Below are 41535 nucleotides of genomic sequence, written 5' to 3' on the forward strand. Positions count from 1 at the left end.
TTAGAATAAATAGCAAAAATCCAATTCTTATTGATCTTTTTATAGTGAATATAGAGTACAGTTACTTGGGATTTAATATATAGGATATAATAAAATCGATATTAAATAGAAAATTAATTCGCTATTTTCCATTGTCTTAGAATAATTTTCCATATGACGTTAAAATAATATAAAAATATAATATGCTTTAAGGGGGTTAATGGAGGTATTAATTTTTATTTAAAATAATCAAGTTATTAGTGGAACGGCTGATGATTAAAATAGATAGGAGTGTTAGAGTAATGATAAAACAGGATAGGAAATAGAATGTTTTCTTAGCTAATTAAGTAAGTTGAATTAATAAACAAATATCGATATGGATACGCAATTAGAGGAACAGTTATAATAAAAATTATAGATAACATCTCATTTTAGAAAAGAGATTGATTTTTCTAAAAAAATAGAAACTGGAAAAGGATACATCAGGAGATGGCGTTATGAAACAGAAAATTAGTTCTGTTCAAAATGGATATGGATATTTTTCCGAAAATAACAAAATATTTTTGTTACCTGAATCGATAAGTTATAACTCCTTAAAATTTAGTTGGAAAAAGGCAATGAGTACAACATTGGAAAAAAGAGTTGAAAATCTGGAATCAGATGTTGCACAAATAAAAACAGATGTTGCTGTCATAAAGTCAAACTATGCAACAAAAGCGGATGTTGAGGCTGTTAGTGCATTGGTTCATAAAGAAATAGCTTCTGTACGTAATGATATGTCTTTAATGAAACAAGATATTGATTTTATGAAAAAAGATATTCTTTGTATGAAAGGAGATATTTCCTCCATGAAAGGGGATATTTCTTCCTTGAGGGAAGATATTTCATCTATACATGTAAACGTATCAGAGAAAATAATTTCTCAAACTAAGTGGATGGTTACAATCATGTTTGGCCTTTCAGGTATGATTATTGCTGCGATGAAGTTTATGCTTTAAATACTTACTAAAATAAAGATCTTACCTTTGAAACTGCTTATTCCAGTGATTTTTTATTATTGAAGGTCGTTTGGATACGGAGTGAGTATAAAACTGGAGCATAACGCAATCTGTGAAGACCTTGAGCACAATTCTGGCTCAAAATGACAAAGAAATTGATCTATTGTGATAGGTTCTTAGTAAAGTGAAGATATGACTAAGGTACACTATGTTTTCTATTTGTTTAACACAAAAATCAGATGCGAGTCGATTACCCGCAATAGAGCATTCCGCTGCAAAATTATTTAGTGCTATACCTGAATTGGCTTGGATAGCTGATGGTCATGTGCAAACGGAACAGCAGCATTTGGAGTATATCTCACAAGGTAATAGCTGGGTCGCGCTTAATGGTGGCTCTCAGCCTATTGGTTTTATTTTAGCTAAGCCGTTGGATGACGGTCTCCATATTATGGAACTCTCCGTCCATGGAGACTGGCAGAAGAAAGGTATTGGAAAGGCATTGATTGAGAAGGTGGTTCAAGTTGCGGAACAGCGTCAACTTCAAGCTGTTACATTAACTACTTTTCGTTATGTTAATTGGAATGCGCCTTTTTATCACAGATTAGGATTTAACATTTTAGATTCTCAGCAGCTTACTGAGTCATTACGTCAAATATTACAAAGTGAAATTGACTACGGATTTACTGAAGAACAACGTTGTGCAATGAAACGGTTGATCTCTACACCTGAGCATTGTGCTGGTTTTTGAGAATGGAAATATTGGTGTTTCATTAGGCACCCTGTTTTCTATGCAGGGTACCTGATATAGATGAGTAAATGCCCTTAAGATCTTTCTGTCTTAACGGATTTTCCCCGTAACAACTTTCTCACCCAAAAGCGATTGGGATGTAAAGTTGCCAATGTTTCATCATCCAGAGGTAAGGCTTCTCCAAAAATTTGACTAGCCAATAATTCAGCACTCAAAGGAGCGGAACATAAACCACGAGAACCTAACGCACCAATAACAAATAGATTAGGGTAACAAGGCGATTCTTCAATAACTTCATCAGACTGTATCTGATGAGGTAAATTTGCATATTTCTCCATGATGTCACTTAAAACAGGAACGTTTCCGACCATTGGCATATGATCCCGAATGACACACCGTATGCCTTGGCGGGATTTTCCTTCCGAGATATCAATCTCCTGTACCCAATCAACATCAGGAAAACATTTCAATAAACGATCACGGTTTTCCTGCTGTTCAATAGAAGAGTACTGTGTATCTAATTGTTGGCGTTGGTAACTGGCACCAATACAGTGATACTGATTATTGGGGTTAGCCGGAGTCATGTAACCATCGTAACACAGTACGCTTTTCAGTTGGTTGAGACTGTCTGTGGTAGGGATATGGCTCACTTGACCGCGAACAGCAGTAACTGGAAGTTTTTTCGTTTGTTCGAACTGCGGCAGACAGTGACCATTGGCAATGATAACGGCGTTATGATTTTTGTATTGTAGGCTTTCTTTATATTCAATCTGCAATTGCCAACTGTTTTCATTTTGAATGAGTTGTGTCACTTTATGATTGAAATTAACCCGCATACCACGTTGCTCAGCAAGTTTTATGACTTTCTGGGTTAATTGTGCAGGGTATAACCAGCCTCCTTGTGGATAGTGAATGCCATGATAATTAACGTCCAATCCACTGACATGACTCAATTGTTGGCGATCCATCGCCATTGCAATGGCTTCTGGCCATTTTGTTTGCAGCATTTTGTTAATTTTATTGTTGCTCTTTTCATCATAAGCTAATTGGCTGACACCACACCATTGGTGGTCAAATGGCACATTTTCAGCAATCAATTGATCATACTGACGTCGGGCAAACGTAAATGCTGATGTGAAGAAACGCTCTAGTGGATCGTCATTGCCCGTTAGTAAGGGATAAAGGGCTCCCTGCTGGTTGCCAGATGCATTCTGTGCGGGTTGTTCGTCTTGGCAATATAGTGTGACTTTCGCTCCACGGCGCAATAAAGCGAGGGCAGTTAATGCACTTGCGATACCGCCACCGATAATAGCTATATCATTGGGATGGGTAGCGGCTTGGCGAGAAAACCATGGCATGTGGGATAAAGCAAGAGAAGGATTTTCTGTTGGAGATAAAACGCCTGTCAGCATCTCTCTTTTGCGTCCAAATCCTTTAACCTTTGTGACAGTAAAACCTGCACCCTGCAATCCTCTACGAACTGTTCCGGCGGATGTAAAAGTTGCAAATGTACCTCCGGAGCGGCAAAATTTTGCCATTGCAGCGAACAACTGTTCGCTCCACATTTGTGGGTTTTTAGACGGTGCAAAACCATCTAAAAACCAGGCATCAACTTTTCCAATCAGATTCGAATTTATTTTAGGTAAAAGATCATTTACATCCCCAAACCAAAGATCCAATGTGATTGCGCCATTATCCAAAATTAATCTATGGCAGCCTGCAAGCGCTAAGGGCCATTGCTGACATAATTGATCAGAAAAAGCCTGTAGTTCAGGCCAACGTTGGTGCGCGGTTTTTAGATCTGCTGGCTTTAATGGGTATTTTTCAAAACTAATGTAATGAAGTCGTTTTAAAGAGGCTTCAGGATTTTGCTGTCTGAAAAGAGAAAATGATTGCCAAAAAGTAAGAAAATTCAATCCAGTACCAAACCCGGTTTCTGCAATGACGCAATCTGAGCGGGGATGAGTGTTAAAACGAGCAGGAAAATTATTACCTTTTAAAAATACATATAAAGTTTCTTCCAAGCCATCTTGATTTGAAAAATAAACATCATCAAACTGCTCAGAAACAGGTGTACCCTGTTCATTCCAACTTAGGGTTGCGCTGTTGATAGCACTGTTTTTCACAATAATGCCCGTATGTTGATAAGAATAATATAGGGATTTTAACGGTCTTCATTTGGTTGTACCACCCATGGGTGAGCTGCGGGGGGTTAGTCCGGATCAATTTTTCCACATATTTTAACCTGATCGGACTTGTTCGGCGTACAAGTGTACGCTAAAGTGCTGGTGAAAAAATCCCGCTGGTAAACATATTGATGAGGTAAGTAATGAAACGTGCAGTAATCACTGGTCTGGGTATTGTTTCCAGTATTGGTAATAACCAGAAAGAGGTGCTGGAATCTCTGAAAGAAGGCCGTTCCGGGATAACTTTATCAGAAAAATTTAAAGAGATAGGAATGCGCAGCCATGTTTGGGGCAATGTAAAACTGGATACAACTGGTTTGATTGACCGCAAAACTCAACGTTTTATGAGTGACGCATCTATTTATGCTTATCTGGCAATGGATGAGGCAATTAAAGATTCTGGCTTGTCCGATGAACAAGTTTCTAATCTTCGCACGGGGCTGGTTGTGGGTTCAGGAGGCGGTTCACCGTATAACCAGGTTGCTGGTTCAGATGGGATGCGTGCCCGTGGATTGCGTGGCGTTGGGCCATATATGGTTACGCGCGCAATGGCTTCCGGTGTGTCAGCTTGTTTAGCAACTCCATTTAAAATCAAAGGCGTTAACTACTCCATTAGCTCTGCCTGCTCAACTTCTGCGCATTGTATCGGTCATGCTGTTGAATTAATCCAACTTGGCAAACAAGATATTATTTTTGCTGGGGGCGGTGAAGAATTAAGCTGGGAAATGGCGTGTGAATTCGATGCGATGGGCGCGCTGTCTACCAAGTATAATGAAACACCAGAACAGGCTTCCCGTACTTATGATCAGAACCGTGATGGTTTTGTCATTGCAGGCGGTGGCGGTATTGTTGTTGTTGAAGAATTAGAGCATGCATTAGCCCGTGGCGCACATATTTACGCTGAAATTGTGGGTTATGGCGCAAACTCAGATGGTGCGGATATGGTTGCGCCTTCAGGAGAAGGTGCTGTTCGCTGTATGAAGATGGCATTGGATGGTGTTGAAGGTGAGGTGGATTACATCAATACCCATGGAACTTCGACGCCGATTGGTGACTTGAAAGAGCTAGAAGCTATCAGAGAAGTTTTTGGTGATAACACACCTGCCATTTCCGCCACTAAGGCGATGACTGGGCATTCTTTAGGCGCTGCTGGTGCTCACGAAGCGATCTACAGTTTGTTGATGCTGGAGCATGGCATTATTGCACCAAGCATCAATATTGAAGATTTAGACGAAAAAGCATTGGGCATGAATATCATCACTGAACCTACCGAACGCGAGCTAAGAACGGTAATGTCCAATAGCTTCGGGTTCGGCGGTACAAATGCATCCCTGGTGATGCGCAAGTATTCAGACTGATTTTTTAAATACTGAAAAAATTATCAGCTAAAATGAAAGCCAATCCATTAACTATGTGCATTAACTAAATGTATTAACTAAGTGTATAACTATGTGGATTGGCTATTTTAATTGTGATGCCGTGATTTTATTACGGCGTTTCTTAATGGTTCGTAAAGCAAGCGGAATAATAATCACTAATATCGCCAGAATCAGAAGAACCTGAGCGATTACGCTGCTCCACAGTATTTCAAAATTTCCATTACTGATTGATAACGCCCGGCGTAAATTTTGCTCCAGCATTTCGCCTAATACGAATCCCAAAATCAGTGGCGACATTGGGAAATTCATTTTTCGGAGAATGTAACCGAAAACACCCAGCCCAACCATCAATATAAGATCGAATGTAGTACTGTGAACAGCGTATACCCCAACAGCGGAAATAATTGCTATTGATGGAACCAGAAACCACAGCGGAATACTTAACATACGGGTAAATATTCCAATCATCGGGATATTCATAATCAGTAACAAAACGTTAGCGATCAGTAAAGCGGCAATAAGTCCCCAAACAATATCAGGTTGCTCTGTGAACATAGCTGGGCCGGGAGTGATGTTATAAAGCGTCAAAGCGCCTATCATTACTGCTGTTGTGCCTGATCCCGGCACACCGAGAGTGAGCATCGGGATGAATGAACCACATGCCGAAGCATTATTAGCGGCTTCTGGCGCTGCGACACCTCGAATATCTCCTTTGCCAAACGAATCACTGTTGCCACTAATCCGCTTTTCTGTCATGTATGTGATTGCACTGGCGATTGTTGCCCCAGCTCCGGGTAATATACCCACGAAAAAACCAATCACAGAGGAGCGTAAGGTTGGCCCTACACAAACCGCTGCTTCTTTTCTATTGAACAGTAGGCGGCCTGTTTTACTTATCACTTTTTGTCCCGCAGAAGTGCTTTCCAGCATCAACAAAATTTCACTGACTGAAAACAAACCAATAACGACAACAATAAATTGAATACCGTCAGAAAGGTGTACGCTATCAAAAGTGAAACGATAAACACCTGTATTAGAATCCACGCCAACGGTTGCCAAACCCAGGCCGATTAAGGCGGCCAATAATGATTTTATCGGGTTTTGGCTCATCATACTGCCGAGACAGGCAATGGCAAAAACCATCAGGGCAAAATACTCAGCAGGCCCGAACGCTAAAGACCATTGCGCCAGAAGAGGGGCAAACAAGATGATACCAATGATAGCTAAAAGCGAACCGCAAAATGAACTGACAGCAGAAATAGAAAGTGCAACCCCGGCTCGCCCTTGTTTTGCCATCGGATAACCATCAAGGGCTGTCATGATGGCAGCGGCATCTCCCGGTACATTTAGTAGGATTGAAGAGATACGGCCCCCGTATTCACAACCAATGTAGACAGTTGCCAATAAAATCAGGGCTGATTCAGCAGGTAATTTTAATGCAAAAGCGAGTGGTAGTAAGATAGCAACCCCATTGATGGGGCCAAGACCGGGTAGTAATCCAACAACAGTACCAATAAAACAACCAATTAATGCAATGACTAAATTCTGGGGAACTAATGCAACTTCGAATCCCTGGCTCAGATATACCCAAGTATCCATTGTTATCTCCTTAGCTGAGCCAACTGCCGACTGGCAATGTGACATCTAACAGGCGATCAAAGGCAAAAAAGAGCGAAATACCAAGAAATATGCCAGATATGATCGCTGCCGGAAGCGTAGCGTTAAATAACAGTGCCACGCTGATGGTCAATAATGTTGTTGCCAGAGGAAACCCCAGCCATTCAAACGACCATGCATAAATGACTAGCGAAGCAATCAACAAAACTAAGCGAGGTAATACTTGTATTGCCGGCCATTGTATGGGGTCAGGTTTTTTAAACAGCAACAGTAATGCACAGAATGCCATTAATGAAATGATAGCTATTGGAAATGGGCGAGGCCCCAAGGGTTCATAACTATATTCGCTATGGATCCCCCAGCCAATGACCAGCCCTATCCCACATAGCACCAGCCATATAACAGCAAAGATACGATCGCTCATGATGCTACCTCTGTTATTTTGCTAAACCAAAGGATTTAGCCATTTCGTGGTACTGAATAACCTGTTTTTTCACATAATCATCCAGTTCCTTGCCTGTCATATTCAATTCAAATAACCCGCGTAATTCGCGTTGTTTTTTGAACTCCGCAGTTTGCTGTAACGTCTTAAAGGTATCTACCCACCATTGATATTGCGCATCAGAGACTTTAGGCCCCATATAAAAACCACGAATAACTGGCCATACGATGTCATATCCCTGTTCTTTTGCCGTTGGAATATTTGCCAACTCACCATTCAGGCGTTTATCTGCATAGATAGCCAGTATGCGGATTTTATCCCCATTGAGATAAGGTAAAGTTTCACTCAGATCACCGGAAACAACTTGAATATGATTGCCTAAAAGGGCTGTGATAGGTTCGCCACCACCTTCAAATGCGACATAGCGCATTTTGCGGGGATCAATACCGACTTCTTTCGCCAATAATGCGGTTTTCATCCAGTCCTGACTACCGATAGAGGCACCTGCACCAAACACAATGCTGTCAGGCGCTTTTTTGAAAGCCTCCATCAAATCTGCCAAAGTTTTGTAAGGAGAATCCTGACGCACAGCAATCATACCGTAGTCTGTACCGACACTCGCCAGCCAGCGCACATCATTCACGTTGTAGCGACCGAATTTTCCTTGAGCAAGATTTAACAGAGAACCACCGGAAAAAGCGACGACAGTGCCGGGTTCAGCAGGTCGCTGGGCAATGATGGCATTGTAGGCAACAGCACCGACACCACCGGGCATGAATGTGACCCGCATTGGAGAGTTGATGATTTTGGTTTCCAATAATGAAACCTGAATGAGTTTGCAGGTTAAATCAAAGCCTCCACCGGGCTTGGCTGGTGCTATACATTCGGTTCTATTGGGGGCAGTAGTTGCAAAAGCACTGGTACAGAGAAGTAGACTTGCAGCAGTTAATAAGGTTTTGAATGTTTTCATTTTGATTCCTCACATAGCACCAGTAAAGGACAGGGATGACAAATTTCTGGTGCATATTTATTTATAGAAGTGAAACCTTTCAATTACCTTTCATTAACAACATAAATTGGCTGGATGTGACCTTAATCGCTTAATTTGCGTAGTGTTTCACAAGGAAATGTTAATAAACTGTTTTCAGATATATTTTTTGTTAACCCATAAACAATTGCTAAATCTTAATATTGCAATTGGGTAATATTTCAGCTTTATTCCTCTGGTTTATTTTTAACAGTGGTGTTATTCATGCGTCTCTTATTGGTTGAAGACCATCCTGACTTATCACATTGGCTACAGAAGGCACTGAACAATTCTGGGTTCGTGGTCGATCTGGCAGAAGATGGCGTTGTGGCAGATCAGCTTTTACAGACCGAAAATTATGCCTTACTGATTTTGGATGTTGCTTTGCCCAGATTAGACGGAATTTCTTTGTTATCCCGGTTGCGTAAGCGTGGTCAGAACTTACCCGTATTGCTATTGACCGCTAAAACAGATGTTACGGATCGCGTAAAAGGATTGAATTCTGGTGCTGATGATTACTTAACCAAGCCTTTTGATTTTCAGGAACTGGAAGCTCGTATTCGCGCGTTATTACGCCGTAGTACAACTATGCCACAAGAGGCTCAAAAATTTGGTTCATTGGTTTATGAAGATGAAGGTTATTTCGTATTGGATGATGTACCGTTGGCCCTGACTCCCAGGGAATTATCCGTTTTAACAACCCTGTTTCACCGTCGGGGGCGGCCTGTTTCTAAACAGCAATTGTTTGAGCAGGTATTTTCCCTATCGGACGAAGCAAATCCACAAAGCATTGAACTATATGTACACCGATTGCGGAAAAAATTACTCGATAGTGATGTAAGAATAGGAACATTACGTGGATTGGGATATCGCTTGGAACTACAGAATTCATGAAATTTATCAAAATACCCCGATCGTTATTCCACCAACTGCTGCTGTTTTTTGGCGTACCGCTGCTGTTATTGGGCTGTGCTTCTGTTTATAGCCAGTATGTCAGCGTGAAGAGTGCTGCAACGCTGGCTTATGATCGAACGTTGCTGGCATCAGCAAGAACGGTTGCTGAACGTCTGGTTGTCCGGGATAAACATTTGATTGTCGATGTCCCTTATGTTGTCTTGGATAGTTTTGAGCGCAATACAAATGATCGTCTGTATTATCAAATCATCTCCCCTGAGGGGAAAACCGTTTCAGGAGCCGATAACCTGCCTCTCATACCTCAACATGTTCAACGTTCACCATTGTACACGGCACTGGCATATTTTTATGATGCAGAATACCGGGGACAGCCTATACGCGTCGTGGCATTGTACCAACCCGTCAACGAGGGCGGCATAATGGGAATGGCGTTGATATTAGTGGCTGAAACGGTGATTTCTCGCCAATACATGACGCAGCAATTACTGTTTTCTTCGTTGGTGAGTCAGGGGACGGTTGTATTATTAACGTCGCTTCTGGCTTATATTCTGTTAAAGCAATTGCTTAAGCCGCTACGAAAGCTGTCAGGCATTATGATCAGACGCCCAGCTAATAACCTCACGCCATTACCGAATATTTTGCCGTGGTCTGAGCTTTCTCCATTGCTTCAGGCATTCAACCGATATATCGAAAGACTGAAATTAATGGTTGGACGCCAAGAACGATTCAGTGCGGATGCCTCTCATCAGCTTAGAACGCCTCTAGCTGTACTGAAAACACAGGTGGCGGTAGCTCGTAGTGATCAAAACTCAGATCAGAGGGAAACAATACTGGCAGCGATTGACAACAGTTTGGACAATATGATTTTGCTGACCGACCGCTTATTGCAACTATCACAATTGAAAGTACATGAAAAGGAAGCAATACAAAACTATCAGCCAGTTAATATCGTAGAATTGTTGCAACAAGCCTGCTTTTCCCGTTTGCAGCAAGCAGAAAGTAAATGTATTGATTTGGGTTATGAGGGGGAAGATTCCTTTTGGATCAAAGGTGAATCCGTCTTGTTAACAGAAATGTGTGCCAATTTGCTGGACAATGCCATCAAATATACTCCGCAAATGGGTGTGGTAACGGGGCGTGTGAAAATGACACCGGACAAAAAATACTGTTGTCTTGAAATTGACGATTCAGGGCCGGGTATTGCGCAAGATGATATTAATCACTCTCTCATGGCATTTAACCGTTTGGGAAACTCTGCGGGGCTGGAGGGTGCAGGGTTAGGGCTGACTATCGTCAAAGAAATCAGCCTGTATCACGGCGCTACTCTCCAGCTTTTACCCAGCGAAATGTTGGGAGGATTATTGGTCCGGGTTGTCTTCCGGCTTTCTACGAGTGAGCGGAATGCGTAATTGCTGTGCGAGTATCACGCCTCCCAACACAATACCTCCTCCAATTAGGTGATAACTGTGCATCTCTTCATGAAGAACCACGATAGCAATGAGGGCCGTAAATACGGGAGCCAGATTCATAAAAATAGAAGTCATATTTGCACCAATACGAATTACGCCCTGTATCCACATATAGGGAGCAATAATCGATGCTGGGATGCCGGCAAATAAGACAAGAGAGATATTATCGGCTGTTAACTGAACATTTTCTGCCATCATGAAGTTAGGCAGAAGTAATAAAACGCCAAACCCGATTTGTACATAGAGTGATTGCCAGTTGGGTAAGGAGATTGCCCAGCGTTTTGTTAAAACACCATATAAGGCGTAAGAAGCGGCAGCAATAAACATCATGACTTCTCCGATACCCAGCCCATGTTGTAATAGGGAGGCAGGATTTCCTTCGCTGACAAGCCACATAAGGCCGAACAAAGATAAAACTGTGCCAAGGGTGATGCCGACAGTAGGAGCAACTCGCAAGGCAAATATACTGATAATGACGGTCAATAAGGGAATCAATGAAGTAAAAATACCAATTATTGTCGCACTGACAGTATGGGCAGCATAGTATGCCAGACTTTGGTTAAGTACCATGCCCAGAGAGCCTAAAACCAATAACTTCCACCAATATTGGGCAACGAGTTTCCGTTGTTTCAGGACGGGCAATAAGACGAAAGGAGTTAAAGTCAGGAAGGCAATGAACCAGCGATAAAAAGCAATGGCAGCAGGTTCAATTACGGTGGCGGCAGCTTTACTGACCACGGCATTGATTGACCAGATCAATACAGCCACGAGGGGAAACAATAAATTCTTCATCAAGCTAAATTTTTTATGTAAGTTTATAGTCTGATTAGTTTAGCAGTGACCGATTTATTATATATATTGATAATCAGCCAACAGATGTGGCAATTAAGACAAAATACCTATACCTAATAGATTAAGCATCAATTTCAAAGATAAAAAAACCATTCCCTTAATTAGATTATGGATAAAAGGCTGGGGGAATAAATGCTCGAAAGATCAGAGGTGAACCATATGGAATTTCAGCCAATGATGCCAAATACACTTTCTTTTCGTGATGAAATGCTGAACGCTGATACTGAATGTAGATTACATACCCATCCCTTTGGGCAGTTAATCTATGTTGTTTGTGGTGTCATGGAAACTCAGGTGGGAAGGCAGCGATTCCTTGCACCACCCGAATTTTGTATTTGGATACCCCAAAATATCGCACACTCAAGTTATAACCGGAAAGCGATGCGATTTTGGATAATTGATATTTCTCCGCAATGGACAGATACCTTACCTCAACAGCCTTGCATTATCCGACTGAGCAGTATCTTTAATATCATTATGGCGGATTTTTTTGAACGGAAAATCAGACAGCCAAGAACCGAAAAAGACAGGCGTTTGGCACAAATATTGATTGATCAGTTGGAACTGTCACCAAGTCAATGCACCTATTTGCCTTCTTCAAAAGATAAATTACTCGCCCCAATATTACAGATGCTGGAGCGTAATCCGGCGGATAACACTTCTTTAGCTGAATGGGCCAAAAGGCGTTATACCTCAGAAAGAACTTTATCGCGGCGGTGTCGGCAGGAGTTGGGAATGTCATTCGGTGAATGGCGGCAGCGGTTACGTTTTCTGCACGCCATATCCTTATTGGAACAGGGTAAAAATGTCTATGAAGTCGCATTTGATGTGGGCTATAGCTCATCATCGGCTTTCATTGCCATGTTTCAGCAACTTTCTGGTACGACGCCAGAGCGTTTTAGGAAAGGCTGATTTGAAAGATGAAGGGAATATAGGTTTTATGCAGATAAAATGGCAGAATAGCAGATCCCGCCCATTTAAAGCCGTTGGATGAGAAAAGTGAAAATATTGGTTGATGAAAATATGCCTTATGCTGAACAGCTCTTTCAGCAATTGGGGGAAGTACAGGCAATTTCGGGGCGTCCAGTGCCTGAGGGAGTTTTGGAACATGCGGATGCCTTTATGGTGCGTTCTGTCACTAAAGTTAATGAATCCTTGTTGCAAGGCAGCTCAATAAAATTTGTGGGTACTGCCACTGCGGGTATGGATCATATTGATCAGCAATGGCTGGCGCAGGCAGGAATTGGTTTTTCCGCTGCTCCCGGCTGTAATGCGATTGCGGTTGTTGAGTATGTATTTTCTGCACTGATGTTATTGGCTGAACAAGATCAGTTTCAACTCAAAGATAAAACGGTTGGAATTATCGGTGTTGGTAATGTCGGCGGGCGCCTGGCTGATCGGCTGACGGCTTTGGGCGTGAAAACATTACTGTGCGATCCTCCACGCGCTGATCGGGGTGATGAAGGTGAATTTTGGCCTTTAGAAAAATTAGTGAAAGAAGCGGACATTCTGACTTTTCATACGCCCTTTAATCAATCTGGCCCATATCAAACCTATCATTTAGCAGATGAAAAATTACTTTCTGCATTACCAGCTAACCGAATTTTGATTAACGCCAGCCGAGGTGAGGTGGTTGATAATCAAGCATTACTTTCTGTGCTGCAAAGTGGAAAAAAATTACGTGTAGTGCTTGATGTTTGGGAGCCAGAGCCTAACCTTTCACTGCCTTTACTGGAATTGATTGATATTGGTACTCCCCATATTGCGGGCTATACCCTGGAGGGTAAGGCTCGGGGGACAACTCAGGTTTTTGAAGCCTATTGTGAATTTCTGGGGCAACCACGCAAAACAGAATTGTCTGAGCTGCTGCCCACTCCTGATTTCAGCCAGATCACCCTACAAGGTGAAGTGACACAAAGCATCCTGAAGCGCTTGATGCATTTAGTGTATGATGTGCGCCGTGATGATGCACCTTTACGTCAGGTTGCAGGTCAAGAAGGGGCTTTTGACCAGTTGCGCAAACATTATCCAGAACGTCGGGAATGGTCTTCCTTGACAGTGTATTGTGATTCAGAAAAAAGCGCTCGATTACTATCCCAGATTGGGTTTAACGCAAAACTGGGTTAACACAAAACTGAGTTTAACGCTCAAGTGATTTAACACAGGCAGGAACTCCTGCCTGTCAGCAAAATGAAAGAAGTGGAGAAAACCAACATGTCTGAAGGTTGGAATATTGCGCTCTTGGGTGCAACAGGCGCAGTAGGTGAGGCGATATTGGCGTTATTACAGGAACGCCAATTTCCGGTTGGTGAACTGCATCTTCTTGCCAGTGAACAAAGTGTCGGAAAGATCCAGCGTTTTAATGGCAAAAACATCACCGTTCGTGATGTGGCAGAATTTGACTGGTCACAGGTACAGCTTGCGTTTTTTGCCGCGACAATGGAAGCAACAGCGCAGCATATTGAAAAAGCAACAGAGTCTGGCTGTCTGGTGATTGACAGCAGTGGCCTGTTTGCAGCAGAGCCGGATATACCTTTGGTTGTTCCCGGCGTTAACCCACATGTATTGGCGGAGTACCGTAACCGTAACATCATCGCTGTGGCTGATAGCTCAACAAGTCAGGTTCTGACAGCCATCAAACCATTGATCGACGCGGCTGGCATTGCCCGTTTACATTTCACCAATATATTGCCGATTTCTGTGCATGGTAAAGCAGCCATTGATGAACTGGCTGGTCAGAGTGCTCGTTTATTAAATGGCATTCCACCGGATGAAGGCCGTTTCAGCAAACAATTGGCTTTTAATTTACTGCCTTTATTACCTGATGTTGAAGGTACTGTGCGTGAAGAGCGCCGTATTGTCGACCAAATTCGCAGAATATTGCAGGATGAAGGTCTGCCGGTTTCCGTAAGTTGTGTGCAGTCTTCCGTGTTCTATGGTATTGCGCAGATGGTAAATTTGGAGACATTACGTCCGGTTGGAACAGAAGAAGCGCGTGGTGAATTTGAACGTCTTGAGGAAATTCAGGTCTCAGAAGAGGGCGATTATCCGACTCAGGTGACTGATGCTTCTGGTCATGATGGTTTGAGCATAGGTTGCCTGCGCCATGACTATGGTATGCCAGAAATGCTGCAATTTTGGTCGGTTGCCGATAATATCCGTTTTGGCGGCGCATTGATGGCGGTTGAAGTTGCAGAAAAACTGATGCAGGAGCAATTTTACTGATGTCTGATACAGAGCTGGATCAGTCTGTGCCAGAAGCAAAGAGAGTGAAAATTGCACTGGGGATTGAATATGACGGCAGCCGATATTATGGTTGGCAGCGCCAGCAAGAAGTGAGAAGCGTACAGGCGTGTTTGGAAAAAGCCCTGTCGAAAGTCGCGAATGAGCCTATTTCAGTTTTTTGTGCCGGCAGAACGGATGCGGGAGTTCACGCAACCGGGCAGGTAGTGCATTTTGAAACTTCGGCGCAACGTAAAGAGGCCGCATGGACAATGGGAGTAAATACCCATTTGCCGTCGGATATTGCCGTTCGTTGGGTCAAAATGGCAGATGATGAATTTCATGCCCGTTTCAGTGCAACCGCTCGCCGTTATCGCTATGTGATTTTTAACCATCGCTATCGTCCGGCAGTATTGGCACAGGGTGTCACGCATTTTCACTATCCATTGGATGAGAAAAAAATGCATGAAGCGGCACAGAGCCTATTGGGAGAAAATGACTTTACTTCTTTCAGGGCGGTGCAGTGTCAGTCCAATTCACCGTGGCGCAATATGATGCATATTAATGTCAGCCGGTATGGACATTATATTGTTGTGGATATCAAGGCGAATGCCTTTGTTCATCACATGGTGCGCAATATCGTTGGTAGCTTACTGGAAATTGGCTGTGGCAATCAGGACATCGGCTGGATGGCTGAACTATTGGCATTGAAAGACAGAACCAAAGCGGCGGCAACGGCCAAGGCTGAAGGGCTATATTTGGTTGCTGTGGATTATCCTGAACACTTTGGTTTACCTGAACCCATGATGGGACCACTGTTTCTGGGAAATGATTTAGTTTCTGGCTAACGATTTAATCTGACATTTTCGAATAGTGACAGGGATGTTCGTGTATAACGAGGAATATTATGGAGTTTTTAACTCATTTTGTTGATTTTGCGAAATTTATTGTCGATTTTATTTTACACATTGATGCTCATTTAGCTGAATTGGTTGCCAGCTATGGGGATTGGGTGTATGGCATCTTATTCCTGATTATATTTTGCGAAACAGGGCTGGTGGTTACGCCATTTTTACCGGGAGATTCTCTGCTATTTGTTGCGGGTGCGATCTCTGCATTAGATTCGAATAATCTTAATGTACATATTATGGTGGCCTTGATGATCATGGCCGCAATTATTGGTGATGCTATAAACTATACTATTGGTCGAATTTTTGGTGAAAAATTATTTACCAATCCGAATTCAAAAATTTTCCGTCGCAGTTATTTAGATAAAACTCATGGGTTTTATGAAAAACACGGTGGAAAAGCAATAATCTTGGCTCGATTTGTGCCAATTATTAGAACGTTTGCACCGTTTGTTGCAGGAATGGGGAAAATGTCTTATCGCCATTTTGCGGCTTATAATATCATCGGTGCATTTATCTGGGTGCTATTATTCACGTATGCAGGTTATTTATTCGGCGATATGCCAATTGTACAGCAGAACCTGAAACTATTGATTGTTGCAATTATCTTTATTTCTATTCTGCCGGGCGTCATAGAAATTTGGCGTCATCGCCGCGCTGCGTCAAAAAAAGCAGCTGAGAGTAAGTAGATAACCGTTAACAGGTTTGAGCAGTTTTTTATCCACACTGCAATGGCATTGTGGTTTAATGGCACGTAAAACAAAAGCTGGCATCTACCCGATAGATCTCAGGCCACTGCTAATAAAGCTGTGGCTTGAAAGATGAAGGTATAAGCTAAATTCAGACGGAAAGGTTCATTAATGAGCTGGATTGAAAAGATTCTAAATAAAAGCAAAATAATGCAAACTCGCAAGGCAAGCATACCTGAAGGAGTTTGGACAAAATGCGATAGTTGTAGTCAGGTACTGTATCGTGCTGAATTAGAGCGTAATCTCGAAGTGTGTCCGAAATGTGACCACCATATGCGCATTTCAGCCCGCCAGAGACTGACCTCATTTTTGGATGAAGGCACCGGCACAGAATTAGGTAGTGAGTTGGAACCTAAAGATATTCTGAAGTTCCGCGATACCAAAAAGTACAAAGATCGTTTAGTTGCAGCCCAAAAGCTGACTAAGGAAAAAGACGCACTGATCGTCATGAAAGGCGCTTTACATGAGATGCCTGTTGTAGCAGGTGCATTTGAATTTAGCTTTATTGGCGGTTCAATGGGCTCTGTAGTTGGTGCGCGTTTTGTTCGTGCCGTTGAGCAGGCTTTGGAAGATAATTGCCCGCTCATCTGTTTTGCTACCAGTGGCGGGGCGCGTATGCAGGAAGCCCTGATGTCACTGATGCAGATGGCAAAAACCAGTGCTGCACTGGCAAAAATGCAAGATCGAGGTCTGCCTTATATCTGTGTTCTGACTAACCCGACAATGGGTGGTGTGACCGCAAGTATGGGGATGCTGGGTGATATTAATATCGCTGAACCTAAGGCATTGATTGGTTTTGCCGGCCCTCGCATCATAGAGCAGACAGTGCGTGAAAAGCTGCCGGAAGGTTTCCAGCGCAGTGAATTCTTACTGGAGAAAGGCGCAATTGACATGATCGTGCGTCGCCCAGAAATGCGCGAAAAAATTGCCAGCCTGGTTGCGATGTTGACTCACCAACCGCAACCGGGAACAGAGGCGAAGCCAGCAGCAGAAGTCGTTGTTGAACAAGCTGCTGATGCCGAAGCTGATATAAACATCAACACTAATAAAGAAGATGTCTGATACTTTGCAAACTCCTCAAGCCACGTCGCCACTGATGACGTGGCTTTCCTATTTGGAAAACCTGCATACCAAAGCCATTGATATGGGGCTTGAGCGCGTGGGGAAACTCGGTGGTCAATTAGGCTTGCTGCATCCCGCGCCAAAAGTGATTACGGTGTCAGGTACTAATGGCAAGGGAACCACTTGCCATGCCCTTGAATCTATTTTTCTGGCCGCGGGTCTTAAGGTTGGCGTGTACAGTTCCCCGCATCTGGTACGCTATACCGAAAGAGTACGTATTCAGGGTAAGGAAGCGACAGAACAGGGCTTCTGCCGTGTATTTGCGGATATTGAAACCCAGCGTGGCGATATCTCATTAACTTATTTTGAATATGGTACGTTGGCAGCGTTACAGCTTTTTAAAGAAGCCGATCTTGATGTTGTGATTCTGGAAGTTGGGCTGGGTGGACGTCTGGATGCCACCAACATTGTGGATGCGGATGTTGCGGCAATCACCAGTATTGCATTGGATCATACGGATTGGTTGGGTTCTGATCGCGAACACATTGGTCGTGAAAAAGCGGGAATTTTCCGTCGCGGGCATTTTGCTGTGGTGGGGGAACCCGATATGCCACATGCGATTGCCGAAGTTGCAGGTGAATTGGGGGCTAAACTCTTTCGTCGTGGTGCGGACTGGCATTTCACTCAGGATAAAAATAGCTGGGCTTGGCTAACGGATGGGCAGCAATTCAGTGAATTGCCCTTACCCAATTTGCCACTGGCAAATGCTGCAACTGCGATGGGTGTGATCCACTGTTTATTGCAGCAGGACGATAAAATCAGCCGGGCAATTGATGAGCGGGCAATCCATGCGGGATTGATAAACGCCCAATTACCGGGACGTTTCCAAATCGTCAGGGAAAAACCGCTGGTTATTCTGGACGTGGCACATAATCCTCATGCTGCGGGTTATCTGGTTCAGAAACTGGCAGAACTGCCTCGTGCACCAGGCAGCAAAATTCGTGGTGTGATTGGCATGCTGAAAGACAAGGATATTGCGGGCACACTGGCTTGCCTTTCCCAGCAAATTGATGAATGGTATTGCGCATCATTGCATGAACTACGGGGTGCAGAGGCTGAGATATTGGCAGGGCAGCTTGCCCGTGCCCGTGCCCGGGCATTTGCAGAAGTTGAACCGGCATGGCAGCAGGCAATGGAAGATGCGTCAGAGCAGGATATCATTGTAGTTTGTGGTTCTTTCCACACCGTGGCGCATGTCATGGAGGCACTTGAGGAAGGGAGGGAACGTGGCAAGTAAATTTCAAAATCGCTTAGTTGGAACTCTTGTTCTTGTAGCATTGGGCGTGGTTGTGCTGCCTATTATCTTTGACGGCGATAAGAAATATAACGAAGACCAGTTTGCTTCTATTCCATTAGTGCCAAAACCGGGTGATGAAGAAGATATTGACTCGATCCCGCCATTGACGCAAAACATGCCAACCACTCCACCGGAAGGGGCGGCGGAAGCGATGCAAACACAAGCACAGCAGCAATCAGATTCAGAAACAGCTATATTGCCTGAGCTGTCGTCTTCTGAGCCAACTCAGATAACAGCACCGCCTGCTGTTATCACAAAAGAGCCGAAGGCAGCGGTTAACCCTGAACCTCCTCCTCAACCGAAAGTGGAAACTAAACCACAAACTCAGCCTGACACTCGTTCTGAAAACAAGCCAGAAGCTAAATCGAAGCCGGTAGAACAGGCTCCGCAAGCAGCGGCATATATTGTTCAGCTTGGCGCATTGAAAAATGCCGATAAAGTAGGCGAAATAGTGGCTAAACTGCGTCTTTCGGGGCATCAGGTATACACCATTCCTTCGTCTCCGGTGCAGGGGCAATTGACACGAATTTATGTCGGCCCTAACGCCTCCCGACAAAAACTGGAATCTATTTTGTCCGAACTGAAAGAAATCACAGGGTTAGAAGGGCAAATTAAAAACTATAAGCCATAATCGGATAGGCACTTCACGGGAATCAAAATGTCCCGTGAAGGTATAAAAAATTATTTTCAGTAGAGTGATAAATCTACTGCGCAAACGTTTTCGTTTTCTGTTAGAATGCGCCCGACCTGAACGTCGGGAGCCTATTTTTGGATTAAAATATGGTCTGGATTGATTATACGATTATTGCCATTATTGGTTTCTCGGCACTGGTTAGCCTGATCCGAGGGTTTGTTCGTGAGGCGCTTTCCCTGATAACTTGGGGCTGTGCTTTCTTTGTTGCGAGTCACTTCTATACTTATCTGGCGGCGTATTTTACCCGTCTTGAAGATGAGCTGGTGCGTAATGGCATAGCGATTGCTATTTTATTTATTGCAACACTGATTGTTGGCGCAGTAGTGAACTATGTTATTGGTTCATTAGTTCAGCGAACTGGCCTGTCAGGTACTGATCGGGTTCTGGGGATCTGTTTTGGGGCATTGCGCGGGGTATTGATTGTATCTGCCATTCTGTTTGTTGCAGATTCTTTCACGCCACTGCCTAAAAGTCAGGACTGGCAACAGTCACAATTGATCCCGCAGTTCAGTCAAATCATCAGGTGGTTTTTTGACTACCTGCAAAATGCGTCGAGTTTCCTGCCGGAGAGATAATCCTCTCCGCTTGGCTGATGAGGAAAGACTACATGTGCGGTATTGTCGGTATCGTCGGTTTTACACCGGTTAACCAGTCGATTTATGATGCATTGACGGTGCTTCAGCACCGTGGACAAGATGCAGCAGGCATTGCGACTATTGATAGTAACAATGAATTCCGTTTACGTAAGGCCAATGGTTTGGTCAAGGATGTGTTTGAAACACGACACATGTTACGTTTGCAGGGAACGATTGGGATCGGACATGTCCGTTACCCAACAGCAGGAAGTTCCAGTGCATCTGAAGCACAACCTTTTTATGTGAACTCTCCTTTTGGTATCACGTTGGCGCATAACGGCAATCTGACAAACGCACATAAATTGAAAAAAATGTTGTTTGAAAATGCCCGCCGTCATGTCAACACCACCTCAGATTCTGAAATCCTGTTAAATATCTTTGCCAATGAATTAACGCAATTCCCGAATTTCCCATTAGAGCCTGACAACATTTTTGCAGCAGTCGCGGAAATGCACAGGAAAGTTCGTGGTGCTTATGCTTGTGTTGCCATGATTATCGGGCATGGATTAGTGGCTTTTCGTGATCCGCATGGTATCCGCCCTCTGGTGTTGGGGAAACGTACACTCGAAGATGGCCGCAATGAATATATGGTGGCATCAGAAAGCGTGGCACTGGATACATTGGGCTTTGAATTCCTGCGTGATGTGGCTTCCGGTGAAGCGATTTATATCACCGAAAATGGGCAATTATTCACTCGCCAGTGTACTGAAAATCCGTCACTGACACCTTGCTTGTTCGAGTTTGTTTATCTTGCCCGCCCTGATTCCTTTATTGATAAAATTTCGGTATATAACGCACGGTTACGGATGGGCAAGAAGTTAGGCGAAAAAATTTCCCGTGAATGGGAAGATTTGCATATTGACGTGGTTATTCCGGTTCCGGAAACGTCTTGTGACGTTGCGCTGGAAATTGCTCACATTTTAAATAAACCCTATCGTCAGGGATTTGTTAAAAATCGTTATGTCGGGCGTACTTTTATTATGCCCGGTCAGAATGAACGTCGTAAATCAGTTCGTCGGAAACTAAATGCTAACCGCGCTGAATTCCGTGGTAAAAATGTCTTGCTGGTGGACGACTCCATCGTGCGCGGGACAACTTCAGAGCAGATTGTTGAATTGGCACGTGAAGCGGGAGCCAAGAAAGTTTATTTTGCTTCGGCAGCGCCGGAAGTTCGTTTCCCGAATGTTTATGGTATTGACATGCCGAATGCCAATGAGCTGATTGCCCATGGGCGAGAAGTGGATGAAATTCGCCAGCTCATTGGTGCTGATGCCCTGATATATCAGGATCTCCAAGATCTTATTCAGGCGGTACGGGAAGAAAACCCAGATATTGAAAAATTCGAATGCTCTGTATTTGATGGTATCTATGTGACGAAAGACATTGACCAGACTTACCTCGATTATCTGGAAAACCTGCGTAAAGACGATGCGATGAAAGTGCTTGGTCAGAGCGAAATAGAGAATCTGGAAATATATAATGAAGGATAATATTGTTATTATCATCAGGTTATAGCCAGAATCTCAGAGGAAAAAATGAAAAAATTGATTGTCGGGCTGACTGGGGCAAGCGGTGCGATTTATGGTGTCAGGTTACTGCAAGTTTTACAGCCAGTAGAAGGCATTGAAACGCACTTGGTCATTAGCCAATCAGCCCGGCAGACATTGGCATTGGAAACGGATTATACCTTGCGCGATGTGCAGGCTTTGGCAGATGTGGTACATGATAATCGTGATATTGCCGCCTCCATTTCCTCGGGATCATTTAAAACATTGGGCATGGTGATTCTGCCATGCTCCATAAAAACCTTATCAGGTATTGTGCATAGCTATACCGAGGGTTTAATTACCCGTGCGGCAGATGTTGTTTTGAAAGAAGGCCGCAAATTGGTGCTGGGAGTGAGGGAAACGCCTTTGCACTTAGGGCATTTGAGGTTAATGACTCAGGCGGCTGAAATCGGGGCGGTGATAATGCCACCTGTTCCTGCGTTTTATCACCGTCCTGAGCATATTCAGGATATCATTGACCAGACTGTTAACCGTGTGCTTGATCAGTTTGATATCGACTTGCCGGAAGATCTATTTAACCGTTGGCAGGGCGCTAAACCCACCGGAGGCTATACCCAATAGATTTCAAGTGACAGCAAATAAAGCAGTAGCTTGAAAGATAAAGGGCATAGCATACAAACTTAGAAAACACAGCCTTCAGGAACTCCTGTCTTCAGTAAACATTGTTTTCAGTAGACATTGTTCAGTAGACCTTGTTTTCAATAAACACTGTCATCTGCCTTTAATATATCTTGCAAGGCTTCCTCCAGCCGGAAATAGCGGAAGCCAAATCCGGCTTCTTCCAAATTTCTTGGAATGGCTTGTTGCCCACCTAAAACTAATTCTGCTGCTTCCCCCATCATCGCTTTTAATACAAACGCAGGAATGCGGACGAGAGATGGACGGTGTAAAACTTTCGCTAATATGGCACTGAACTGCTCATTATGAATAGGATAGGGCGATGTCATATTAAAGGGGCCGCTTAATTCAGGCGATACCAGCAGGTAATAGATACCATTAACCATGTCATCAATATGGATCCACGGCATATATTGCTTGCCATTACCGATTGTTCCCCCTAAGCCCAGTCGGAACATTGGCAGCATTTTTTGCAGCGCTCCCCCTTTTTTGGCTAATACAATACCAGTGCGTAGCAGGCAAACACGGGTTTTTTCACTTTTTGCCTGTAAAGCAAGCTGCTCCCAACGTTCACAAAGTCGATGGGTAAATTCATCATGAGGCGGATCATTTTCAGTAACAACGGATTGCCCCTGATTGCCATAATAGCCAATCGCTGAACCAGAAATGAACACCGATGGAGGAGACTCACTGGCGTTGATCAATTTACTCAACCGTTCAGTAAGTTGCCATCGACTTTGACAAAGGATTATTTTTTGCTTTGGCGTCCAGCGCTTATTTACAATAGGTTCGCCAGCAAGATTAATAACGGCATCAAAATCATTTAGATCATTCTGGTCATCCAGCGTTGTCCAACATTCAACGCGATCGGAAAACAGAGAATAAACCTTTTGTGGTGAACGGCTCAGAATAGTAATGGAATGAGAGAGAGAAAGTAATCGACAGGTCAAATGATGACCAATTAATCCTGTTCCCCCTGTAAGTAAGATACGCATAGCCACCCCCTGTGACGGAAATAGATAGTCGATTGTTGACTATAGCAAGGGATGGCTCATATGGCAGCGAAATATGCTGTTATCTGTTACCAATATCAAGTTTTATGGTGAAAAATTTCGCCAATAACCAAATTATTTGCATGGGTTACATTCAAGCGTCATGATAAGCAGTTATTGTCGCAGGGCGCTGTTTAATCTTATCAAGCCATTTTTCAACAGCAGGATAATCTTGCAAATTAATTTTTTGATACTCATGGCATTTAGCCCATGGATAAGTGGCAATATCCGCAATGCTGTATTCGTTCCCGCCCAGATAGTCTGTTTTTTCCAGTTGGGTATTGAGCACCTTGTATAAACGTTGTGACTCTTCCACGTAGCGTTTAATGGCATAAGGAACGACTTCAGGGGCATAGCAATTGAAATGGTGATTTTGCCCTAACATCGGGCCAAAACCGGCCATTTGCCAGAACAGCCATTGCAATTGTTCAGTTCGTTCGCGTAAATCTTTGCTTAACAACTGACCTGTTTTATTTGCTAAATAAAATAAAATGGCACCTGATTCGAAGAGGGAGATAGGTTCTCCCCCATCGGCAGGTTGATGGTCAACAATAGCCGGAATTTTATTATTGGGTGCAATAGCAAGGAATTCAGGCTTGAATTGTTCATCAGCACTGATATTGATGGGATGAATAGTGTAAGGTAGGCCGGTTTCTTCAAGAAATAGAGTGATTTTATAGCCGTTAGGGGTTGGAGCATAATACAGATCTATCATATAACCTCCAGTAATAATAACTGTCTGATAAATATAGTGGCGTTACACTAGCACTATTTGTCTGCAACATGTTACAAATTTCTTATATCCGTTTTAGTCCCCCTAATCGGGGCATCACAGCAAAAAACTGGCATACAAATCATTTATTAAAGGTTCTTAGGATGGTGCAAGAAAAATCAGTAAGTATTGAATGGATTGACATCGTCAATAAAGACAATGAAGTGATTGCGCAGGCAACTCGTCAGCAGATGAGAACGCAAAATTTGAGGCATCGTGCTACCTATATCGTTGTACATAATGGTATGGGCAAAATTTTGGTTCAGCATCGTACAGAAACGAAAGATTTTTATCCGGGCCAATTGGATGCAACGGCAGGCGGTGTTGTTATAACAGGAGAAAACTTGCTCGATTCTGCCCGTCGAGAAGCGGAAGAAGAGCTGGGTATCGCGGGTGTTCCATTTGCTGAACATGGTGTTTTTTACTATGAGGAAGATATCTGTCGTATATGGGGCGGTTTATTCAGTTGTGTCAGTCACGGGCCGTTTGCACTACAGGAAGAAGAAGTCACGGCTGTTTATTGGCTAACACCGGAAGAAATTACGGCTCGTTGTGATGAATTCACACCAGATTCACTGAAAGCGCTTTCCTTGTGGTTAGCACGTAATAATCAGATGGAATATTGATACTGTAATCATTTTCCTTATGTATTTCTGCTCCGCAACTCCGCAACAGCAAGGGGAACAGGCTGAAATACGGGAAGCTTCACCACGGAGTAGCTATCTGGATCAACTGTTTGATGCTGATTTGTGATGCTGGCGTGAGATAAAAAAATAAACGATGGCAGAAACAGTAATTGGAGTTTGAAATGATTGAACAAAATCTCAAAGTAACATTAGTTCAAACCGATTTGTTTTGGGAAAGCGTAGAACAAAACCGTGGACACATTGAACAGCACATTGAAAAGATTACGGACAGTGATCTAACTATTAGGAATATAATCCTAATTAATTTAGATGATTAGTGTGATTTTAATTTGCTAAAATATGGTAATGTTTATACAAATATTTATACACAATTCGCTGAACGAATACATAAGCTTGTTATAAGGTGAGAACATTAAGAATGCAGTGAGAGGTCAGTACGCTAAACACACCAACCTTGTGAGGGGTTCCGACGAATTTCGTCGGAATCTATGGAACGATGGAAAATACAGCCAACTGATAGCCCTGCCAGTAAGAAGCCTTTCCCGTCACCGTGATCACCTGCCCCTTCCGCAATAACATTACTGACAGTGCCACTTCATCAAAGCCAACGACACGCAGCGGGTAATCACTGCGCTTATTGCTCTGTACCTGCATGGTAGCAACTGCCATTACTTTATCTGTCTGACACTTGATACGCTTGGGTGCGACGGTAACCTTCCCTGTTACCGTGGTTGTGTTAGGTTGCCTTGTCATTTATTGCTGATCTTCGGTGTAGATACCCGCTGAGATAATAGCCCCGCCTATTTCGCGTGTGCCGTATAGAACGGGAACCGGATTCCCCTGAGCTGTAGTATTGACTGGACCACCAAAAGCGTAACTGGGTTTATTTTCCGGTGACTCACGCATTCGCAATCCGGGCATTTGAGGGGAAAGCATCTGGGCAACACCACCGAGGGCCATTGATGCTCCCGCAGCCCCAACGGAAAAAGCCATGTTGGCCGACATAAATGCGGGTGGACTCCACACAGCTAAAGCTAACAATGCCACACCTAAAATAGTCTGAAATAATCCAGCACGTTTGCTACCGATAATGACAGGTAGAATATGAATATCCTCCGTCCCTTTTGTCATTTCCAGCTCATCTTGACTGATATTTCTCCCGCCCACAAAAATAGAAAATGTCAGCCCTTTTTTATGCGCTTCGGACATATATTTTTCAAAACCGGGTAACAGATTACGCATGGCATTAATAGCATGTCGGGCATCCCGTGCCTTATATTTAAATTCTTTTCCGAAGCGGGAAATAAGAGGACCATGAAAGCGCACGGTGCGCATGGGAACATCGATAAAAGCCATAATTACCTCTAGATGATCTGGTTTTTCAATCATGATAAGAGTCAATAGGTTAAAATTATAACATCTTTCCTGTTCCTCCCTGCAACGTAATACGTATTCAGTCATGAATTACATTAGGAAATTCCCAATTAGTTTATTTTTTGACCTAAGCCCGAATTCGGGCTTTGCTTACTGATAGATTTGCCGTCAGTCACTCAGTTACATTAAGTAACTCTGTGAGTGTAAAAGGTATGGTGGAAATCACCATACCCAAGGTGTGATATCACATCTTAAAGATGGTCAAGATTTTGACCATGACTCAGATTTAAGCCATCTACGGCAACTATAGGGATTTCCACCATAGTTGATTAACTCATTGATTTTAAACAACTCCGCCCCTGTGCCGGAAATAAGTAAAATCAGTAAGTTACGTTAAATGGGATTTGAAAGCCCTTTTAACCCATTGATATCACACAATTCCTGCTCAGAACCGGAATACCTGCACCATGCAGGAAATTAGTGAAATCAGAGGGTTAACTAAATCCCATCAAAGCTATCCAACCGCTGTTGCTGTTCTTCACTTAAGGTAAATGCAAAATCTTCATGTTCTGCTTGCCATGTGCCAAAACTCATCAGGAACGCGATTGCAGGATCTATCTTGTTCGCGGACTTCTTCTTATTAGGTTTGATATTGGCGTTCGCGTCCGTTTCCATCACCACGTTGGACATTGCCCATGTGAGTACCGGATCGCCGTTGTGACGAATGACCTTGCGGTTAACGAACACCTCAGCGGATTTTGCCACCGGACTAAACCGCATATAAGTTTGCGGGAACGGCTCAACATCTAAGCCTGCGCCCTGTAGTTGGGTGCGTAGATGTGTGGCGTTCCATGTGTCGAAGCCGATGAGTTTGATATCAAACTGCTGACTGTCTTTGAGAATGTCATCCCGGATACGGTCATAATCTATGCAATCCCCCGGTGTGGTACGTAACCAGCCCATTTGTACCCATTGCCGATAGATTGCCCGGTTCTTATTCGCCGGATTCTGTAGCTGGGCTTCGGGTAAATAATGACGGGTGAGTAATAACAGCTCGTTATCCACCGGAAACGTATAGCAAATACTGGTGATATCCCCTGTGGAAGATAAATCCAGCCCGGCGTAACACTCCAGCCCCTTAAGATCGTTTTCATCGTATTCTGTCTGGCAGGCTTTCCAAGCGCCATCACCCATCCACGGCGTTTCGCCCTGGCACCAGATATTAAAGCGTTTGGTTAACATCTCTGTCCATTGTGATGGAATGCCCCGCGCCTTTTGGATAGTGTCATGCAATGAGGTGCTGTCTACGGACACATTGAGATTAGGATTGGCCTTAATCCAGAGCGTTTCATCATCAATCTCGTTCTCGTCGTCCAGCTCGTAGATCAGGGCGAACAGGGATTCGTTTTGTTCTTCGTCTGCCAGTATCTGACAGCAATAATCATAGTGCTGCTTACAGGCCGATATCACGTTACTGCCTGCGGTCGTAATGGCAAACAGAATGCCTTCGGGACGGGCGCCCATCCCCAACTCAAGGGCAGAGTAAACGGCGTTATCCGGGTGCAAATGGTATTCATCGACAATGGCAAGGCTGGGGTTTGTGCCCTCAATGGTGGAGGCTTTGGCTGCCAGTGGTTTTAACAGGCTGTTACTCTTTGCATAAGTCACTTTATGTTGCTGGATAGCGACCCGTTTCTTAAGGGGTTTGGATAACAGGCACATCTGGCGGGCATCATCAAACACAATACGCGCCTGATCCCGGCTCACGGCGGCGGTGTAAATATCCTGCTGTCCCTGTTCCATGACCAAGAACCAGTTCGCCAACATTGCAGCAACCGTAGATTTGGCATTTTTGCGCGGGACTTGAATATAGGCACTGCGGTATTTCCGGCGTCCGGTTGCTTTGACCTTGAAGCCGAACAAATTAGCAAAGGCGAATTGCTGCCACGGCTCAAGCATGATGGGCTTACCGCGCAAGTGCCCTTTGACGTGGGGACAGAGGCGGGAAAAGCCAATAAAACGCTCTACCACTTCGGTATCGAACGTATAAAGCGGGTTATTCCGGTCATTATAATAGCGTTTCACGGCCTGTTTCAGACGCTTACAGGCCGGAATAGTGCCATTTTCGACATCAAAAGCGTACTGCTCCCATGCGTTCATCGGTAATCTCATCAGGCAATCAGCGCGTCTAAATCATCGGGTTCGTCGCTTTCGACCGGATTTCGGCGGCGGGATACCGGATCAAAGCCCAGCAGTGACGACATTTTAATCATGATTTTTTCGGCATCCGCTTTCGCTTTCAATGACGGGTTACTGGTGGCTGCGCCGCGTGAGCCTTCGACCGCGAACCCGCGCACCTCAATATCGGCCACGGCTTTACGGTAAATCGCATAGTTGACGCAATACAGTTCTAAGTTGTTCCAGTCCGCCGGGCTGAGGTCGTCACGCTCGTTAAGGATTTTGGCTTTTGATTTCCATTGTTGCGCGGCGATATCATTTAAATACTCAGGGGGTTTGGGTGCTCTTGCCATAACTTTATGTTTCCTATGAAGATTACTGCTATTGAAAAAAGTGCCGTGCATAAAAATTTGAGGACGCGGCGGTTCTTTTTAGCGGGGCGTTTGTCATTTTTAATCCCCCCACCTCGTTATCTCATTGCGTTATTATCATTCAATCAACCAATCACGACGCCTTGCTGCCTCTGCTTCCAGTTCCCGATACTCACCATTCTTACGCCGCTGTTTGGTTGCCGGGTCTGTCTGCACGGTCTTACGGTTATGGCAGCCATGGCACAGGGCTTGATGATTGAAGTCAGGCCAAAACAGCACATCACTGTCACCGTCTATCGGGATAATGTGGTCAACGATAGTTGCAGGTGTGTAGCTGTTCTGCTTGAGGCAATGCACACATAAGGGGTGAGCCTTGAGGTATATCAATCGGTAGCGTCCCCATCGGTTACTGTAGCCTCGTTCGGTACGTGTGCCTCGCTGCTTATCCTGTTGGCGTCTGGCTTCCCGTTGATGCTCCACACAGCGACCCGACTTTACCCGTTGCTTACATCCCGGATAGCTACAGCGCTTTAAAGGTTGCCACGGCATCAGAAGATCCCCACATCACGATAGACAGACCACAGGGATTTAATGGTGAAAGGCACTTCTTTAAGCTCAATGTCTACCGCCATTGCCCGATTTTCATACAGCAAGCCGATATAGAGTAAGCAGCCTACTTTAATTGCAGGGCTGAATATCAAGCCCTCTTCAAATCGCTTACCGATATGTTGCTGGCAGACTTCCAATGCAGCCTCGGCATAGCCCTTGAGCAGTTCATCTTCAAGTGTATTGCTTTCATCTATCCGGCAATGTTGTTTGATTTCATCAAGGCTGATTTCTGGCTGACTCATTCCTTGCCCTCCGGTTGTTTCTTCACTTCTACCGTCTGCTTCCATGCCTGACTGAATTCATCACCTCCTTCACGGGGTGATAATCCCTCACGTTCACGGGCTTCATTCGGGCACATCACCCCTGACTTAATCGCCGTCTCATAACTCTGGAAGCGTTCTTTCGGATTGGCTCGCAGCAGGTCAGCCGTATCAAACTCGACTTGGTAACGAATGCCTCTTTTCGGTGATGCCATCAGTAAGGCCGATTTGATTTGTTGCTCAAAGTTGGCAAGCCACGGGCGCATGGTGATAGTCAGGAAAGCGCGTGATGCTTCACTAAAGTTGCTGTAGGTGCTGTTCGAATACTCTTGCAGAAAGATAGGGCTGACATTGAACATCCGGGCGATATCGTCAATGGTGAAACGACGGGAAGCCAGCCATTCCGCATCCTGATTACTCATGCCTAATTGCTGGTATTCCATCCCGCCTTCAAGGATCGGTGTTTTCCCTGCATTGCGAGCGCCCTTGTAACGTTCGAGGGCTTCCAGTGCCTTAGCGCCTTTCGTGCCATCTAACCAATCGGCGGATTTAATCACGCCCGCCGCCATCATCCCCTCTTTCATAATGCTTGCACCGTGGCGTTGTTGTGCCAGTCCCAAGCCCAATGTTTCACGGCAAATGGTGACAGGCGAACGCCCCAGAAAGCCGTCTTCGGTGGCATAACGCAAATGCAGCACTTCTTCTTGCAGGTAGGTTTTGACCTTGCCGCTATAAGGTTCAGTGATGGTATAAGCGAACCGGTGATCGGATAATCGTTGAGGGACAACCGCTGACGGCGGGTAAGGGTGTAACGATTGTGGCTGTCCGTCGTTGCCCCAGATTATCACGGCATAAGCGTTGCCGTTCAGTAAACAATGGCGCATCAGCGTTCGCTTAAACTGAAACGGGGTCTGGCAGTCGTTCGGGCACTCATTGAGCAAATAATCCACCGGGTGATCGCTTAACCACTCGCGGGACTCTTTCCCGTGCTGGTGCTGAACCCGATAGAGATAACAGGGCATGGTTGCCACCGCTTCACTAATCACCGTGACGGCATTCATCACGGCGGGTAAACCTTCGGCTGTCGAGGGTGAAACATGCTCGCCCGATTTGGTGTTAGATACGCCTGCCAGAGAAAGAAACTCATCAATGGTCATACTGCGAGTCTCAGGGTCTTTACGCTTAAACGGCCACATGGTTACACCTCGGACAGTTGCAGCCAGTAGTGGCGCAAATTGCAGGGCTTAACTGCATTCAGCGAACGTTTGGCGATCTCCACGCCACTCTCAGGGTAGGCGGGCAGACTGGTGATCGTGATTTCCCTCAACTCGGCTTCTAATACTGTCCTGATATAAGGCTCCTGACCAATGTCCCACTGATCCTTCAATGCCCTGAACCCAAAGGACATACCGGAAATATCACCCCGTTCAACCAGTGTCAGCACATCGCGCCCCAATTGGGTATCTGGCGGGGTTAACTCAAAACGTAATCCGGTGGCATCTTCACTTAATTGCAATGTGCCGGACGTGGTACGGCCTAACAGGTTCATGTGATCATGTTCATACAATGCCCTGACATCAGTATTTGCCGTCAAGCTGGTACTAAACGCATTCGGGGCGAACTGTTCGACAAATTCATCCCATAAGATTTGTGATCGGCTGTTCCACTTAATCACATAACCGGTCAGCTTCTTATCGCTGGCAGAAAGTGATGCCGTTCTTAATTCAATATCATTCATTCGATGAACTCCAAGACGGAAAAGGGGCTTTTCGCCCCTCTCACTTATTTACTGGTTGCTTTGATTTCCAGTACCTTGATGGCGTTGGAGTCCACCAGCCCACCACCTAAATATTTATCGGTATGTACCTTATAAAATCCCGGTTCGGTGATATTGTCAGGACGGGTACGGGTGCCTGTTTGATGGTCAACAATGAAATAACCGCGCTTGAAGTCACCCAGACCGATGATGTTATCGGGCATAAATTCGAGGTAATGAACAGGCAAGCCCAGCAACATATCAGGATCACCGGCTTGCAAACGCTCACGCCAGATATAATCTCCGTTACCATTTTTCAGCTTCTGCACCTGCGCAGCAGTGGTTGAGTTCATCACCCAGACCGCGTTTTTTCGGTATTTGTTCTTGAGCAGGAATTTAAGGTCAATCAGGCTGTCAGCTTCAAGTTTGGTCGCTTCCAGCTTTTGCAGCGTACCGAATGCACGTACCTTGTCGGCTTGGGTATCGCGGGAGTAAGACAAGAAGCCTTTCGCTTTTTTACTGCCGTCACCGCTCACAAGATCCGTTTCTTCGGTATCCACGAACGTATCGGCAATCTCAGATGTCAGCCAGCCCAAGATATCCACATCGCTAAAATCGATAATTTCTTGGGTAGTCTTGGGGTAGGCGTAGATGGGGAACAGCTTGATGCTGACCTCTTCCATTTTTGGCGTAGCAGTCTCACTACGCGCCTTGCCTTCTTCTCCGTGGGCTACCGCTGCACCACCGACTGAAACAAGCTGTTTATACTCGTTGCTGCGAGTGGTTTTAATCGTACAGATTTGACGCATGACCGACTCATCAGCCAATTGCTGCATGATCTGCTTGTTCAACTCAGGGATAACGGTATAGCCACCGTCTGCCGGAACACCTGTAGACAAGGAACGCGCTTCTCCGGTCAGAATGTAATTGCGCAGCTCGTCATTGCTGAGTTTTTCACTGGTCGGCTGAGTCTTCGCCTGATTGCGTTCTTCATCAGACAATGCCTCATAACGGGCAATTTCAGAGTTGAGCGCATCAGACTGAGTGCGCAGCTCGTCAAATTGTTTGGCTTCCTCAGCATTCAGCGAACGCTTTTCGTCTTCGGCTTTGGTGAGCAGTGAGCGCATTTGCTGGGTTAAATCGGCTTTTTGCTGACGTAATTCAATTAATTTCTTCATGATGCCTCTGCATGTAGGTTAAAGGTTCGCTGTCATGCAGGTTGGGGGAAGCGGTAGCGGGTTGCACTACCGCCTTTGAGGACATGCTACAGAGCAATTGAAATCAAGATGAGCCTACATGTATCAGCAATGACTATTTAACACCATGAAAAATGAATAAAAAGACCTCAAAATAAGAGGTCTAAACAGGCGGAAACATGAGGACAGGATATTTACAAATCTTTACTATTTATTTTTCACTCATAAAATCAGGTGTATCACTCATGTTTTCCCTGAATTCCTTTAACTGCTCAATTAAAACATCTAATTGCTCCTTATTGGTTGCCAGTATTTCCTCAGAAAATGTGTGGCGCAAACTCCCGCCTGTATCCTGAAAGAAAAAAGCGTGATTGTTTACCAACTGACGATAGTCAGCTGTATGCAGATCATCAAGCTGTGTAATGCCGTGATAATCATAATGTTCAATAATATCTTGTTGGGTAATTGGCATAATTTGCTCCTCGTATCATTATTCTGCTTCTTTAGATATTGTAACTTGGAATGTTTCTAAAGCCTCCGCTATTCCGCGAATGTTCATAGCTAACTCATCTCGTGCTGCTGTCTTCATAAATGCGGCTATAAGCTCTGGGTGCTGTTTGGCATACCCTTCACCGAACAAGGTATCTATTTCTTTGACTGCTCTTTCCATCCAGTACGCCGCTGAATTAGCCGCCTGTCTTTCAATCGTTGTTGCATCTATCATAACGTTCTCCATTTTTGTATATATACAGTGAAAAGTTACCGACAACACCGACAAACCGACAATTTCAAAAATTATCATTTATAATCAAATCTATACGATGTTAAATCGTTGTCGGTTAATTGTCGCTCAATTTTTTGATATTTCAAAATTCATACAATTATTTCTATCTTTCAATAAGATATATGTTTAGTCCTATTGTCGGTTTTCGACAACGCCGTTAATAAAATCTTTCCCTGCATACCTGATCCCTTTTGCCTGCCAAGAAAAGAAAGTTTTTCTTCTGGCAGGGATTTGTTTTTAGTTCGACAATGAAAACGACAAACCGACAACATACCGACAAACATTTAACATTTTATTGTATTGATTTATAAGGTATTTATATAACTATTGTCGATTTGTCGGTGTTGTCGGTTAGTTTTACGTGTATGAGAAAATTTATTCTTCTATCTCATCAGTAGAATACATCACGACATAATACTTACGGGGTGAGCCGTTATGTTTCATGCCTTGCACCTTAAAGCCCCCATTTGCCGCCTTTTTCAGCATGCCCGACTCTGCCAGAACACGCGCAAACATCTTTGGCTCAAACCCTTCTGATACCTCTGCCTCAAACACATCGGGGAACGTGTAAAAATGAATAATTCCACCCTTGTTGGGTATATCGCTGGTATCTTTCCGATAGCCTGCCAGATTAGAAATATTGGCATGATCATAGGTGTACGGTTCCGGTGCATACCGATTCAACCCGAAGCGATCTAAAAATGCCTCAGTCTGTTCCCGAACTTGTTGGTGTTCCTTATTGGTAGTACCAAATTCAGTCACCCACGCATTAAAGCAGTGCTGTATAGCGTCCCGGCTTTCCTGTTCTGTCCATCCGGTAAGGTGTGTTGCTGCGATAAGTGCCCCCTCTAAGATGGCGAACCGTTCAGACACACGGGGAAGTTGCGCACCAGCCCCTTTGGGGATCAATCCATTCCATCGGGTTTTGGCCTCCTCAATAGTGTTTCTGGTCGCTTTTTGATGCTGAGTCAGATACTCACACCATACCCGCCCAATAGCCCCGTGATTGTCGGCAATGGCTTTTTCGATTGCCTTAGCGTGCTCTCTGGCATCCTGACAACCATGAAAGACGGTCGGGCTACCAAACGGGATATTCAGTAACCGGACAAGCTGACCCGCTTTCAGGCGCTTACCTTCACTTCTGACAAAGGTATCAAGATCGACCTCACCTGTACTGATAGCAATAGTTTTAAATTGAAGAATGTCACGGTTGCCGCCATTTTTTGCCCCTTGTAGCTTTCCCTTGCCGTTAAACAGCGCATAAGACGCATTCGCCACATCTTTAACCGACGAACCTTGTCCAACCTCATCAAGCGGTAAAAGATTGTTGTTATGGGCGGCTGCTTCGTTAATCAACCCTAATGTTGTTGCAAACCACGTCAAACGCATGGCTGACGGCTCACCGAACACACTACACCCCACGCTTTGCGCCGTGGTTTTCCCTGCGGTGCTCTGGTCGTAGAAGTGAACACCAAAGCCATCATCACGCAGTAAACCAATAACAGGGGAAGCCAATGCGGAAGCAATGGACAGCATCATAAACGGATTGCCTTTGGCTAGTTTTGCCACAGAATCACGCCAGCTTTCAGGGGTTCCTGACACGGTATACCCTCGTATTGATGACGTTCTGCCACAAAAGATAACCGATTTTTCTGGATTGCCGATAACTTCACCTGTCGGAAAGATATAAGCCCCATGCTGCCAGCCTGTCGAATGGGTGATATGCCAGTCAGTCTTTTTAGCGCAACGTTGCAACCAGTCCGCCAGAATGCCACGTAAAAAGGGTTTAGTGGCAATATTCAGCCCTGCCGCTTTGAGTTGCCGCCAGCCTTCACGCTCACCAATATCACCTGTTCTCACCGCCTCAGTGTACGTTGTGCCGTCTTCCTCCCATTGGATAATAAGATAAAATTCAATATCATCACGACCTCGCCCGATCACCTGCATGGCATCACTGAGCCATTGCTCATGGTTGATGACTTCGCCACTCTCTTTGTCTACCTTTGGAGTCACGTAGTAAATCCCATTTTTGCGTGAATCAATAAATGGCTTTAACGGATCACGCTCTTTCGCCCGGTGTTCGTCCAGATTGATAACTACAGATTTTGCTACTGACATGTTCTCACCTACCTGATATAACCCTTCATTAAACGCCCGCTTTGCTGCCTCAATGCCGTTCTGCTGGCGATAATCGTCCCAGTCGGCTTTGTGTTCTGTGGGCGGTAACGTGACCCACCCGTTGATCGCTTTGGCGGTTTTCTCGGCTGCAATCTTGCCGACGTTCTTCTTGGGCTTGCCTTTGTCGTCCAGTTCGCCCGGTGTGTGCCAGTCGTTATCCGCCGCCAGAATGATTTTCGCTGTTGGCCACCGTTCTCTCACCAGCCCGGCAACGGTCGATAAATTACCTTCATCCAGCGCAGCCAGTACTAAGCCCTCATGCAATTGACTGACCGTTAAGGCCGTTGCATATCCCTCGGCAATGATGAAAGTATCTGGTGTTCCGGTGATGGGGGATAAGGGGATAAAACTCCCCTTTTTCTGAGTGCCAGAGACAAGGCGTTTTTCACCCGTCGGTTTAATGACCTGAGCACCAGTTATCACGCTGTCCAGTGCCTGAGTGACCAGCACCAAAGAGCCATCTTTCAGTAATTGCTGATCGGGGCATGGTAGCCCCTTGTTAGTCAGATAGTCGGATTGCCCGGCAGTGGCCTGAGCTAATAACTTGTTCACTTTTTCAGCTATCGGTTGAGCCTCTGATTTCGGAGCCTCCTTTCTGGCGGGCTTGGGTTCGGGTAAAGGTAACAGCAGCGCATCAGAAACAGCTTTCACGGCCTCAGTGATCGTGATTCCCTTAGCCCTCACCAACAAATCAAAACCATCACCATACTGCGGGTTATCACACTGGCGGCAATGCCAGTTACCGTCTCCGTGGTCGTCGATGAAGTGAAAGCGGTCAGTGCCCCCGCATATCGGGCAAGCACCATGCTTACCCTTCGCCGGAACATCCACCCCACAGGCCGCCAACAATCCGTACCACTGATCTTGCGCCGCCGTTTTCACTGACCGGATATCAATATGGCTTACCATTTTGGGAATCCCTCACGGTGATGGATTTCAAAATCCGCATGCTGTGCTGTGTCGTTCAGGGCCTCGGCGATCCTCGGTAAATACATCAGGGCTTCACCGATGCGGCGTAAATCGTCCCTTGCTTGACAATCAGCATAGTTTTCGTTGTCTGCTGACCAGAAAGCCAGTTCGCCCATTGCAGACATCGCCGCCATCACTGCACTGTGCGCACCGTCTGAATGCTTGCGTAAGTCTTTTAGCTCCTTAGTGTCCATGGTGCTAAAGTTGTTGCGTACCAAGTGGTTATAGATATCAGACATAATCAGGCTCTCCCTGCGTAGGTGTATTCTTTAGTGAAACGGCTTACTGGCATGATGCACGGGTTGTTGTAACCATCACGGACAAACGTCACGCGATTAAAGGCGACTGACAGCACCTGAACGGTTTCCCCGTTTTTATGGGTGTAGTAGTCATGGGGGGCAGGGTTAGGCATGGTTCACCCCCTGAACGGTAGACATATCGCTACGGTTGAAAGGGGTATCGATACCGATATCCCATGCTTGACGGGAAACAAATATCAGTGAGGAAATGCCAGCCAGTAAACGGGCTTCATTTTCGCTATCCGCCAGTACAGTAATCAGGCGTACCGGGTGAATATCCACCAGCCGCTGAGTGCCAGATGCAATTAGGAATGTAAATTTAAGGCGAGTTTGGTTATGCTGTTGTATAGCCATAATCGTTACTCCAGTTAACGGTTGTTGGTTAGACGCCTCGATAGTGTTTGCCGCACTTCGGGGCGTTGTTATTTTTACCATCACATCAGTGAAGGTGTTTAAATACATTACGCCATAATGTTTAAACACGTCAAGAGGAATTTGTTTAAACACTTTCGAAAATTTGTTCGATGGTGTATCTTTATAAGTGTTAAAACACTTTTTTGAGATGAGGCATATGGCGACAGGACACAAAAACAACAAATCAGGGTACAAGGGAATACGCTTCCCACATGAGTTAATCGAAGAAATAAACGATAGTGTGGAAGTGAATAAACCTTCTAATCCAAGTGCTAATTTTTCAGCATGGGTTATTGATGCATGTGAACGAAAACTCAAATCAGAAAAACGCAAAGCCAAAGCATCATCTGAGCAGTAAGACCAGAATTTAACTAACTGATTTAACTCATGACGCAAATATGCGTGATCCCAAAGGGTAGCATTCGCCGTGCTATCCTTTTCTTTTTGTACCTGACTAACTGTCAGTCGCAGAGTTTGCGCGTCGCTAAATGAACCGCGCAAAGTTTGTGAGCAAATATCATTTACGCTCAAAGCTATTTGCGAGTAACTACCTGTTACGCTCAAAGTCCGATTATCGGATATTGGATTTTGCATACCGATATTTTCGGTGCTCAAACTATGACCAGACTGCAAATATGCCGTTTGATTGAATATCAATGGGTTAAGTAACTGACCCACAATTAGTGGGGCAGTTGAACTATGACCAAACGCCAAATATGGCGTCTGGATATTTATCAATGAGTTATTGGGGTGTGAGAAATTTTTCGCATACCCATCAGCTAAAATTTCAGCCGATGTATAACCAGCCAAAGTGACGGCCTCGGGGAAATCAATAAGTTGCTGTAAATGTGACTGAGCGAAAAGTTTCTCTGAGTGAAGACTCCTTAACCTCAAGGAGTCACCAGAAATAATAGTGTCGCTTAAAGCTATAGAATTGCCTCCGTGCATCATTTTATTTCTCTCATCTCAATACCATTAGCTGTATATCCCTGAACCCGAACGCCCTCAACACGGTGACGTTTTTTGGTCAGAAAGCGAATGTGATCGGCATAGACATAGAGCCACTGACCATCTACAGCAATGCGCTCAAATGTTTTTATTGGTCGTTTTGTATACTGGACAAATGGAGTTATATTGTTGTTTTTAATGTTTATTTTTGTGCGTAAGGGGGTGCTTTTCTCTTTGTGTCGATAAACCCAAAAGTCTTGAAGGCTACCTGTGATTTTCCTAGTTCGAACCTTGATATAACCCAGCCGCTTCATGAGTCGGCTAAATTCTGCATTGTCCTTAATTACCTGTGTGATATACACCAACGACTCACTCCTCCAGCCTTTCGCCTGATAGCACTTCGCCAATTCATGATGGTGTTGTTTATTGAGAATGGTGTATTTGTCTGGCTGGTTTGGATTGCGGTACAAGATCCAGTTATCAACCGCTTGCTTTCGTTGTTTTTGCTCAATCAGTAATGCGAACGTCGCTAAAGGCACACCATTTTTGCGTGTGTGATATTCGGAACTGATTGAAGCGATGATATTTAGGGCATAGCTATCAATATCTTTTAGCTGGACAAATCCATAATAGTTACCACTATTCAAATGGTTAACTGAGCACACCCCTGAATGATACTCATAGGACTGCTTATCCTTTCCTGTCAGCCCTGTATCACTTTCTGCATCGTGAACCGATACACCAGAATTAAGCCAGACCAACCCTTGACCATTATGACGTAATCCCAAATCAGTGAGTGTACAAATACCTTTGTTAATCGATGACCAGTTACCGGAAATAACCGCTTTGCGAATAATTGAAATATCATCTTGACTATTTTCAGAGTGAGCGAAGCCCTGACCATTTAAGGCCACCTTTTTAGATGTCATATTTTTACCCTGTCTTAATTAATTTGATTTTCGGCTATAGGGGTTATTTACGTTCTCTACTGTGGGCGGGTTGCGTACCCAATGCAGCAGCTCACTGAGCAACCAAGCACAGGAATTGCGGCCTAATGGTTTACGGGCAGGGAAGCGACCTTCGTTTTCCAGCTTCCATGCGGAAGTACGGGAAATAGAGGTGATGTGATGGCGCTCCTTTTCACGTACAAGACGATCATAAGGTTCACCATACTCGGAAAGGATAGAGCGACGTTCTTCTGGTGTTGGTGAAATAAATTGATTTTGCATGCTACCCTCATGGTTTCAGTGTTTTCATGAGGGTGATTTTGCCTATAAGTAGTTTGTTTTTACGGTGATTATTGATAAAAAATTTTTAGTTCCTGTGGACTAAATCTAATTCCCGTTCCACTTTGAAGGGTTATAAACTTTACTTAACAGCCTTTCGATGCTTTCAATCTCAAGGGGCGGCTTTCCTTCTTGCGGCCAAAATTCTAGAGCAGCTAAATCAATTTGCTTAGCCCATTCTGTATAAGAATTGCATTTATCTGGATATTTTTTCTGGATGTACATAGCTGCCATTAAAACTGCTTCACGCTTTGCAGCAAATCTTTCTCCATTTCCATGTGGTGTCTTGATGGTTTCTTTTTCCGTTCTCTCAGGTTCTATGCTGCCATTGATGAATCTTTGTAATTCAGTTTTTGTGATAAGCATTTTATCTATTGACACGGGGTATTTTATTCCTGAGATTGCTGTAGGCTTATAACCTATACCTTCTTCTTCTTCAACTCTTGCTGTTAGATCATATATTTTATAGTTGTCAGATTTTGGCAGAGTTAAAACTGTTTCGTTAAAAATATCGCCTTTAAGTAATTTGTTTTCAGAGAATCTAAATAGTTCATTACTTAAAGCAAATAGACCATTAATTTCTATTGCTCTATGCTCTAACTCTTTCTGTTTATAATTATATCGTATTTGCTCTTCAATCAAAGTAACGTCTGTTTCGTAGGCAAGTTCAATATATGACAAAGGAGGCTCTTCGCCATTGCATAACGTCAATGCCTCTGTCGCTTTAACATAATTATATCTTGAAAACACTCTCATTCCATCCGCTTCAATCGAATCCATATCAAATCCATTCTGCCAATTCACCTTCACGCATATTTCAAGATCACCTATAGCGGCATAATGAACTAAGTCTTCTAGATCACACGGAATACCTATTTCTCTTTCTATTTTATGTAAAGGAAAATATCTTCTTTCTGGTAAATTAATAATTCTATTTTTTTTCATTGCGTTACCCTTAACACTACCCTAAAAGTTTAGCGAAACAGGCAAGTAGGGTTTCTTGCTTTTCACCCCGTCGGGCTAGTCTCGCCGTGTCAGTTTATGCCGTTTTACTGCCGATTAAAACCACATTTTCATAATTACCCGCCAATACATCCAGCCGCTCACACCACTTGTTTAAGGCGTCTAGCTTCTCTGGTAGGTATTGGCTCTTGTTGTATATAGCCATGATGCCCGGTAGTGCATGGCCTAACAGTTGCTCAACTACATGAGGTGCTATGCCCATATCATTTAGCTTAGTTGCTAAGGTGCGTCTCAAATCATGTAATGTCCATTTTTCCGTATGCCCTAATTTTTTCCATACTCTTGTCCCATATTGAGCTACTGTCACACTATCTTTTAACTCACCAAGCAGATAGCCACTTTTATAATTTTCATAAATTAATTTACTCAAGAATGGTTTTAAATATTCAGGGATTGGACGAATAATTTTTCCCCCTGATTTACTGTGTTCTTTTGGAACAGTCCATAGCATTGAATCAAAATCCCATTCTGAGTATTTTGATAATCTAGCCTCTTGAGTTCTACAGCCAAATACAATCAAAAGTATTAATAAATTACTGTAATAAGGAATATAGGTATTTGTACTTATAGATCTCCATAATTGACCTAACTCATTATCTGTTAAAACCCTGTCCCCTTTATTTTGCAATTTACCTACATCTGGAATCGTTAAATCATCTAGCGCATTACTAATAGCAAATTTCCTTACCCGGCAAAATTTTAAAGCTTGCTTGCAGAGTTGAAATATATATCCAGCAGAAACGGGGGATTTCTTCTTTATATTATCAAAACATTTAAGCCAATAGCGCGTCTCGCAGTCTGATAATGCCATATTCCCAATATTTGGATAAATATATTTATTTAGTTGGGCTATAAGTTTATCAATGCCTGCACGGTTGTCTCTTCCATAATTTTCGATCCAATACTCAATGGCTTCTCTTACTGTTACGGGTTTTAATGACTCTTGCATATCCAAGTTAAATTGTAACTTCGGATCTTTGCCAGAGGCTAACCA

The 41535-nt window shown here is 44.2% G+C and carries 44 protein-coding genes; 18 read left to right on the forward strand and 26 right to left on the reverse strand.

The genetic code is table 11. The annotated features are described in order from the left end of the window. Positions 1-476 precede the first annotated feature (476 nt). Together AB204_RS10900 and AB204_RS10905 are read left to right on the forward strand one after the other, a co-directional pair. Positions 477-977, forward strand: coding sequence for a hypothetical protein (locus tag AB204_RS10900; protein ID WP_235428072.1), 501 nt, complete (start codon positions 477-479; stop codon positions 975-977). A 208-nt stretch (positions 978-1185) separates the two neighbouring features. Beyond that, entirely contained in the window at positions 1186-1725 is a 540-nt protein-coding gene (locus AB204_RS10905; protein WP_047963404.1) for a GNAT family N-acetyltransferase, read from the forward strand. 74 nt (positions 1726-1799) lie between these two features. Here the strand turns inward: AB204_RS10905 and mnmC are convergent, their stop codons facing one another. Then, the gene (gene mnmC, locus AB204_RS10910) at positions 1800-3851 is read right to left on the reverse strand and encodes a bifunctional tRNA (5-methylaminomethyl-2-thiouridine)(34)-methyltransferase MnmD/FAD-dependent 5-carboxymethylaminomethyl-2-thiouridine(34) oxidoreductase MnmC (protein ID WP_047963405.1); all 2052 of its coding nucleotides are present in this window, start codon (positions 3849-3851) and stop codon (positions 1800-1802) included. Between the two features lie 203 nt (positions 3852-4054). Between mnmC and fabB the strand changes: the two genes are divergently transcribed. Further along, positions 4055-5269, forward strand: coding sequence for a beta-ketoacyl-ACP synthase I (gene fabB, locus AB204_RS10915; protein WP_047963406.1), 1215 nt, complete (start codon positions 4055-4057; stop codon positions 5267-5269). Positions 5270-5371: 102 nt separating this feature from the next. On the opposite strand, the gene AB204_RS10920 is transcribed toward fabB, so the two are convergent. From AB204_RS10920 to AB204_RS10930, 3 genes are read right to left on the reverse strand one after another with little or no spacing between them, the layout of a single operon-like run. Beyond that, positions 5372-6889 carry a tripartite tricarboxylate transporter permease gene (locus AB204_RS10920; RefSeq protein WP_047963407.1) on the reverse strand — a complete coding sequence of 506 codons (1518 nt, stop codon included), beginning with the start codon at positions 6887-6889 and terminating at the stop codon, positions 5372-5374. A 10-nt stretch (positions 6890-6899) separates the two neighbouring features. Further along, positions 6900-7331, reverse strand: coding sequence for a tripartite tricarboxylate transporter TctB family protein (locus AB204_RS10925; protein WP_047963408.1), 432 nt, complete (start codon positions 7329-7331; stop codon positions 6900-6902). A gap of 13 nt (positions 7332-7344) precedes the next feature. Continuing rightward, positions 7345-8319: a Bug family tripartite tricarboxylate transporter substrate binding protein gene (locus AB204_RS10930; RefSeq protein ID WP_047963409.1), complete on the reverse strand. Its 975-nt coding sequence runs from the start codon at positions 8317-8319 to the stop codon at positions 7345-7347. Positions 8320-8601: 282 nt separating this feature from the next. Here AB204_RS10930 and tctD point away from each other — a divergent pair, with 282 nt between their 5' ends. Continuing rightward, positions 8602-9270, forward strand: a complete 669-nt coding sequence (tctD, locus tag AB204_RS10935; protein ID WP_047963410.1) for a transcriptional regulator TctD — start codon at positions 8602-8604, stop codon at positions 9268-9270. After that, positions 9267-10700, forward strand: a complete 1434-nt coding sequence (locus tag AB204_RS10940) for a sensor histidine kinase (protein WP_047963411.1) — start codon at positions 9267-9269, stop codon at positions 10698-10700. Before tctD ends, AB204_RS10940 begins: the two co-directional genes overlap by 4 nt. Here the strand turns inward: AB204_RS10940 and AB204_RS10945 are convergent. Continuing rightward, on the reverse strand, positions 10650-11552 hold the full coding sequence (locus AB204_RS10945; RefSeq protein ID WP_047963412.1) for a DMT family transporter: 903 nt from the start codon (positions 11550-11552) through the stop codon (positions 10650-10652). The genes AB204_RS10940 and AB204_RS10945 overlap by 51 nt on opposite strands. 192 nt (positions 11553-11744) lie before the next feature. Here AB204_RS10945 and AB204_RS10950 point away from each other — a divergent pair, with 192 nt between their 5' ends. From AB204_RS10950 to AB204_RS11000, 11 genes are all read left to right on the forward strand, one after another. After that, positions 11745-12524 (forward strand): helix-turn-helix domain-containing protein, encoded by a 780-nt coding sequence (locus AB204_RS10950; RefSeq protein ID WP_047963413.1) that lies wholly within the window; start codon positions 11745-11747, stop codon positions 12522-12524. Between the two features lie 87 nt (positions 12525-12611). Next, positions 12612-13739, forward strand: coding sequence for a 4-phosphoerythronate dehydrogenase PdxB (gene pdxB / locus AB204_RS10955; protein ID WP_047963441.1), 1128 nt, complete (start codon positions 12612-12614; stop codon positions 13737-13739). A gap of 87 nt (positions 13740-13826) precedes the next feature. Beyond that, on the forward strand, positions 13827-14837 hold the full coding sequence (locus AB204_RS10960) for an aspartate-semialdehyde dehydrogenase (protein WP_047963442.1): 1011 nt from the start codon (positions 13827-13829) through the stop codon (positions 14835-14837). Then, positions 14837-15682: a tRNA pseudouridine(38-40) synthase TruA gene (truA, locus tag AB204_RS10965; RefSeq protein WP_047963414.1), complete on the forward strand. Its 846-nt coding sequence runs from the start codon at positions 14837-14839 to the stop codon at positions 15680-15682. Before AB204_RS10960 ends, truA begins: the two co-directional genes overlap by 1 nt. 59 nt (positions 15683-15741) lie before the next feature. After that, positions 15742-16431, forward strand: a complete 690-nt coding sequence (locus AB204_RS10970; protein WP_047963415.1) for a DedA family protein — start codon at positions 15742-15744, stop codon at positions 16429-16431. Positions 16432-16602: 171 nt separating this feature from the next. Further along, complete coding sequence (accD, locus tag AB204_RS10975) at positions 16603-17553, forward strand: acetyl-CoA carboxylase, carboxyltransferase subunit beta (RefSeq protein ID WP_047963416.1); 951 nt, start codon at positions 16603-16605, stop codon at positions 17551-17553. Then, positions 17546-18850 carry a bifunctional tetrahydrofolate synthase/dihydrofolate synthase gene (folC, locus tag AB204_RS10980; protein WP_047963417.1) on the forward strand — a complete coding sequence of 435 codons (1305 nt, stop codon included), beginning with the start codon at positions 17546-17548 and terminating at the stop codon, positions 18848-18850. The genes accD and folC overlap by 8 nt, the downstream gene beginning before the upstream one ends. Further along, complete coding sequence (dedD, locus tag AB204_RS10985) at positions 18840-19541, forward strand: cell division protein DedD (RefSeq protein ID WP_047963418.1); 702 nt, start codon at positions 18840-18842, stop codon at positions 19539-19541. The genes folC and dedD overlap by 11 nt, the downstream gene beginning before the upstream one ends. Before the next feature lie 149 nt (positions 19542-19690). Next, the gene (gene cvpA / locus AB204_RS10990; protein ID WP_047963419.1) at positions 19691-20179 is read left to right on the forward strand and encodes a colicin V production protein; all 489 of its coding nucleotides are present in this window, start codon (positions 19691-19693) and stop codon (positions 20177-20179) included. Between the two features lie 32 nt (positions 20180-20211). Then, complete coding sequence (gene purF, locus AB204_RS10995) at positions 20212-21729, forward strand: amidophosphoribosyltransferase (protein ID WP_047963420.1); 1518 nt, start codon at positions 20212-20214, stop codon at positions 21727-21729. A gap of 45 nt (positions 21730-21774) precedes the next feature. Then, a complete protein-coding gene (locus AB204_RS11000) occupies positions 21775-22368 on the forward strand; it encodes a UbiX family flavin prenyltransferase (RefSeq protein ID WP_047963421.1) in 594 nt (197 codons plus the stop codon). Between the two features lie 137 nt (positions 22369-22505). On the opposite strand, the gene AB204_RS11005 is transcribed toward AB204_RS11000, so the two are convergent. Together AB204_RS11005 and AB204_RS11010 are read right to left on the reverse strand one after the other, a co-directional pair. Continuing rightward, positions 22506-23420, reverse strand: a complete 915-nt coding sequence (locus AB204_RS11005) for a TIGR01777 family oxidoreductase (RefSeq protein WP_047963422.1) — start codon at positions 23418-23420, stop codon at positions 22506-22508. Between the two features lie 151 nt (positions 23421-23571). Further along, positions 23572-24192, reverse strand: a complete 621-nt coding sequence (locus tag AB204_RS11010) for a glutathione binding-like protein (RefSeq protein ID WP_047963423.1) — start codon at positions 24190-24192, stop codon at positions 23572-23574. A 161-nt stretch (positions 24193-24353) separates the two neighbouring features. Here AB204_RS11010 and yfcD point away from each other — a divergent pair, with 161 nt between their 5' ends. Continuing rightward, the gene (gene yfcD / locus AB204_RS11015) at positions 24354-24875 is read left to right on the forward strand and encodes an NUDIX hydrolase YfcD (protein ID WP_047963424.1); all 522 of its coding nucleotides are present in this window, start codon (positions 24354-24356) and stop codon (positions 24873-24875) included. Positions 24876-25382: 507 nt separating this feature from the next. On the opposite strand, the gene AB204_RS11020 is transcribed toward yfcD, so the two are convergent. The 15 genes from AB204_RS11020 to AB204_RS21410 all read right to left on the reverse strand — a co-directional run bounded on the left by AB204_RS11020 (position 25383) and on the right by AB204_RS21410 (position 37224). Continuing rightward, positions 25383-25649 carry a hypothetical protein gene (locus AB204_RS11020; protein WP_047963425.1) on the reverse strand — a complete coding sequence of 89 codons (267 nt, stop codon included), beginning with the start codon at positions 25647-25649 and terminating at the stop codon, positions 25383-25385. Next, the gene (locus AB204_RS11025; RefSeq protein ID WP_084728563.1) at positions 25650-26252 is read right to left on the reverse strand and encodes a tail assembly protein; all 603 of its coding nucleotides are present in this window, start codon (positions 26250-26252) and stop codon (positions 25650-25652) included. A gap of 516 nt (positions 26253-26768) precedes the next feature. Beyond that, positions 26769-28430, reverse strand: coding sequence for a terminase large subunit (locus AB204_RS11030; protein WP_047963426.1), 1662 nt, complete (start codon positions 28428-28430; stop codon positions 26769-26771). Between the two features lie 11 nt (positions 28431-28441). Further along, complete coding sequence (locus AB204_RS11035; protein ID WP_047961890.1) at positions 28442-28801, reverse strand: phage terminase small subunit P27 family; 360 nt, start codon at positions 28799-28801, stop codon at positions 28442-28444. Between the two features lie 135 nt (positions 28802-28936). Then, positions 28937-29368 carry an HNH endonuclease gene (locus AB204_RS11040; RefSeq protein ID WP_047963427.1) on the reverse strand — a complete coding sequence of 144 codons (432 nt, stop codon included), beginning with the start codon at positions 29366-29368 and terminating at the stop codon, positions 28937-28939. Then, a complete protein-coding gene (locus tag AB204_RS11045; protein WP_047963428.1) occupies positions 29368-29670 on the reverse strand; it encodes a head-tail connector protein in 303 nt (100 codons plus the stop codon). Before AB204_RS11045 ends, AB204_RS11040 begins: the two co-directional genes overlap by 1 nt. Next, a complete protein-coding gene (locus tag AB204_RS11050; protein WP_047963429.1) occupies positions 29667-30884 on the reverse strand; it encodes a phage portal protein in 1218 nt (405 codons plus the stop codon). Before AB204_RS11050 ends, AB204_RS11045 begins: the two co-directional genes overlap by 4 nt. Positions 30885-30886: 2 nt before the next feature. Continuing rightward, entirely contained in the window at positions 30887-31426 is a 540-nt protein-coding gene (locus AB204_RS11055; protein WP_047963430.1) for an HK97 family phage prohead protease, read from the reverse strand. A gap of 44 nt (positions 31427-31470) precedes the next feature. Continuing rightward, positions 31471-32622, reverse strand: coding sequence for a phage major capsid protein (locus AB204_RS11060; protein WP_047963431.1), 1152 nt, complete (start codon positions 32620-32622; stop codon positions 31471-31473). A 229-nt stretch (positions 32623-32851) separates the two neighbouring features. After that, on the reverse strand, positions 32852-33112 hold the full coding sequence (locus tag AB204_RS11065) for a hypothetical protein (protein ID WP_047963432.1): 261 nt from the start codon (positions 33110-33112) through the stop codon (positions 32852-32854). An 18-nt stretch (positions 33113-33130) separates the two neighbouring features. Beyond that, positions 33131-33364, reverse strand: coding sequence for a hypothetical protein (locus AB204_RS11070; protein ID WP_047963433.1), 234 nt, complete (start codon positions 33362-33364; stop codon positions 33131-33133). 435 nt (positions 33365-33799) lie between these two features. After that, entirely contained in the window at positions 33800-36511 is a 2712-nt protein-coding gene (locus AB204_RS11075; protein WP_047963434.1) for a DUF927 domain-containing protein, read from the reverse strand. Next, entirely contained in the window at positions 36505-36810 is a 306-nt protein-coding gene (locus tag AB204_RS11080; RefSeq protein WP_047963435.1) for a hypothetical protein, read from the reverse strand. The genes AB204_RS11075 and AB204_RS11080 overlap by 7 nt, the downstream gene beginning before the upstream one ends. 2 nt (positions 36811-36812) lie before the next feature. Next, positions 36813-36983, reverse strand: coding sequence for a DUF4222 domain-containing protein (locus AB204_RS21405; RefSeq protein WP_072061431.1), 171 nt, complete (start codon positions 36981-36983; stop codon positions 36813-36815). Further along, positions 36976-37224, reverse strand: coding sequence for a hypothetical protein (locus AB204_RS21410; protein ID WP_072061432.1), 249 nt, complete (start codon positions 37222-37224; stop codon positions 36976-36978). Before AB204_RS21410 ends, AB204_RS21405 begins: the two co-directional genes overlap by 8 nt. Before the next feature lie 217 nt (positions 37225-37441). Between AB204_RS21410 and AB204_RS21415 the strand changes: the two genes are divergently transcribed. Then, the gene (locus AB204_RS21415; protein WP_072061433.1) at positions 37442-37642 is read left to right on the forward strand and encodes a YlcI/YnfO family protein; all 201 of its coding nucleotides are present in this window, start codon (positions 37442-37444) and stop codon (positions 37640-37642) included. Positions 37643-38231: 589 nt separating this feature from the next. Here AB204_RS21415 and AB204_RS11090 read toward each other — a convergent pair. From AB204_RS11090 to AB204_RS11105, 4 genes are all read right to left on the reverse strand, one after another. Further along, complete coding sequence (locus AB204_RS11090; protein ID WP_047963436.1) at positions 38232-39161, reverse strand: hypothetical protein; 930 nt, start codon at positions 39159-39161, stop codon at positions 38232-38234. Between the two features lie 18 nt (positions 39162-39179). Beyond that, positions 39180-39461, reverse strand: a complete 282-nt coding sequence (locus AB204_RS11095; RefSeq protein ID WP_047963437.1) for a helix-turn-helix transcriptional regulator — start codon at positions 39459-39461, stop codon at positions 39180-39182. Between the two features lie 105 nt (positions 39462-39566). Next, positions 39567-40463 (reverse strand): hypothetical protein, encoded by an 897-nt coding sequence (locus tag AB204_RS11100; protein WP_047963438.1) that lies wholly within the window; start codon positions 40461-40463, stop codon positions 39567-39569. Positions 40464-40557: 94 nt separating this feature from the next. Further along, positions 40558-41535, reverse strand: a 978-nt coding sequence (locus AB204_RS11105; RefSeq protein WP_047963439.1) for a tyrosine-type recombinase/integrase, incomplete at its 5' end; no start/stop codon positions are given.

Source organism: Xenorhabdus khoisanae, from assembly GCF_001037465.1.
GTDB classification, from domain to species: domain Bacteria; phylum Pseudomonadota; class Gammaproteobacteria; order Enterobacterales; family Enterobacteriaceae; genus Xenorhabdus; species Xenorhabdus khoisanae.

Excerpts from the sequence above, each read along its gene's own strand:
- AB204_RS10900 (WP_235428072.1), top strand. The coding sequence starts at position 477 with ATGAAACAGAAAATTAGTTCTGTTCAAAATGGATATGGATATTTTTCC.
- AB204_RS10905 (WP_047963404.1), top strand. The coding sequence starts at position 1,186 with ATGTTTTCTATTTGTTTAACACAAAAATCAGATGCGAGTCGATTACCC.
- fabB (WP_047963406.1), top strand. The coding sequence starts at position 4,055 with ATGAAACGTGCAGTAATCACTGGTCTGGGTATTGTTTCCAGTATTGGT.
- AB204_RS10920 (WP_047963407.1), bottom strand. The coding sequence starts at position 6,889 with ATGGATACTTGGGTATATCTGAGCCAGGGATTCGAAGTTGCATTAGTT.
- AB204_RS10925 (WP_047963408.1), bottom strand. The coding sequence starts at position 7,331 with ATGAGCGATCGTATCTTTGCTGTTATATGGCTGGTGCTATGTGGGATA.
- AB204_RS10930 (WP_047963409.1), bottom strand. The coding sequence starts at position 8,319 with ATGAAAACATTCAAAACCTTATTAACTGCTGCAAGTCTACTTCTCTGT.
- tctD (WP_047963410.1), top strand. The coding sequence starts at position 8,602 with ATGCGTCTCTTATTGGTTGAAGACCATCCTGACTTATCACATTGGCTA.
- AB204_RS10940 (WP_047963411.1), top strand. The coding sequence starts at position 9,267 with ATGAAATTTATCAAAATACCCCGATCGTTATTCCACCAACTGCTGCTG.
- AB204_RS10945 (WP_047963412.1), bottom strand. The coding sequence starts at position 11,552 with ATGAAGAATTTATTGTTTCCCCTCGTGGCTGTATTGATCTGGTCAATC.
- AB204_RS10950 (WP_047963413.1), top strand. The coding sequence starts at position 11,745 with ATGCTCGAAAGATCAGAGGTGAACCATATGGAATTTCAGCCAATGATG.
- AB204_RS10960 (WP_047963442.1), top strand. The coding sequence starts at position 13,827 with ATGTCTGAAGGTTGGAATATTGCGCTCTTGGGTGCAACAGGCGCAGTA.
- truA (WP_047963414.1), top strand. The coding sequence starts at position 14,837 with ATGTCTGATACAGAGCTGGATCAGTCTGTGCCAGAAGCAAAGAGAGTG.
- AB204_RS10970 (WP_047963415.1), top strand. The coding sequence starts at position 15,742 with ATGGAGTTTTTAACTCATTTTGTTGATTTTGCGAAATTTATTGTCGAT.
- accD (WP_047963416.1), top strand. The coding sequence starts at position 16,603 with ATGAGCTGGATTGAAAAGATTCTAAATAAAAGCAAAATAATGCAAACT.
- folC (WP_047963417.1), top strand. The coding sequence starts at position 17,546 with ATGTCTGATACTTTGCAAACTCCTCAAGCCACGTCGCCACTGATGACG.
- cvpA (WP_047963419.1), top strand. The coding sequence starts at position 19,691 with ATGGTCTGGATTGATTATACGATTATTGCCATTATTGGTTTCTCGGCA.
- purF (WP_047963420.1), top strand. The coding sequence starts at position 20,212 with ATGTGCGGTATTGTCGGTATCGTCGGTTTTACACCGGTTAACCAGTCG.
- AB204_RS11000 (WP_047963421.1), top strand. The coding sequence starts at position 21,775 with ATGAAAAAATTGATTGTCGGGCTGACTGGGGCAAGCGGTGCGATTTAT.
- AB204_RS11005 (WP_047963422.1), bottom strand. The coding sequence starts at position 23,420 with ATGCGTATCTTACTTACAGGGGGAACAGGATTAATTGGTCATCATTTG.
- AB204_RS11010 (WP_047963423.1), bottom strand. The coding sequence starts at position 24,192 with ATGATAGATCTGTATTATGCTCCAACCCCTAACGGCTATAAAATCACT.
- yfcD (WP_047963424.1), top strand. The coding sequence starts at position 24,354 with ATGGTGCAAGAAAAATCAGTAAGTATTGAATGGATTGACATCGTCAAT.
- AB204_RS11020 (WP_047963425.1), bottom strand. The coding sequence starts at position 25,649 with ATGACAAGGCAACCTAACACAACCACGGTAACAGGGAAGGTTACCGTC.
- AB204_RS11025 (WP_084728563.1), bottom strand. The coding sequence starts at position 26,252 with ATGGCTTTTATCGATGTTCCCATGCGCACCGTGCGCTTTCATGGTCCT.
- AB204_RS11030 (WP_047963426.1), bottom strand. The coding sequence starts at position 28,430 with ATGAACGCATGGGAGCAGTACGCTTTTGATGTCGAAAATGGCACTATT.
- AB204_RS11035 (WP_047961890.1), bottom strand. The coding sequence starts at position 28,801 with ATGGCAAGAGCACCCAAACCCCCTGAGTATTTAAATGATATCGCCGCG.
- AB204_RS11040 (WP_047963427.1), bottom strand. The coding sequence starts at position 29,368 with ATGCCGTGGCAACCTTTAAAGCGCTGTAGCTATCCGGGATGTAAGCAA.
- AB204_RS11045 (WP_047963428.1), bottom strand. The coding sequence starts at position 29,670 with ATGAGTCAGCCAGAAATCAGCCTTGATGAAATCAAACAACATTGCCGG.
- AB204_RS11050 (WP_047963429.1), bottom strand. The coding sequence starts at position 30,884 with ATGTGGCCGTTTAAGCGTAAAGACCCTGAGACTCGCAGTATGACCATT.
- AB204_RS11055 (WP_047963430.1), bottom strand. The coding sequence starts at position 31,426 with ATGAATGATATTGAATTAAGAACGGCATCACTTTCTGCCAGCGATAAG.
- AB204_RS11060 (WP_047963431.1), bottom strand. The coding sequence starts at position 32,622 with ATGAAGAAATTAATTGAATTACGTCAGCAAAAAGCCGATTTAACCCAG.
- AB204_RS11065 (WP_047963432.1), bottom strand. The coding sequence starts at position 33,112 with ATGCCAATTACCCAACAAGATATTATTGAACATTATGATTATCACGGC.
- AB204_RS11070 (WP_047963433.1), bottom strand. The coding sequence starts at position 33,364 with ATGATAGATGCAACAACGATTGAAAGACAGGCGGCTAATTCAGCGGCG.
- AB204_RS11075 (WP_047963434.1), bottom strand. The coding sequence starts at position 36,511 with ATGGTAAGCCATATTGATATCCGGTCAGTGAAAACGGCGGCGCAAGAT.
- AB204_RS11080 (WP_047963435.1), bottom strand. The coding sequence starts at position 36,810 with ATGTCTGATATCTATAACCACTTGGTACGCAACAACTTTAGCACCATG.
- AB204_RS21405 (WP_072061431.1), bottom strand. The coding sequence starts at position 36,983 with ATGCCTAACCCTGCCCCCCATGACTACTACACCCATAAAAACGGGGAA.
- AB204_RS21410 (WP_072061432.1), bottom strand. The coding sequence starts at position 37,224 with ATGGCTATACAACAGCATAACCAAACTCGCCTTAAATTTACATTCCTA.
- AB204_RS21415 (WP_072061433.1), top strand. The coding sequence starts at position 37,442 with ATGGCGACAGGACACAAAAACAACAAATCAGGGTACAAGGGAATACGC.
- AB204_RS11090 (WP_047963436.1), bottom strand. The coding sequence starts at position 39,161 with ATGACATCTAAAAAGGTGGCCTTAAATGGTCAGGGCTTCGCTCACTCT.
- AB204_RS11095 (WP_047963437.1), bottom strand. The coding sequence starts at position 39,461 with ATGCAAAATCAATTTATTTCACCAACACCAGAAGAACGTCGCTCTATC.
- AB204_RS11100 (WP_047963438.1), bottom strand. The coding sequence starts at position 40,463 with ATGAAAAAAAATAGAATTATTAATTTACCAGAAAGAAGATATTTTCCT.